At 67.1% G+C, this 57,671-nt stretch carries 45 protein-coding genes, 1 tRNA gene and 1 pseudogene (2 of these 47 only partly in view); 23 read left to right on the forward strand and 24 right to left on the reverse strand.

The genetic code is table 11. The features are described 5' to 3' along the window. The 4 genes from AC2ITM_RS14425 to AC2ITM_RS14440 all read right to left on the reverse strand — a co-directional run. Nucleotides 1-167: the 5' portion of a hypothetical protein gene (locus AC2ITM_RS14425; RefSeq protein ID WP_486467325.1), read on the reverse strand. Its footprint begins 13 nt before the window's first position; the window shows 167 of its 180 coding nt (coding positions 1-167); the start codon lies at nucleotides 165-167; its stop codon lies beyond the left edge, outside the window. Between the two features lie 8 nt (nucleotides 168-175). Then, the gene (locus AC2ITM_RS14430; RefSeq protein ID WP_486467326.1) at nucleotides 176-1,864 is read right to left on the reverse strand and encodes an OpgD/OpgG family glucan biosynthesis protein; all 1,689 of its coding nucleotides are present in this window, start codon (nucleotides 1,862-1,864) and stop codon (nucleotides 176-178) included. A gap of 432 nt (nucleotides 1,865-2,296) precedes the next feature. Continuing rightward, nucleotides 2,297-3,679, reverse strand: coding sequence for an aspartate aminotransferase family protein (locus tag AC2ITM_RS14435; protein ID WP_486467327.1), 1,383 nt, complete (start codon nucleotides 3,677-3,679; stop codon nucleotides 2,297-2,299). 166 nt (nucleotides 3,680-3,845) lie between these two features. Continuing rightward, nucleotides 3,846-4,337 (reverse strand): nucleoside deaminase, encoded by a 492-nt coding sequence (locus AC2ITM_RS14440; RefSeq protein WP_486467328.1) that lies wholly within the window; start codon nucleotides 4,335-4,337, stop codon nucleotides 3,846-3,848. A gap of 468 nt (nucleotides 4,338-4,805) precedes the next feature. Between AC2ITM_RS14440 and AC2ITM_RS14445 the strand changes: the two genes are divergently transcribed. The 6 genes from AC2ITM_RS14445 to AC2ITM_RS14470 all read left to right on the forward strand — a co-directional run bounded on the left by AC2ITM_RS14445 (nucleotide 4,806) and on the right by AC2ITM_RS14470 (nucleotide 10,924). Further along, on the forward strand, nucleotides 4,806-5,786 hold the full coding sequence (locus tag AC2ITM_RS14445; RefSeq protein WP_486467329.1) for an ABC transporter substrate-binding protein: 981 nt from the start codon (nucleotides 4,806-4,808) through the stop codon (nucleotides 5,784-5,786). Nucleotides 5,787-5,838: 52 nt separating this feature from the next. Next, the gene (locus AC2ITM_RS14450) at nucleotides 5,839-6,618 is read left to right on the forward strand and encodes an ABC transporter ATP-binding protein (protein WP_486467330.1); all 780 of its coding nucleotides are present in this window, start codon (nucleotides 5,839-5,841) and stop codon (nucleotides 6,616-6,618) included. Next, nucleotides 6,618-7,472, forward strand: coding sequence for an ABC transporter permease (locus AC2ITM_RS14455; RefSeq protein WP_486467331.1), 855 nt, complete (start codon nucleotides 6,618-6,620; stop codon nucleotides 7,470-7,472). Before AC2ITM_RS14450 ends, AC2ITM_RS14455 begins: the two co-directional genes overlap by 1 nt. Beyond that, nucleotides 7,472-8,848, forward strand: coding sequence for an amidohydrolase family protein (locus AC2ITM_RS14460; protein WP_486467332.1), 1,377 nt, complete (start codon nucleotides 7,472-7,474; stop codon nucleotides 8,846-8,848). The genes AC2ITM_RS14455 and AC2ITM_RS14460 overlap by 1 nt, the downstream gene beginning before the upstream one ends. Before the next feature lie 73 nt (nucleotides 8,849-8,921). Continuing rightward, nucleotides 8,922-9,911: an isopenicillin N synthase family dioxygenase gene (locus AC2ITM_RS14465; RefSeq protein ID WP_486467333.1), complete on the forward strand. Its 990-nt coding sequence runs from the start codon at nucleotides 8,922-8,924 to the stop codon at nucleotides 9,909-9,911. Nucleotides 9,912-9,970: 59 nt separating this feature from the next. Continuing rightward, complete coding sequence (locus tag AC2ITM_RS14470) at nucleotides 9,971-10,924, forward strand: isopenicillin N synthase family dioxygenase (protein WP_486467334.1); 954 nt, start codon at nucleotides 9,971-9,973, stop codon at nucleotides 10,922-10,924. A 247-nt stretch (nucleotides 10,925-11,171) separates the two neighbouring features. Here the strand turns inward: AC2ITM_RS14470 and AC2ITM_RS14475 are convergent, their stop codons facing one another. The 4 genes from AC2ITM_RS14475 to AC2ITM_RS14490 form a co-directional block, all read right to left on the reverse strand. Next, nucleotides 11,172-12,050, reverse strand: coding sequence for a transglutaminase family protein (locus tag AC2ITM_RS14475; protein WP_486467335.1), 879 nt, complete (start codon nucleotides 12,048-12,050; stop codon nucleotides 11,172-11,174). A 1-nt stretch (nucleotide 12,051) separates the two neighbouring features. Continuing rightward, nucleotides 12,052-14,589: a circularly permuted type 2 ATP-grasp protein gene (locus AC2ITM_RS14480; RefSeq protein ID WP_486467336.1), complete on the reverse strand. Its 2,538-nt coding sequence runs from the start codon at nucleotides 14,587-14,589 to the stop codon at nucleotides 12,052-12,054. 84 nt (nucleotides 14,590-14,673) lie between these two features. Then, the gene (locus tag AC2ITM_RS14485; protein ID WP_486467337.1) at nucleotides 14,674-18,078 is read right to left on the reverse strand and encodes a transglutaminase family protein; all 3,405 of its coding nucleotides are present in this window, start codon (nucleotides 18,076-18,078) and stop codon (nucleotides 14,674-14,676) included. A gap of 172 nt (nucleotides 18,079-18,250) precedes the next feature. After that, nucleotides 18,251-18,748: a GNAT family N-acetyltransferase gene (locus AC2ITM_RS14490; RefSeq protein ID WP_486467338.1), complete on the reverse strand. Its 498-nt coding sequence runs from the start codon at nucleotides 18,746-18,748 to the stop codon at nucleotides 18,251-18,253. A gap of 129 nt (nucleotides 18,749-18,877) precedes the next feature. Between AC2ITM_RS14490 and AC2ITM_RS14495 the strand changes: the two genes are divergently transcribed. Continuing rightward, the gene (locus AC2ITM_RS14495; RefSeq protein ID WP_486467339.1) at nucleotides 18,878-21,250 is read left to right on the forward strand and encodes a Tex family protein; all 2,373 of its coding nucleotides are present in this window, start codon (nucleotides 18,878-18,880) and stop codon (nucleotides 21,248-21,250) included. A 184-nt stretch (nucleotides 21,251-21,434) separates the two neighbouring features. Here AC2ITM_RS14495 and yghX read toward each other — a convergent pair whose 3' ends face one another. The 9 genes from yghX to AC2ITM_RS14540 form a co-directional block, all read right to left on the reverse strand. Further along, nucleotides 21,435-22,322 (reverse strand): YghX family hydrolase, encoded by an 888-nt coding sequence (gene yghX, locus AC2ITM_RS14500; protein WP_486467340.1) that lies wholly within the window; start codon nucleotides 22,320-22,322, stop codon nucleotides 21,435-21,437. Nucleotides 22,323-22,451: 129 nt separating this feature from the next. Further along, nucleotides 22,452-22,757: a hypothetical protein gene (locus tag AC2ITM_RS14505; protein WP_486467341.1), complete on the reverse strand. Its 306-nt coding sequence runs from the start codon at nucleotides 22,755-22,757 to the stop codon at nucleotides 22,452-22,454. Nucleotides 22,758-22,860: 103 nt separating this feature from the next. Continuing rightward, nucleotides 22,861-25,959, reverse strand: a complete 3,099-nt coding sequence (locus AC2ITM_RS14510) for an efflux RND transporter permease subunit (protein ID WP_486467342.1) — start codon at nucleotides 25,957-25,959, stop codon at nucleotides 22,861-22,863. Nucleotides 25,960-25,963: 4 nt separating this feature from the next. Next, complete coding sequence (locus AC2ITM_RS14515) at nucleotides 25,964-27,184, reverse strand: efflux RND transporter periplasmic adaptor subunit (RefSeq protein ID WP_486467343.1); 1,221 nt, start codon at nucleotides 27,182-27,184, stop codon at nucleotides 25,964-25,966. Nucleotides 27,185-27,192: 8 nt separating this feature from the next. Next, complete coding sequence (locus AC2ITM_RS14520) at nucleotides 27,193-27,681, reverse strand: GbsR/MarR family transcriptional regulator (RefSeq protein ID WP_486467344.1); 489 nt, start codon at nucleotides 27,679-27,681, stop codon at nucleotides 27,193-27,195. Nucleotides 27,682-27,742: 61 nt separating this feature from the next. Beyond that, on the reverse strand, nucleotides 27,743-28,417 hold the full coding sequence (locus AC2ITM_RS14525; protein ID WP_486467345.1) for a TetR/AcrR family transcriptional regulator: 675 nt from the start codon (nucleotides 28,415-28,417) through the stop codon (nucleotides 27,743-27,745). Continuing rightward, a complete protein-coding gene (locus tag AC2ITM_RS14530) occupies nucleotides 28,414-31,458 on the reverse strand; it encodes an efflux RND transporter permease subunit (protein WP_486467346.1) in 3,045 nt (1,014 codons plus the stop codon). Before AC2ITM_RS14530 ends, AC2ITM_RS14525 begins: the two co-directional genes overlap by 4 nt. Then, nucleotides 31,455-32,513 (reverse strand): efflux RND transporter periplasmic adaptor subunit, encoded by a 1,059-nt coding sequence (locus AC2ITM_RS14535; protein WP_486467347.1) that lies wholly within the window; start codon nucleotides 32,511-32,513, stop codon nucleotides 31,455-31,457. Before AC2ITM_RS14535 ends, AC2ITM_RS14530 begins: the two co-directional genes overlap by 4 nt. Continuing rightward, on the reverse strand, nucleotides 32,510-33,571 hold the full coding sequence (locus AC2ITM_RS14540; protein ID WP_486467348.1) for an efflux RND transporter periplasmic adaptor subunit: 1,062 nt from the start codon (nucleotides 33,569-33,571) through the stop codon (nucleotides 32,510-32,512). The genes AC2ITM_RS14535 and AC2ITM_RS14540 overlap by 4 nt, the downstream gene beginning before the upstream one ends. A gap of 370 nt (nucleotides 33,572-33,941) precedes the next feature. Between AC2ITM_RS14540 and AC2ITM_RS14545 the strand changes: the two genes are divergently transcribed. Next, entirely contained in the window at nucleotides 33,942-35,843 is a 1,902-nt protein-coding gene (locus AC2ITM_RS14545; RefSeq protein ID WP_486467349.1) for a response regulator, read from the forward strand. 983 nt (nucleotides 35,844-36,826) lie between these two features. Here AC2ITM_RS14545 and AC2ITM_RS14550 read toward each other — a convergent pair. Continuing rightward, nucleotides 36,827-37,225, reverse strand: a complete 399-nt coding sequence (locus AC2ITM_RS14550; protein ID WP_486467350.1) for a hypothetical protein — start codon at nucleotides 37,223-37,225, stop codon at nucleotides 36,827-36,829. Between the two features lie 94 nt (nucleotides 37,226-37,319). Here AC2ITM_RS14550 and AC2ITM_RS14555 point away from each other — a divergent pair, with 94 nt between their 5' ends. Genes AC2ITM_RS14555 through AC2ITM_RS14565 form a run of 3 tightly spaced genes read left to right on the forward strand, consistent with a single transcriptional unit; the run spans nucleotide 37,320 to nucleotide 40,698 of the window. Beyond that, nucleotides 37,320-38,894, forward strand: coding sequence for a recombinase family protein (locus AC2ITM_RS14555; protein WP_486467351.1), 1,575 nt, complete (start codon nucleotides 37,320-37,322; stop codon nucleotides 38,892-38,894). Beyond that, a complete protein-coding gene (locus AC2ITM_RS14560) occupies nucleotides 38,891-39,805 on the forward strand; it encodes a plasmid partitioning protein RepB C-terminal domain-containing protein (protein WP_486467352.1) in 915 nt (304 codons plus the stop codon). Before AC2ITM_RS14555 ends, AC2ITM_RS14560 begins: the two co-directional genes overlap by 4 nt. Further along, a complete protein-coding gene (locus tag AC2ITM_RS14565) occupies nucleotides 39,802-40,698 on the forward strand; it encodes a plasmid partitioning protein RepB C-terminal domain-containing protein (protein WP_486467353.1) in 897 nt (298 codons plus the stop codon). Before AC2ITM_RS14560 ends, AC2ITM_RS14565 begins: the two co-directional genes overlap by 4 nt. A 1,467-nt stretch (nucleotides 40,699-42,165) precedes the next feature. On the opposite strand, the gene istB is transcribed toward AC2ITM_RS14565, so the two are convergent. The 4 genes and pseudogenes from istB to AC2ITM_RS14585 form a co-directional block, all read right to left on the reverse strand. Beyond that, nucleotides 42,166-43,008: an IS21-like element helper ATPase IstB gene (istB, locus tag AC2ITM_RS14570; RefSeq protein WP_486467354.1), complete on the reverse strand. Its 843-nt coding sequence runs from the start codon at nucleotides 43,006-43,008 to the stop codon at nucleotides 42,166-42,168. Then, nucleotides 43,005-44,248: pseudogene (gene istA, locus AC2ITM_RS14575) on the reverse strand (IS21 family transposase). The gene istB and the pseudogene istA overlap by 4 nt, the downstream one beginning before the upstream one ends. A gap of 302 nt (nucleotides 44,249-44,550) precedes the next feature. Then, nucleotides 44,551-45,066, reverse strand: a complete 516-nt coding sequence (locus AC2ITM_RS14580; RefSeq protein ID WP_486467355.1) for a hypothetical protein — start codon at nucleotides 45,064-45,066, stop codon at nucleotides 44,551-44,553. After that, entirely contained in the window at nucleotides 45,063-45,686 is a 624-nt protein-coding gene (locus AC2ITM_RS14585) for a glycoside hydrolase family 19 protein (protein WP_486467356.1), read from the reverse strand. Before AC2ITM_RS14585 ends, AC2ITM_RS14580 begins: the two co-directional genes overlap by 4 nt. Nucleotides 45,687-45,937: 251 nt before the next feature. Between AC2ITM_RS14585 and AC2ITM_RS14590 the strand changes: the two genes are divergently transcribed. Then, entirely contained in the window at nucleotides 45,938-46,414 is a 477-nt protein-coding gene (locus AC2ITM_RS14590) for a DUF4357 domain-containing protein (protein ID WP_486467357.1), read from the forward strand. 282 nt (nucleotides 46,415-46,696) lie between these two features. On the opposite strand, the gene AC2ITM_RS14595 is transcribed toward AC2ITM_RS14590, so the two are convergent. Continuing rightward, nucleotides 46,697-46,784: transfer RNA gene (locus AC2ITM_RS14595), tRNA-Ser, on the reverse strand. A gap of 214 nt (nucleotides 46,785-46,998) precedes the next feature. On the opposite strand from AC2ITM_RS14595, the gene AC2ITM_RS14600 reads away from it, so the two are divergent. From AC2ITM_RS14600 to AC2ITM_RS14640, 9 genes are all read left to right on the forward strand, one after another. After that, a complete protein-coding gene (locus AC2ITM_RS14600) occupies nucleotides 46,999-48,207 on the forward strand; it encodes a D-alanyl-D-alanine carboxypeptidase family protein (protein WP_486467358.1) in 1,209 nt (402 codons plus the stop codon). Next, the gene (tmk, locus tag AC2ITM_RS14605) at nucleotides 48,204-48,833 is read left to right on the forward strand and encodes a dTMP kinase (RefSeq protein ID WP_486467359.1); all 630 of its coding nucleotides are present in this window, start codon (nucleotides 48,204-48,206) and stop codon (nucleotides 48,831-48,833) included. Before AC2ITM_RS14600 ends, tmk begins: the two co-directional genes overlap by 4 nt. Continuing rightward, on the forward strand, nucleotides 48,830-49,954 hold the full coding sequence (locus tag AC2ITM_RS14610) for a DNA polymerase III subunit delta' (protein ID WP_486467360.1): 1,125 nt from the start codon (nucleotides 48,830-48,832) through the stop codon (nucleotides 49,952-49,954). The genes tmk and AC2ITM_RS14610 overlap by 4 nt, the downstream gene beginning before the upstream one ends. Nucleotides 49,955-50,010: 56 nt before the next feature. Then, complete coding sequence (locus AC2ITM_RS14615; RefSeq protein WP_486467361.1) at nucleotides 50,011-50,820, forward strand: TatD family hydrolase; 810 nt, start codon at nucleotides 50,011-50,013, stop codon at nucleotides 50,818-50,820. Beyond that, nucleotides 50,820-51,617, forward strand: coding sequence for an MBL fold metallo-hydrolase (locus AC2ITM_RS14620; RefSeq protein ID WP_486467362.1), 798 nt, complete (start codon nucleotides 50,820-50,822; stop codon nucleotides 51,615-51,617). The genes AC2ITM_RS14615 and AC2ITM_RS14620 overlap by 1 nt, the downstream gene beginning before the upstream one ends. 39 nt (nucleotides 51,618-51,656) lie before the next feature. Beyond that, nucleotides 51,657-52,589 carry an AEC family transporter gene (locus tag AC2ITM_RS14625; protein ID WP_486467363.1) on the forward strand — a complete coding sequence of 311 codons (933 nt, stop codon included), beginning with the start codon at nucleotides 51,657-51,659 and terminating at the stop codon, nucleotides 52,587-52,589. A gap of 93 nt (nucleotides 52,590-52,682) precedes the next feature. Next, nucleotides 52,683-54,590: a sulfotransferase gene (locus tag AC2ITM_RS14630; RefSeq protein WP_486467364.1), complete on the forward strand. Its 1,908-nt coding sequence runs from the start codon at nucleotides 52,683-52,685 to the stop codon at nucleotides 54,588-54,590. Between the two features lie 28 nt (nucleotides 54,591-54,618). After that, nucleotides 54,619-55,056, forward strand: coding sequence for a type II 3-dehydroquinate dehydratase (gene aroQ / locus AC2ITM_RS14635; protein ID WP_486467365.1), 438 nt, complete (start codon nucleotides 54,619-54,621; stop codon nucleotides 55,054-55,056). 500 nt (nucleotides 55,057-55,556) lie between these two features. After that, entirely contained in the window at nucleotides 55,557-56,171 is a 615-nt protein-coding gene (locus tag AC2ITM_RS14640; protein WP_486467366.1) for a hypothetical protein, read from the forward strand. A gap of 63 nt (nucleotides 56,172-56,234) precedes the next feature. Here the strand turns inward: AC2ITM_RS14640 and AC2ITM_RS14645 are convergent, their stop codons facing one another. Continuing rightward, nucleotides 56,235-56,486, reverse strand: a complete 252-nt coding sequence (locus AC2ITM_RS14645) for an accessory factor UbiK family protein (protein WP_486467367.1) — start codon at nucleotides 56,484-56,486, stop codon at nucleotides 56,235-56,237. A 135-nt stretch (nucleotides 56,487-56,621) separates the two neighbouring features. On the opposite strand from AC2ITM_RS14645, the gene lgt reads away from it, so the two are divergent. Beyond that, nucleotides 56,622-57,515: a prolipoprotein diacylglyceryl transferase gene (gene lgt / locus AC2ITM_RS14650; protein ID WP_486467368.1), complete on the forward strand. Its 894-nt coding sequence runs from the start codon at nucleotides 56,622-56,624 to the stop codon at nucleotides 57,513-57,515. Nucleotides 57,516-57,562: 47 nt separating this feature from the next. Beyond that, nucleotides 57,563-57,671 carry the start of a class I SAM-dependent methyltransferase gene (locus AC2ITM_RS14655; protein ID WP_486469443.1) on the forward strand. The gene runs 932 nt beyond the window's last position, so only the first 109 of its 1,041 coding nucleotides appear in the window; the start codon lies at nucleotides 57,563-57,565; its stop codon lies off the right edge, out of view.

Here is a 57,671-nt window from a genome sequence, read left to right on the forward strand (position 1 = left end):
AGGAAAGAGAAGGCGCGGGCCAGCAGGCCACCGCGGGTCTCGGTGCGCGGCGCAGCCTCAAGCTGCTGGCGCGGCATCTCGAGGGGCGCAAGGGGCGGTTCCCAGGCGCTGGCCTCGTAGGCCGAGATTTCCTTCGGTTCGTTCTTGATGCTCAGGTCGAAACTCATGACGATTTTCACTCCTTCATCCATTGATACACCCAAGTCTCGCTCAACCGGCGCCCGTAACCGGTCAAACTTGCCTTGATTTCCATGATATCGTCCCCGGGGGAGTCGACATCGATCGCCAGACGCCACGTGCCCTGCCCTTCCAGGGACGACACGATGGCCTCTGTAACCTTGCCGCCGGAGACCTCGATCTCGGGTTTAACCGTCGCGTCGGCCGGAAGTTCCGCCATCAGCCCGCCAACGAAATCGATGACGAACTTTCGGCGGCCTTTTGCCGGTGCACTGCCCGCAACCCCGGCATGGCCGGACCGCGTACGGATGACTTGCGCAAGCTCATGATTTTCGGAGCCGGGGGACATGCCCCAGGCCATCCGGTAGGACAGGTCGTAGCTTGCGCCTTTGACGAACTTGTCCTTTGGGACCCAGAAGGCGACGATGTTGTCGTTGCCTTCCTGGTCCGATGGGATTTCCACCAGGCAAACGTTGCCCTCGCCCCAGTCGCCACGCGGCTCGATGGTCAGCGAGGGGCGCAGATCGTAGCGCGCCTGCGCATCGAGGTAGTCCTCGAACTTGCGGTTGCGCTGGATCAGCCCGAATTTCTTCGGATTCATCGCCCAGAGGTAAGAGGTGGCCAGCCGCGGCGGGTTCTTCAGCGGCCGGAAGAAGGTCTCGTCGGCGCCGGTCTGCAGGATCAGCGCGTCGCTGTCATGCACGCCGGGGCGGAAATCGTCGTAATGGCCCACATCCGGGCCCCCGAACAGGAACATCGAGGTCAGCGGCGCGATGCCCACCTGCTGGATGTCGTTGCGGGTGAACAGCTTGGCGGTGACGTCGATCACCGTGGTCTCGCCCGGCCGGATGGTAAAGGCATAGGCCCCGGTGCAGCTTTCGCTTTCCAGCGAGGCATAGACGCGCGCCACCGGCTGGCCGGGGGCGGGGCGCTCCAGCCAGAAGGCGGTGAAGCGGGGGAATTCCTCGGTGCCCGAGAGGCCGGTATTGACGGCCAGGCCACGCGCCGACAGCCCGTAGCGGTTGCCCCGGCCAAGCGCGCGGAAATAGGACGCGCCCAGGAAGGCCACCAGCTCGTCGAACTTGGCGGCACTGTTGAGCTGCGCATTCAGACGGAAGCCCGCAACGCCCGGCATGGCGAAGTTGTCGGGAATGTCGACGTTGAGGGGCTTGTGGTAGATGAAATCCGTGGTGTTGAAGACCATGGGCGTGGCCTGGCCGTCGACGACCTCGTAAAGCTCGACCGGGATCTTGTAGAGCCAGCCCAGCTGATAGGCCAGCACGCGGAATTCCTGCCCCTCGTCCTGCCAGCGGGCTTTCGCGGGGTCGAACTGGATGCGCTGGTAGCTGTCGTAGTCGAGCTTGCTCAGGAAGCCCTGGGTCGCCTGCTGCTTGCGCGGCGGCTGCGTCGAAAGCTGCTGCATCTGCTGGGTCAGCCAGTCAAAGCTGAAGGGCTGCTTGGCGGGCACCTGCGGCTGGGGCGCCGCATCGGCGGGCTGGGCAGGGGCATCGGCGGCAGGCGCGGCGGCGTCATCGGCCAGGGCCGGCACGCCGATCACCAGAAGCGCCGAAGAGCCCGCCAGATGGCGCAGCAGCCGGCGGCGCGACGGAGACGCCAGCGGGCGGCAGGTCTGGTTTGAACGCTGCCCCGGCTGGGAGGTCCGGGCGGGCAGGTCAATTCGGTGCATGTGCTTTCCTCGAGTGCTTCATATCGTCCGGCAGGGAGGCCTGTGACAGATTTGTTCCAAAGACGTGGGTCGGCAATCCGATAGGCGGCTTGCGGCGGCGGACCGCCCAGAAACCGCGAGAGGAACGCGAACGTGATGGCATTGGTTCAGGGACGACGACGGAACATTGTTGCTCTGATCAGGAAAGACAGGGATTAACGGAGTGATTCCGGTAAGTTGGGACTGCGCAAAATATTGCCAAGAGGGTCCTTCGCACCAGTGGGGTCCCGCCGTCCGGGCGGCCAGAATAGGCCGATTTCCGCCAGAGCGCGTGTTGCATTCACGGCTTTCCCGCTGCGGGCCCATCTCACGTCGCATCACATTTCAGAAATGTAACAGGCCGCGATCCCGAAGATCGCGGCCCACCCTTGCACATCCGACCAAATGCGGCTTTCAGATCACACCTTCGGCCTTTGCCCAGGCCAGAGTCGCATCAAGGGCACGGCCCAGACGGGCGACGATCTCGATCACGTCGGATTCGGTGACGATCAGCGGCGGGCACAGCGCGATGGAATCGCCGATCGCCCGGGTGATCAGCCCCTCGGCATTGCAGAATTCGGCCGCCTTGGCGCCCAGCTTCAGCGCCGGATCGAACGAGGCCTTGCTGGCCTTGTCGGCGACCATCTCGACCGCGGCGATCAGACCGGTGCCGCGCACCTCGCCGACCAGCGGGTGATCGGCCAGCCTGGCCAGCTCCGCCTGCATCACCGGCCCGACGCGGGCGGCATTGCCCACCAGGTCGCGTTCCTCGATGATCTTCAGGTTCTCCAGGCCCACGGCGGTCGCAACCGGATGGCCCGACCCGGTAAAGCCATGCCCGAACGAGCCCAGCTTGGCCGAGTTGTCGGCAATGGCATCATAGACCGCATCGGTGATCACGATCGCCGCCAGCGGCATGTAGGACGAGCTGATCTGCTTCGACAGCACCAGGATGTCGGGCGCAAAGCCGTATTTCTCGCAGCCGAAGGTGGTGCCCAGACGGCCGAAGCCGTTGATGACCTCGTCCGCGACCAGCAGGATGTCGTATTTCTTGCAGATCGCCGCGACGCCTTCCCAATAGCCCTCGGGCGGCAGGATCACCCCGCCGGCGCCCATCACCGGTTCGCCGATGAAGGCGGCGATGGTTTCGGGGCCCTCGGCCTGGATGGTGTCCTCGATCTCCTGCAGCAGGCGGGCGGTGAACTGGGCCTCGGTCTCGCCCTCGGCACCGAAACGCCAGTAGTGCGGCGTGGTCAGATGGGTGACCGGGATCGCCGGCAGGTCGAAATCCTTGTGGTTGCCCGGCAGGCCCGTCAGCGAGGCCGAGGCGACGGTGACGCCGTGATAGGCCTTGTTGCGCGCCAGGAACTTTTTCTTGGCGGGGCGGCCAAGCGCGTTGTTCAGATACCACACCATCTTGATGACGGTATCGTTGGCCTCGGAGCCCGAGTTGGCGAAGAACACCTTGGTCAGGTGATCGGGCGTCATCTCGACCAGCTTCTCGGCCAGGCGGATCTGCGGCGCCGTCGCCTTCGAGGTGAAGGTGTGGTAATAGGGCAGCTCGTCCATCTGGGCGAGCGCGGCCGCCTTCAGGCGCGGTTCGGAAAAGCCGACGGCGACGGACCACAGGCCCGCCATGCCTTCGATATACTGCTTGCCGTTGCTGTCCCAGACATGGATCCCCTCGCCGCGGGTGATGATCATCGGCCCCTGTGCCTCGTGCGCGCGGGCATTGGTGTAGGGATGCAGCGAATAGGCAAGGTCCGCCGCGACAAGCGAGTTGGACAGATCGGTCATGGGGTCAGCTCCGGCTGGATGCGTGCGGCCCGGTGGACCGCGCGTCAGTGTGGTTCGCCGCGCAGCCTAGACCCGCGATCCGCCAGAGAGAAGACATCCCGTGCGCCCCCGCGACTTTGGGCGGATGGGCGGCACCGCCCCCGCCTTCGGGCAGCGGTGCCACGCCTCAGGCCAGACCGACCCAGAAGCCCTCGTGGACGACGGCGCTTTCCGCGCTCAGCAGCGGCCCCACGACCTCGACCGGGCGCTGGCCGGCAGCAAAGACGGTGCGGCAGGGCAGATCCATCGTCAGGTTCTCGGGGTCGGGGCCGATCAGCGCCTTCAGGTCGGCCTCGCTCATGCCGTGGACCACCCGGCCAACGCCCGCCCAGTAGACCGATCCGGCGCACATCACGCAGGGCTCGGCCGAGGTGTACATGGTGCAGCCACGCAGGAAATCGGGCGCATATGTCATCGAGGCCTCGGTCATCAGGTTGCGTTCCGCGTGACCGGTGGAATCATGTCTGGTGCCGCAGGTGTTCATCGCCTCCAGCAGGATCTCTCCGTCCGGGCCCGCAAGCAGCGCGCCAAAGGGATGGTCGCCGCGGGCACGGCCCTCGCGGGCGATCTCGATGGTGCGCCGCAGCAGCTCCAGGTCGCGTTCGGGGGAAATCGGCATCTGAGGTCTCCTTCTGACTGCCGCTGCCTGCCGGGAAGATGCCCGGCCTGGCCCCGGCATGTCCCCCCGACCCCGGGCAGCTGACAAGGGCGATTCCGCCCAACCGGGGGGCATTTCCCTGCAATTCAGCCCATTTTACAGGCGGATTAAGAGCTAATTGCGACAAAAATAGGCAATCAAAGCCGAACTGCCGATTTTCACGGCCCTGTTTGCGCTAGACCGTCGCCCTGCCCCGGCGCCCGTCGCTACACAGGAAGCCGAGTAGAAGCGGTAGGCCTCACGGGGCAAGGACATTGCTCATCGGACCCTGGGGTAATCCGGTCAGATGGACAGAGGACTTTCGCGATATGCTCACTTCCCCCGATACCGCCCTTGCATCCTGCGCCAGCCGGCGCATCGGGACGGATGCCGCCTTTGGGCCCGGGCGCCGGGGAAGCCTTGATCACGAGACAACAGGGAAGAACTGACATGAAACGCCTTTGCGCGGCTTCCGCGCTGATCGCCTCGCTGGCCTCGCCCAGCTTCGCCGCCGATGCCATCACCTTCCAGCTGGACTGGCTGCCGGGCGGCGACAAGGCCCCGATCTATGTCTGCGTGCAGGAAGGGTTCTGCAAGGACGCGGGCTTTGACGTGACCATCTCGGCCAGCCGCGGCTCGTCCGAGGCGATCACCAAGCTGTCGACGGGCGTCGCGCAGTTCGGATCCGCCGGGATGGACGGGGTGATGGCCGCCAAGGCCACCGAAAACGTCCCCGTCGAGGCGATCATGTCGATCTACAACATGCCCCCCGACGCCTTCTTCACCACCAAGGACAAGGGCATCACCTCGATCAAGGACGTGAAGGGCAAGAAGGTCGTGACCTCTCCGTTCACCTCGTCGAACGTGCTGCTGCCGCTGATCCTGAAGGCCAACGGCCTGAGCGATGCCGACATCAAGCTGACCAAGGCCGATCCGGGCGCCCTGGGGCCGCTGATGTTCACCGGCCAGCAGGATGTCGCCATCGCCTGGCTGACCAACGTGTCGCGCTACACCGCGCAGGCCAAGGAAGCCGGCAAGGAGCTGGTGATCCTGCCCTGGGCCGAAGCGGGGCTTGAGACCTATTCCGCCGCGCTGGTCGCCAATACCGACTATGCCAAGGCCGATCCCGAGCGCACCAAGCGCTTTGTCGCCGCCTTCAAGAAGTCGCTGGAATTCGCCCAGGCCAATCCCGACAAGGCCGCCGCCGATGTCGTCGCCATGGTCCCCGAGCTGACCGTAGATGACGTGAAATCCATGTGGGAAGACACCTCGAAGCTGATCTTCAACGCCACCACCAAGACGGATGGGCTGGGGGCCCTCGACAAGACCCGCGTCGCCAGCACCTGGGCGCGCGTCGCCGAAGCCCAGGGCCTGGATCCCGAAAGCCTGGATCCCGAAACCGCCGTCGACCGCAGCTATCTGCCGGAATGATCCGAAGGCCCCCGCCCCGCCGCGGGCGGGGGATCCCAAGGAGGAGAAGACCATGAACATCGACCAGGACGCGATCCGGTTTGCCGACGTCGGCATGACCTTCCTGACCGACAATGGCCCGCTGACGGCGCTTTCGGGCGTCGACGTGACGCTGGGCCGCCACGAATTCGTTGCCGTTCTGGGCCCCTCGGGCTGCGGCAAGTCCACGCTGCTGCGGCTGACCTCGGGGCTGATGAAGGCGACCGAGGGCACGGTGTCGGTCTTCGGCCATCCCGTGACCGAGCCGCGCGACGACATCGGCATCGTCTTTCAGCAGGCCACGCTGCTGCCCTGGGCGACGGTGCTCGACAATGTCGTGTTCCCGGCCCGGCACAAGCGCGGCCGGGTCTCGAAGGAGGACCGCGACCATGCCCGCAAGATCCTTGCGACCTGCGGCCTGGCGGGGTTCGAGAACCGCCTGCCCTCGGAACTGTCGGGCGGGATGCAGCAGCGCGTCGGCATCGCCCGCGCCCTGTTCCTGAACCCCGACATCCTGCTGATGGACGAACCCTTCAGTGCGCTGGACGCGCTGACCCGCGACGCCATGGGGTTCGAGCTGCTGCGGATCTGGCAGGCCAGCCCGAAGACGGTGCTGTTCATCACCCACTCGATCCCCGAGGCGGTGATCCTGGCCGACCGCGTGGTGGTCATGTCGGGCCGCCCCGGCCGGGTGATCGCCGACATGAAGGTGCCGCTGGGCCGTCCGCGCGACGAAAGCAGCCTGCGCAGCCCCGAGATGCAGGAATACATGGCCCACCTGCGCTCGCTTCTGATCAAGGAGGAAGTCGCCTGATGTCCGCCCCCGCCGATGTGACCCCGAACGCCGCCCCCGCCCCCAAGGCGCCGAAACCGCCGCAGCTGCCGCGCATGACCCTCAGCGAATGGCTGATCCGCACGCCGGTCGTGCTGCCGCTGCTGACCTTCGTGCTGATCCTGATCTTGTGGCAGGGCGGCACCTGGCTGTTCAACGTTCCCAGCTTCGTGCTGCCCTCGCCGCTGCGCATCCTCGACGGGTTCTCGGCCATCCCGCCCGGCCGCTGGGTGGAACATGTCTGGGCCACGCTGCGCGTCGCGCTGATGGGCTATGTCGTGTCGATCATCGTGTCGCTGCCGATCGCGGTGGGGCTGGCGAAATCGCGGCTGCTCAGCCGGGCGCTTTATCCGCTGCTGGTGGTGATCCAGTCGGTGCCGATCGTCGCCGTGGCCCCGATCATCATCGTGGTGCTGGGCACCGATGACCTGCCGCGCGTGGTGATCACTTTCATGATCTCGTTCTTCCCGCTGGTGGTGTCGATGACCACCGGCCTGATGGCCACGCCGCCGGAACTGATCGAGCTGTCGCGCTCCCTGCGTGCCCCCATCTGGCGCGAGATCAGCCAGATCCGCCTGCCCTATGCGACGCCCTACATCTTCTCGGGGCTGAAGATTTCCATCACGCTGTCGGTGGTGGGCGCGGTGGTGGCCGAATTCGTCGCAGCCCAGGCCGGGATCGGCTATTTCATCCAGTTCTCGACCTCGATGTTCAAGCTGCCGCAGGCCTGGGCGGGTCTGGGGATCCTGCTGGTGATGTCGCTGGCGCTGTTCCAGATCGTCAACCAGACGCAGCGGCTGCTGTTCCCCTGGTCGCTGCCCAAGGAACGCCGCTGATGCTGATCACCAACATCCGTGACGCCCTGACGGGTCGGCTGGGCGCCGGTGAACGCTTCAGCGGCGCGATCCGCATCGAAGGCGGCCTGATCACCGAGATGGGCGCGCTGAGCGCCCGTCCCGGCGAAGAGGTCCTGGATGCCGCCGGATGCGCGGTGATCCCGGGGCTGGTGAACACCCACCACCACCTGTTCCAGTCGGTGATGAAGGCTGTTCCGGCGGCCATGAACGCGGCGCTGGACCTGTGGCTGATGCAGGTGCCCTACCGCCTCTGGCCGCTGCTGGACGAGGACACCTTCCGCATCGCCGCCCGCATCGGCCTGGCCGAACTGGTCCTGAGCGGCGCCACCACCGTCTGCGACCACCACTACGTCTATTCGGATCGCTACGATTTCGACCCCTCCGAGGTGCTGTTCCAGGAGGCCGCCCGGATGGGCGTGCGCTTCGTGCTGGCACGCGGCGGCATGACGCGGGGCCGCGCCTATCATGATCCCGCCATCCCCCCTGCCCCCTGCGAACCGCTGGAGCAGATGATGGAAAGCATCGCCGCGACGGCGGCGAAATGGCACGATCCCTCGGATCTGGCGATGACCCGGGTGGCGGTGGCCCCCACCACCCCCAATTTCAACATGACGCCCGAGGAACTGCCGCAGATCGCGGCCTTTGCCCGCGCCCATGGTCTGCGCCTTCACTGCCACCTGTCGGAAAACGGCAATTACGCCGCCCATACGCTGGCCAATTTCGGCAAGCGCCCGGTCGAGTGGCTGGCGGGCCTCGACTGGCTGGGCGAGGATGTCTGGTTCGCCCATCTGGTGGATCTGGAACCCTTTGAGATCGAGCTGCTGGCCCAGACCGGCACCGGCATGGCGCATTGCCCCAATGCCAATGCGCGGCTGGGATCGGGCGTGGCACCGGCGGATGCGCTGCACCGGCTGGGCGGCACCGTGTCCATGGGTGTCGACGGCGCCGGCGCGAACGAGGCCGCCGACATGGGCATCGTCATGCATTCCGCCTTCACCCTGCACCGCGCCACCAAGGGCGTCGAAAGCCTGCGCGCCGAAGAGATCCTGCACTGGGCCTCGGCCGGGGGCGCCAAGGTGCTGGGCCTGCCGAAATGCGGCACGCTGGCGCCGGGCATGGCGGCGGATATCGCGATCATCGACCTGTCGGCGCCGCGCAACATGGGGCTGCACGATCCGGCGCTGGCGCCGGTGATCACCGGCGCCTCTGTCGTGAAACATTCCCTTGTCGGCGGGCGCCCCATCCTGCGCGACGGCAAGCTTTCGGGACTGGACCTCGGCCAGCTGGGCCAGGATGCCACCCGCGTCACCCGATCCCTCATGCAGCGCGCCGCGGCTGTCGCGGAACCCGCATGAGGTACCCCCCGAGCATAAGCGGGCAGCGCAGCGATGCGTGGGTCATTGCTCTCCCCCTCTCAGGAGCAACACCATGAACGATTACGCACTGACGGAACTGAACAAGGAAAAGGGCTTTGGCGGCATGGGCGAGACGGTGGATCGAGAGATCCCGATCATCGACATGTCCGACTATTTCAACCGCAAGGCCGAGATCACCGAGGAACTGTGGAAGGCCGCGACCGAGATCGGCTTTTTTCAGTTGAAGAACCACGGCGTCCCGCAGGACCTGATCGACGAGGCCTTCTTCCTGTCCGGCCAGTTCTTTGCCCTGCCGCATGACACCAAGGCCCAGTATCCGATGCTGCCGGGCACCAATGCGGGCTGGGAATACAAGGCCCAGGTGCGCCCCTCGACCGGGACGCCTGACAACAAGGAAAGCTACCAGATCACCCTGCCGCGGATGAAGACGCTCTGGCCCACCGGGACCGAAGTGCCGATGTTCCGCCCCTCCCTGATGGCCTTCGAACGCCACAACTGGGCGCTGGCGATGAAGGTGCTGTCGTGCTTTGCCGACAAGCTGGGCCTGCAGAGCGACTTCTTCACCGAACGCCACGATCCCGAAAGCGAGGAATACCAGTCCACCGTCCGGCTGATCCACTACCTTGGCATGGAAGACGCCAAGCCCGAGGACTTCAAGTTCTGGCGCGCCGGTGCGCATACCGATTACGACTGCCTGACGCTGCTGCACCAGCGTCCCGGTCAGGGCGGGCTGCAACTGTGCCCCGGCAAGGATGCGCAGGGCCGCGCCATTGCCTGGACCGATGTGCCGCCGCTGGCAGGCGTCATCACCTGCAACATCGGCGACATGCTGATGCGCTGGTCCGATGACAAGCTGGTGTCGAACCTGCACCGCGTGCGGATGCCCAAGCCCGACGAATATCTGGGCCCGCGCTATTCGATCGCCTACTTCGCCCAGGCCAACAAGGATGCGATCCTGGAAGGCCCGGAAGGCAAGTACGAACCGATGACCGCGCATGACTACATGCAGATGCGTCTGGGTGCGAACTTCGGCAAGAAATAAGGGCGCAGGACGCCACCCGGGCGGGCCTTCGGGCCCGTCCTACCGCTCAGGAGATCCCCATGTCCGCCACCCTTCCCGTCATCGACATTTCCGGCCTGTCGTCCTCGGACGCGGGCGAACGCCAGCAGGTCGCGGAAAAGATCCGCCGTGCCTGCCTGGCACATGGCTTTTTCTACATCTCGGGCCATGGCGTGCCGCAGGGCCTGATCGAGGCCGCGCTGGACCAGTCCCGGGCCCTGTTCGACCAACCCGAGGCCGCCAAGGATGCGCTGTCGAAGGCACAGTCCCCCTGCAACCGCGGCTATGAACATCTGGGCGGCCAGACCCTGCAGCCCGGCGCCCTGCCCGACCGCAAGGAAGGCTTTTACATCGGAGAAGAGCTGACCGCCCGCGATCCCCGCGTGGCGCAGGGCTGGTTCAACCACGGCCCCAACCAGTGGCCCGCCGACCTGCCGGGCTTTCGCCCCACCATGATGGCCTATTACGCGGCGCTGGAAACGCTGGGCGGCACGCTGATGCGCGGCCTTGCCCTGTCGCTGGACCTGCCCGAGGACTATTTCGCAGGTTTCACCGACCAGCCGCTGTGCACCCTGCGCCTGCTGCATTATCCCCCCGCCCAGCCCGATGTCGAAGGCGAGATGGGCGCCGGTGCCCATACCGATTTCGGCGGCCTGACGATCCTGCTGCAGGGCGGCGTCGGCGGTCTGCAGGTGATGGGAGAGGACGGCCAATGGATCGAGGCCCCGCCCCTGCCCGGCACCTATGTGGTGAACCTGGGCGACATGATCGCGCGCTGGACCAACGGGCACTACCGCTCGACCCTGCATCGGGTGATCAACCGATCCGGGCGGGAACGCTATTCGGTGCCGTTCTTCTACACCGGCCATCCAAAGCACGAAGTGTCCTGCATCCCCACCTGTCTGGTCGGAGAGGAAACCGCCAAATATCCCCCCATCACGGTGGAAGAACATCTGCGCGCCATGTACGCGCGCACCTACAAGGCCGCGAGCTGAGACCGCGCGCGCCCCGGGCCGCAACGCCTGAACCATCCGGGCGGCAGCACCTGCCCGCCCCCGACGCGGCAGCGCCTGAACCATCCGGGCGGCAGCACCTGCCTGCCCCCGGCACGGCAGCGCCTGAACCACCCGGGCGGCGGCGCCTGCCCGCCCCCCGGCGCGGCAGCACCTGAACCAGCCCCGGGCGACAACGCCTTCCGCCCTCAACGCGGCAGCGCCTGAACCACCCCGGCGCAGCGGCGCCTCAGTCGACCGCCACCACGTCCACCGCCTGCGAACTGCTCTGACCGCCGGCGATGCGCAGCGCGCCCTTCACCGGGGCCACGTCGAAGTAGTCGCGCCCGTAGCCGATGACGATGTGGTCCTGGCCCGCGCGGATCGCGTTGGTCGGGTCGAACTCGACCCAGCCCATGTCCTGGCCGCACCAGGCACGCACCCAGGCGTGCATCGCATCGGCGCCTTCCAGGCGCTCCTGCCCCTCGGGCGGCAGGGTCCGCAGGAACCCCGAGACATAGCCCGCCGGGATCCCCAGCGAGCGCAGCGCGCAGATCGCGATATGGGTGAAATCCTGGCAGACCCCGCGTTTCAGGTGAAACGCCTCTTCCAGCGGGGTATCGACCAGCGTGGCGGTGGCATCGAAGGTCATCCGCTCGTGCAGGGCCAGGCTGACGGCCTCGGCCGCCGACAGCGCCGTTTCCGCCCGCCGCGCCACCTTGGCCGCCCAGTCCGACACCGCGCGATGCACCCCCACCCGGGGCGAGCCATACAGGTAGTTCTGCGGCGCATCCCCCAGAACCGAGGGATGCCCGGCCAGCTCGGCCTCGAAGCGGGTGCGGTCGGGCGACACGTCCAGCCCCAGGTCCTGTTCCAGCCGCTCGACCCGGGCGTTCATCTCGAAGCGGGTTTCCGACAGCGGCACGCCATAGGTGACCTCGGTGCATTCGTTGCCGAAGAAATCCACCCGGCACAGCTTTTCCGGCGGCGCGGGATCGAGCCGCAGCGAGGCATGGTGCACCCGTTGCAGCCCAGGAATGTCGCGCGGCATCAGCCGCAGGATGTGGCGGCCCACATCCGCCGGGGCCTGGTATTCATAGGCGATGCGCAGACGGATATCGTAGAGCATGTTACCTCAGGTAGGTCTCGGCCAGCAGGCCCGACAGCCGCATGGTCGCCGCCACGATATCCTGCAGGCGTTCGATGTCGATCTCTTCGGGCTGGGCGATGGCCAGATCGGTATCAAGGCGCAGGACCTCGCGGCGGATGGGGGTCATGTGGGGATGCAGCCCCGCCTCTCCCATCCGTTCCAGGCCATCGAGCTGGCGCAGCATCTCGCGGCACTGGGCCAGCACCGAGCGCGGGTTTTCCGGGTCCAGCAGCAGCAGGCTCAGGACGCTTTCGCGCGAGGTGACGCTGGGAAAGCGGTGGCGGTGGGTCATCACCGCATCGCCCGCCTCGATGGCGATGCCCAGGGCGCCCTCGGCGGCGGTCGGATGGGTAAAGACCTGCAACATCAGCGCATTGCCAGAGGCGCGTTCGACCGCCCGCCCCAGGCTGAGGAACCGCCAGCCCGCGCCATGGTACATGTTGTCATGCACCAGCCCCGAGAAGCCGGAAATCTTGCGCAGGAACACCGACATGGCGCGCGCCGCATCATCGCCGGGCCGCAGCCGGGGCCCGATCCGCTGGGCGCTGCGCTGCAGGTCGGTCAGCGCGTTCCACCCGTCGGTCGAGAACCGGTCGCGGATGTTGCCGGCACTGGTCAGCGCCGCCTGGATGTCATAGCGCAGCCCGTCGGGGAAACACTGCGCCGTGTCCAGGTTCATCGTGCCCAGCGTCGTCGACAGCAACTCCATCAGCGGCAGGTCGGTGCGCCCGCTTTCCGCCAGCCGCAGGTGCCAGGCGCGCAGCAGGCGGAATTTCTGCTCGACCCGTTCGGAATAGCGGCCCAGCCAGAACAGGTTGTCCGCCGCCCGCGTCGGCAGCGCCCCCAGCTGCGGGGTGACATGGCGGGGCGTCGATTTCGACAGCAGCGTGTCGTCCTCGGGCTCTTCGGGGCAGACCACCCAGACATCGGAAACCGAGCCCCCCTTCTGCACCGAGATATCGGCCGAGGCATCCGCAGGCCCGATGCGCGCAAAGCCGCCCTGCATGACCTGCCAGCCCTCGGCCCCGCGCGCCAGGATGACGCGCAGCGACACCGGGCGGGGCTCCAGCCGGCCCTCGGGGGTGAAGGCGGGGGCCGTGGACAGCGAGACGATCTCCTGCGCGGCCAGGCGGCCTGAGGCCTCGTCGATCATGGCAGGATCAAAGGGCTTGCCGCGGCGGGTTTCGCCGGCGATCACCACGTCGGGGCCGTGATCGAAAGGCAGCCGGTTCGACAGCGCCCGGTCGATGGTCATCCGGCCCGCGTTGGCCTTGACGTAATCGCGGGCCTCCTCGGCGCCGCACCACCAGGTGGCGATGTTGGGAATGGCCAGATCGCGGCCCAGCCATTCGCGGGCGATCCGCGGGATATAGGCCATCAGCGCGCGGGCCTCCAGCACGCCGGAGCCGGGGGCGTTGACCATGGTCAGGTTGCCCGCCCGGATCGCCCCCAGGATACCCGGGGTGCCCAGCTGCGAATCCTCGTTCAGCTCCAGCGGGTCCAACCAGCCACTGTCGAGCCTGCGCCACAGCACCGAGACCGGTGACAGCCCGCCCACGGTCTGCACCATCAGCTTGCCGCCCCGAACCACCAGATCCTCGCCCTGGACCAGCAAAAAGCCCAGGTAGCGCGCGATATAGGCGTGTTCGAAATAGGTGTCGTTCATCGGGCCCGGGGTCAGGATGGTGACCCGGCTGCCGTCATTGTCGCGCAGGCCCAGCAGCGCATCGCGGAAGGCGCGGAAGAACCCCGCCAGCCGCGCCACATGGCTGTCCGAGATGATGTCGGGAAAGCTGCGCGAGGTCGCCATGCGGGTTTCCAGCGCGAACCCCGCCCCCGAGGGCGCCTGCGCGCGATCCCCCAGCACCCACCACTTGCCATTCGGACCACGGCCGATGTCGAAGGCCACCATATGCAGGTAATGGCCCGATTTCGGCGCCACCCCCACCATCGGGCGCAGCCATTCGGGGTTCGCGGCCAGCAGTTCCGGCGGGACCAGCCCCTGTTCCACCAGTTGCCCGGGCCCGTAGAAATCGGCCATCATCCGTTCCAGCAGGTCGGCGCGCTCGATCAGCCCCGCCGAGATCGTCTGCCATTCGGCCTCGGCGATCAGCAGCGGCAGGTGCGACAGCGGCCATTCGCGTTCCTCGTGGGCATCGGGGCCGTAGTGGCGAAAGAACACCCCCGCATCGCGCAGGTACTGGGTGCCGCGGGCCTGCGACAGGGCCACCTCGTCCGGCGACAGCCGCGCCAGGCGGTCCAGGAAGGGCTTCCAGACCGGGCGGATGCTGCCCGCCTCGTCCATCAGCTCGTCCGGGACGCCGGGGGTGGGCTGGTAATCGGCCAGCAGCTCTTTCAGGCGCGCGGCACGGGCGGCCGCGACGGCGCCGGGCGGCTGGTCGGGCTGGCGGGCCTCGACCGAAGGGGCGGCGGGGGCGGCGCTGCGGGGCGTGCCTTGCAGGGATTGCGACATGGAAGAGGTTTGCAGGTCATCCTGCCGCGGCGTTTCCGCGGTCATGCCCGTGCCCCCCGGGACAGAAGCGCTGCTGCCATGTCACCCCCCTTTGAAATGAAGGGGCCGGGGAAATCCCCGGCCCGCTTCCTAGATGCCAGCCGGACGCCGAAGGTCAAGGGTCAGCGGGAATTCCCCGTGCCGGATTTCCTGCGGCGGCATGTACAATCCCGGCGTGTGGCCGCGTGCCTCAAAGCGCGCCAGTCGGCGGGCCTCGGCCTCGTTGGCGTTGACGGGGAAGGTTTCATAGTTGCGCCCGCCCGGGTGGGCGACGTGGTAGGTGCAGCCGCCGATGGCGCGCCCCGACCAGCTGTCGAAGATATCCAGCGTCAGCGGCGTGTGCACCGGGATCACCGGATGCATCGCCTCGGGCGGCTGCCATGCCTTGTAGCGGATGCCGCCGACCACCTCGCCAGAGGTGCCGGAGGCCACCATCGGCACCCGCCGGCCATTGCAGCAGACCACGTAACGGCTGGGATCAAGCGAGGTCAGCTTGACCTGAACCCGCTCGGTCGAGCTGTCGGTATAGCGCACCGTGCCGCCGATGGCGCCGGTTTCCCCCAGCACGTGCCAGGGTTCCAGCGCCTGCCGCAGTTCCAGATGCACGCCGTCATATTCGGCCTCGCCGCAGAAGGGGAAGCGGAACTCGGACTGGGCCTCGTACCATTCGGGACGGAAATCAAAGCCATGGCGGCGCAGATCCCCCAGCACATCCATGAAATCCTGCCACAGGAAATGCGGCAGCATGAAGCGATCATGCAGCGTGGTGCCCCAGCGGGTGAAATCGCCGCCGATGGGGTTGTTCCAGTAGCGCACCAGCAGGGCGCGGATCAGCAGTTGCTGGGCCAGCGACATGCGGTAATCGGGGGGCATCTCGAAGCCGCGGAATTCCACCAGGCCCAGTCGGCCGGTGGGACCATCCGGCGAATAGAGCTTGTCGATGCAGATCTCGGAACGGTGGGTGTTGCCGGTCACGTCCACCAGCAGGTTGCGCAGCAGACGGTCGGTCAGCCACGGCAGCGGCTGCAGGCCCTGCCCCGGCGCCGGGATCTGCGCCAGCGCGATCTCCAGTTCGTAAAGGTTGTCGGCCCGCCCCTCGTCCACCCGCGGCGCCTGGCTGGTCGGCCCGATGAAGAGGCCCGAGAACAGGTAGCTCATCGAGGGATGCCGCTGCCAGTGCAGCACCAGCGATTTCAGCAGGTCCGGGCGGCGCAGGAAGGGGCTGTCGTTGGTCGAGGCCCCGCCGACGACGACGTGGTTGCCGCCGCCCGTGCCGACATGCTTGCCGTCGATCATGAACTTGTCGGCGCCCAGACGAGAATTGCGCGCATCCTCGTAGACGCCCGCGGTGATCTGCTTGCAGTCCTCCCAGCTGGTTGCGGGGTGGATGTTGACCTCGATCACGCCGGGATCGGGGGCGACGCGGATGACGTTGATGCGCGGATCGTTGGGCGGTGCGTAGCCCTCGATATGGACCGGCAGGCCGACCTCTTCGGCCGCGTGTTCCGCGATCGAGAGCAGCTCCAGGTAATCCTCGATGGTCTGCACCGGCGGCATGAAGACGCAAAGCCGCCCGTCGCGCGGTTCCACCGCCAGCGCGGTGCGGACATAGCCGCCGATGGATTCGCCCACGTATTGCTGCAGCTGCATGTCCTGGGTGCGGCCGTCCTCGCGGAAGCTGGCGCGGGCCTGCTCGCTGTCGGCGGTCTTGCCCTTCAGCGCCGCCATCTCCATCGCGGCGGCCTGCGCGCCCGAGGGATGTTCGCCCTTGCGGACCCGGCGTTCGAAATCGGGCAGATCACCGCGCGGGATCGTCGGATCGGCGGGGTGGATATAGGGATAGACCGCCGGCGACAGGTAGGGCAGCGACGACAGCGGCATCCGGTAGCCCACGGGGCTGTCCCCCGGAACCAGATACAGGAAGCCCCGGCGGAAGCGCCACAGTTCCGTCTGCCAGCGCCCCGAGGACGACCGCCCCTGCCAGCGCTGCACCGGCAGGATGTAGCCCGAAGGCTTGGTCAGGCCGCGATCAAAGACCTTGGCGATGCGGTGGCGGGCCTCGGCGTCCTCCAGCTTGGAATTGGCGGGGGTCACGTTGTCGGGCAGCTGGGCTTCTTTGAGGATCCATTCGGCCGGATCCTCGAAGGCGGGCGTCACGCAGTCCTCGTCCAGGTTCAGCCCCTTGGCCATGGCCTTCAGCAGCTTCTCGGCCTCTTCGGGGCCCACCTCGGCCTTGTGGGTCTCGTCCGCGATCAGCGATCCCTCGTGCCAGATCGGCTTGCCGTCACGCCGCCAGTAGAGCGAGAAGGTCCAGCGCGGCAGCGTCTCGCCGGGGTACCACTTGCCCTGGCCGTAATGCAGGAAGCCGCCGGGCGCGAAACGCTCGCGCAGGCGGCGGATCAGCTTGTCGGCCAGGCCCCGCTTCATCGGACCGACGGCGGCGGTGTTCCACTCGGCGCTTTCGAAATCGTCGATCGAGACGAAGGTGGGTTCCCCCCCCATGGTCAGGCGCATGTCGGCAGCGGTGATCGCCTGGTCCACCTTGTCGCCAAGGGCATCCAGCGCCTCCCAGGAGTCATCCGAGAAGGGTTTCGTGATGCGCGGGGTTTCCGCGACCCGCGTCACCGTCATGTCGAAATCGAATTCGACCTTCAGCCCTTCATCCGCCGAATACCCCCCCGAGATCGGCGCCGCATTGCGGTAATGCGGCGTGGCGGCCAGCGGGATGTGGCTTTCGCCGGTCAAAAGCCCCGAGGTCGGATCAAAACCGATCCAGCCGGCGCCGGGCAGGTAGACCTCGCACCAGGCATGCAGGTCGGTAAAATCGACCTCGGTGCCCGACGGGCCATCAAGGGACTTCAGGTCGGGCTTCAGCTGGATCAGGTAGCCCGAGACGAAGCGCGCCGCCAACCCCATGTTGCGCAGGATCTGCACCAGCAACCACGAGGTATCGCGGCACGATCCCTTGCCTTCCTCGAAGGTTTCCTCGGGCGTCTGCACGCCGGGTTCCATGCGGATCGTGTATTCGATCTCCTGCGACAGGCGCATGTTCAGCGCCACCAGCATGTCGACGGTGTTCTGCGGGGTCCGGTCCAGCGTCTTCAGGAAGGCCTTCAGATGCGGCCCGACCTCTTCCGGGGTCATGTAGATCGACAGATCGTCCTGGATGTCCTCGGGGTAGGTAAAGGGCCAGGTCTCGGCGACTTCCTCGACGAAGAAGTCGAAGGGGTTGTAGACCGACATGTCGGCCACCACGTCGACCTCGATCTTGAATTCGCGCACCGGCTCGGGGAAGACAAAGCGCGTCTGCCAGTTGCCGTAGGGATCCTGCTGAAGGTTCACGAAATGGTTGTCCGGCGTCACCTTCAGGCTGTGGGAAATCACCGGGGTCCGGGAATGCGGCGCCGGGCGCAGACGGATGATCTGCGGGCCCAGCGTCACCGGACGGTCGTATTTGTAATGGGTTACGTGATGAATCGCCGCCTTGATCGCCATGAGACTTTCCGCTTGTTGCCCCCAGAGGTTAACCTTCCACGGTTCCCTCCCGCCTACAAACGAATGTGCATGAGCATCGCTCACGCAAAGTCAACTGCCCCGCATCTGCCCGTTGCCTGATCACTTCCGCAACGTGACCCGGGGGCCGCAGGGGGATCTGTGTCAGGCGGCCTCAGGGGGTGTCGAAGGCGGGCGCATAGGCCAGCGTGCCGCGCGCGGGCGCCCCGCCAAAGGGCATCTGCAGCACGAAGCGCGGCGCCACCCCCGGCAGCAGCAGCCCCGGATCATGGGTAAAGCCAAAGCGCGCGTACCAGCCCGGATCGCCCAGCACCACGCAGCCCGCCGCCCCCTCGCGCCGCAGCCGGTGCAGCCCCTCGCGCAGCAGGGTACGGCCGATGCCGCGGTGCTGGCGGTCAGGGCGCACGGCAATCGGCCCCAGCCCCAGCCAGCCGCCCGCCTGCCCGTCCAGCGTCACCGGGGAAAACGCCGCATGGGCCACGACCTGCCCGCCTTCCTCGACCACCAGCGACAGCCGCAGGTCCTGATCGGCCCGCAGGCGTTCGACAATGGCGCCCTCTTGCCCGCGGCTGTGCGGATGGCTGGCAAAGGCCGCCGCAATGACCTGCGCGATGGCCGCGTGATCCCCCGTTTCCTCGTCCCTTATGCGCATGTTGCCCCCCTTCGTCCCCGCGCCACCCTGCCACGGCGACTGCCGCAGGGGAACCGGCCTGCCACTGCCGATCCCGGGGAAGAGGCTTGGCGGACACGCCCCCGCTGGCTAGAACGATACACCCGAGCCATGGAGGACCCGTTGGACAAGACCGCTCCCGAAACCGCCACCCGCATCGCCGCCCGCATCGCCTCGGAAATCGGCGCCCGTCCGCAGCAGGTGACCGCCGCCGTGGGTCTTCTGGACGAGGGCGCCACCGTCCCCTTCGTGGCCCGCTACCGCAAGGAGGTCACCGGGGGCCTCGACGACACCCAGCTGCGCACCCTGGCCGACCGCCTCTCCTACCTGCGCGAACTGGAAGACCGCCGCGGCGCCATCGTCAAAAGCATCTCGTCCCAGGACAAGATGACCGATGCGCTGGCACGCTCGATCGCGCAGGCCGACACCAAGGCCGAGCTTGAGGACATCTACCTGCCCTACAAGCCCAAGCGCCGCACCAAGGCGATGATCGCCCGCGAACGGGGGCTTGAACCGCTGGCCGAGGCGATCCTGGGCGATCACGGCAAGGACCCCGAGGCGCTGGCGCAGACCTACCTGAACGCAGAGGTCGCCGACGTGAAGGCGGCCCTCGATGGCGCGCGCGACATCCTGACCGAACGCATGGCCGAGGACGCCGACCTGCTGGGCCGCCTGCGCGGCTGGATGCAGCGCGAGGCCGTTCTGACCGCCAGGGTCGTGCCCGGCAAGGAACAGGAAGGCGCCAAGTTCTCGGACTATTTCGCCCATGTCGAGGACTGGTCCAAGGTCCCCAGCCACCGGGCGCTGGCCATGCTGCGCGCCGCCAATGAAGGCATCCTGACGGTCGAGGTCACGCCCCCCGAAGATGCCGCCGACCGCCCGGTTGAGATGATCTCGGCCCAGCTTCATGCCTCCGGCAACGGCCCCGGCGACCAGTGGCTGCGCAAGGTTGCGGGCTGGACCTGGCGGGTGAAACTGTCGCTGTCGATGACGCTCGATCTGATGTCGGACATGCGCACCCGTGCCCATGAAGAGGCGATCACCGTCTTCGCCCGCAACCTCAAGGACCTGCTGCTGGCCGCCCCCGCCGGCACCAAGGCGACGCTGGGCCTCGATCCCGGCATCCGCACCGGCGTCAAGGCCGCCGTGGTCGATGCCACCGGCAAGCTGCTGGCAACCGACACGCTCTACCCGTTCCAGCCCAAGAACGACATGCGTGGCGCCCAGCAGGGCATCCTGGCGCTGATCGCCAAGCACGGGGTCGAACTGATCGCCATCGGCAACGGCACTGCCTCGCGCGAGACGGAAAAACTGGTCGCCGATACGCTGAAGATGATCCCCGACCATGTGAAGAAACCCCAGAAGGTCGTGGTCAGCGAGGCCGGCGCCTCGGTCTACTCCGCCTCGGAACTGGCGGCGAAGGAATTCCCCGGCCTCGACGTCAGCCTGCGCGGCGCGGTGTCGATCGCGCGGCGCCTGCAGGACCCGCTCGCGGAACTGGTCAAGATCGAACCGAAATCCATCGGCGTCGGCCAGTACCAGCACGATGTCGACCAGCACCGCCTGACGAAATCTCTGGAAGCGGTGGTCGAGGATGCGGTGAACGCCGTGGGCGTCGATCTCAACACCGCCTCGGCGCCGCTGCTGGCGCATGTCTCGGGCCTCGGCGCGTCGCTGGCCGAAGCCGTCGTCGCGCATCGCGAGATGAACGGCGCCTTCACCTCCCGCAAGGAACTGCTGAAGGTCTCGCGCCTGGGTCCCCGGGCCTTCGAGCAATGCGCGGGCTTCCTGCGCATCCGCGACGGGGCCGAGCCGCTCGATGCCTCCTCGGTCCACCCCGAGGCCTATGGCGTCGCCCGCAAGATCGTGACCGCCTGCGGCCGCGACCTGCGCGACATCATGGGCCGCCCCGAGGCGCTGAAGGGCCTGCGCGCCGAACAATTCGTCGATGACACCTTCGGCCTGCCCACCGTGCGCGACATCCTGTCAGAGCTTGAAAAACCCGGCCGCGACCCCCGCCCGACCTTCAAGACCGCGACCTTCGCGGAAGGCGTCGACCAGATCACCGATCTGAAACCGGGCATGGTCCTGGAAGGCACGGTCACCAATGTCGCGGCCTTCGGCGCCTTCGTCGACATCGGCGTGCACCAGGACGGCCTCGTCCATGTCAGCCAGCTGGCCGACCGCTTCGTCAAGGACCCGCACGAGGTCGTCAAGGCCGGCGACGTGGTCAAGGTCACGGTGACCGAGGTCGACGTCCCCCGCAAGCGCATCGGGCTCACCATGCGCAAGGACGGCGGCGCCTCGGCCCAGCAGGAACGCAGCTCCCGCGACGCCCAGCCGCGCCGCCCCGCCCCCGGCGGCAAACCCGGTGGCAAACCGGGCGGCAAGCCCGCCCCCCGCACGCCGCACAGCGCCGGCCCGAAATCCGAGGCCCCCAGCGCCCTGGGCGCCGCCCTGCTGAACGCGATGCGCAAGAAATGACGAAAGGGGCGGCCCCCAACGCCGCCCCTTCATTTTCTTGTTCCAAATACCTCGGGGGAGTCCGCCGCAGGCGGACGGGGGCAGCGCCCCCTCCCCCTCGGGCTTCCACGCCCCGGCCGCCATTTCTCAGGCCCCGCTCTCAGGCTCCCATTTCTCAGGCCCCCCGCTCTCAGGCCCCCCGCTCTCAGGCCAGGTACTTGCCGAACCACCCGATCGTCCGCGACCAGGCCAGTTCCGCCTGTTCGGGATCGTAGCGCGGGGTGGAATCGTTGTGGAACCCGTGATTGGCGCCTTCGTAGATATAGGCCTCATAGGTCTTGCCGCCGGCCTCCAGCGCCGCCTTGTAGTCCGGCCAGCCGGCGTTGACGCGCTCGTCCAGCCCGCCGTAATGGATCAGCAGCGGTGCCTGGATCCGCGCCACGTCCTCGACCTTGGGTTGCCGGCCGTAGAAGGGCACCGCCGCCCCCAGGTCCGGGAAGGCCACCGCCGCCGCATTGGCGACCCCGCCGCCATAACAGAACCCGGTGATCCCCACCTTGCCGGTGGTCATGTCGCTGCCCTGCAGATAGGTCACGGCGGCCAGGAAATCGTTCAGCAGCTTGCCCTGGTCCAGCTGGCTCTGCATCGCGCGGCCATCGTCGTCATTGCCGGGATAGCCCCCCAGCGGCGTCAGCCCGTCGGGTGCCAGCGCGATGAACCCGGCCTTGGCGACCCGGCGCGCAACATCCTCGATATAGGGGTTCAGGCCGCGGTTCTCGTGCACCACCACCACCGCGGGCAGCGGCCCCTCGGCCTTGGCGGGTTTCACCAGATAGCCGCGCACCTCTCCGTGCCCCTCGGGGGCGGGATAGGTGATGTATTCCGCATGAATGTCGGGATCGGTGAACGAGACCTGCTCGGCCAGGGCATAGTCGGGCTTCATCGCCTGGTAGATCGCGGCGGCGGACATGCCGCCCACCGCATAGGCCCCCGCGCCCTCCAGGAACTCGCGCTTGGAAATCATCCCGTGTGCGTAACGATCATAGAGCTGCAGCAGCTCCGGTCGGAAATCGGCAGAGGTCAGTCGAGTCATGCGCTTGGCTCCGGTCTGTCGGGTGTGAACCGGTCCAGACTTGCCCGTTTTGCGCGAGGGACAAACACCCCACTCACCAATATCACAGATTCGTGATCAGAGACCCGAGGTCCCGGGGCAGTGCCGCGTTCAGCCCCGGCGGGCCATCGCGGCAGGCGCCCGGTGCACCACGGCAGGCGCCGCCCGCCGCCGGACCGACAGCAGGCCAAGGCCCAGCACCAGCACCGGCATCGCCAAGCAATAGGTCAGGATCGACAGCAGCAACCCGGCCCCGGCCATATGGACCAGCACCGCCGCCACCAGCGCCAGGACACCCCCTGCCAGGGCCAAAACGATCCCCCGGGCCGGACCCAGCGGATCGGGCGTATCATCGAAAGTGCCGGCCTCGCGGTGCCGGCGGTCATACGGGTCATATCCGTGACTGTCGAATGCCATCTGGGTCCTCCAGGCTTCTCCCCAAGCCTACCGAGTCAAAGCTTAACGACTTATTGACCCGAATCCAGTCAGACCATCGGACTATGCGGCATTCGACGGAACGTCACACCGCATCGGGGGCCTTGGGGAACAGCCGCGCCACCCGGGCGCCCAGGGCTGCCACATAGGTCAGCAGCACCGGCACGACGACCAGCGTCAGCAAGGACGAGGAGATCAGCCCGCCGATCACCGCATGGGCCATCGGCGCATTCTGCCCCGATCCGCCGTGCAGGTTCAGCGCCAGCGGCAGCATCCCGAAGATCATCGCCAGCGTCGTCATCACGATGGGCCGGAACCGGGTCTGCCCGGCCGCCACCAGCGCGTCGAACAGATGCATCCCGCCGCGCACATGCTGGTTGGCATTGTCGACCAGAAGGATGGCGTTCTTCACCACCAGCCCCATCAGCATGATGAACCCGATGGCCGAGAACATGTTCATCGTCGAGCCCCCCACCAGCAGCCCCAGCATCACCCCCACCAGCGCCAGCGGCAGCGAGGACATGATGGCGAAGGGCTGCAGGAAGCTGCCGAACTGCGAGGCCAGCACCATGTAGATGAAGACCAGCGCCAGCAGCAGCGCCATGCCCGCAGTGGCCGAGGTCTCGGCAATGTCCTCGGCATCCCCGCCCATCGAGGCACGGTAGCCCGGCGGCACGGCCAGTTCGGCGATCTTCTTCTTCACGTCGGGGGTGACGTCGCCGGACTTGCGGCCATCCAGGTTCGCCTCGACGGTGACGGCGCGCTGACGGTCGATGCGGGTGATCTCTCCCGGGCCCGAGGCCGGTACGATCTGCGCGATCTGATCCAGCCGGATCACCCCGGTGCCGGCCGCATCCGTCACGATCGGCAGCGCCCCCAGGGCCGAGGGGTCCTCTCGGTCGCCCTTCGGCAGGCGCACGGTGACGTCGATGGACTTGCCCTCGGGGTCGGTCCAGTCGGCAACGCTGGAGCCCTCCAGCATCGGGTTCAGCGCATTGCCCACCTGCGCCAGGCTGACCCCCAGATCCGAGGCCGCGTCCCGGTCGATGCGCACCGACAGCGTCGGCTGCGGATCATCCAGCGTCGTCACCACGTCGACCAGCCCCGGGATGGTCCGCATGCTGGCGGCAAGCTGGTCCGCCAGCCGCGCCAGCACATCCAGATTGTCGCCATAGACCTTCACCTGCACCGGCGCCGAGATGCCGCCGATCCCGGGATCCGCCGCCACCTTGTAACGCGCCCCGGGCACCCCCAGCAGCGCCCGGCGGATCGGGCCGGTCAGTTCCTCGGGCGTGCGGGTGCGGGCCTCGGGGGGGCTCATCAGCGCATAGACCGTCGCCACGTTCGAGGCGCTGCGGGTGCCGGAATTCACGGTCGCATAGGTCGATGTCACCTCGGGGAAGGCGCGCAGCACGGCATCCACCTGGGCGATCTTCTCGGCGGTGCGGTCCAGGGTCGAGCCGACGGGCGTGGTGATTTCCACCTGGACCTCGGAATTGTCGGCGGGGGGGACGAATTCGGTGCCCACCAGCGGGAAGGTCATGATGCCCGCGACAAAGGCCGCCAGCGCCGCCAGCAGCGTCACCTTGCGCCAGCGCAGGCACAGGCGCAGCAGGCGGAGGTAAAGCCGCCCCAGCCCCTCGAAGGCGCGGTCGAACTGGCCGATGGCGCGGCCCACCGGCCCCCGCCGCACCCCCGGAACCGCCGTCGGGTCATACCAGACCGAGGACATCATCGGATCCAGCGTGAAGCTGACGAACAGCGAAATCAGCACCGCCACGGAAACGGTGATGCCGAATTGCAGGAAGAAGCGCCCGATGATGCCGTCCATGAAGGCCACCGGCAGGAAAACCGCGCAGATCGACAGGGTGGTGGCCAGCACCGCCAGGCCGATCTCGGTCGTGCCTTCCAGCGCGGCATCGTGGTGTGACTTGCCCATCTGCAGGTGCCGCATGATGTTTTCCCGCACCACGATGGCATCGTCGATCAGCAGACCCACCGACAGCGACAGCGCCATCATGGTCATCATGTTCAGCGTGAAGCCCAGGAAATAGATCGCCGCCATCGTCCCGATGACCGAGATCGGCAGCGTCAGCCCCGTGATCACCGTCGAGCGCCACGAGTTCAGGAACAGGAAGACGATCACCGTGGCCAGCAGCGCCCCCTCGACCAGCATCGAGCGCACCGAATGGAAGCTTTCCTCGACCGGTTTCGCATTGTCGCGCAGGATCTTCAGGTCGATGCCGTCATAGGCGGGCTCGCTCCGCATCTTCGCCAGTTCCTTGCGGACGGCTGCGGCGACGCTGACGGTGTTGGCGCCCTGCGTCTTCACCACGTCGATGGCCAGCGCCCGCTTGCCATCCAGCATCGCCAGACTGTCGGCATCGGCCAGGTCGGTGCCGATCCAGGCCACGTCGCCCAGCCGCACCGGCACGCCGCCGCGCTTGGCCACGATGACGTTCTGGAAATCCTGCAGCGCCCGGATCCGCCCCTGCACCTGCACCGACTGTTCCGAGCCGCCATCGGTGACGCTGCCCGCGGGAAGGTCGATCGTGTCGGCGGCCAGCGCCTGCGTCACCTCGGTCACGCCGATGCCCAAGGCCGCCTGGCGGTCGGGGTCGATGCGCACCTGCACCTCGCGCGGGCGCCCGCCCACGACAGAGGCCCGTCCCACCCCGTCGATATTGGCCAGCCGCGTCGCGATGTCGTCCTCGGCCAGCTGGGTCAGATCGCCGGGGCCGATGCTGGCGGAACTGACGCCGATCGACAGGATCGGCAGCTCGTTGGGATCAAAGCGCAGGATCTGCGGCGCCTCGGCCACATCCGGGAAATCGCCCGAGACCTGGTCGACCTTCTCGCGCACCTCCTGGGCGGCGGTGGCGCTGTCGACCTCAAGGTGGAAGGTCAGCAGCACCAGCGCGGAACTGGTCTGTGCCGTGCTCTCGATCGTGTCGAGCCCGGAAAGCGTCGAGACCGCCTCCTCGATGGGCTTGATGATGTCGCTTTCCACCCCCTCGGGCGTGGCGCCGGGATAAGAGGTGACGATGGCCACCACCGGGAAATCCACGTTCGGCAGCTGTTCGACCGGCAGGCGGGAATAGCTGAACAGGCCCACCACCAGCATCGCCAGCATGACCATCGTGGCAAAGACCGGCTGGCCGACAGAGATGCGCGTCAGGATCATCGGCTCAGTCCGTCTGCGGCTCGGGGATGCGGGTGATGCGGGCGCCGTCGCGCAGCCCCTCCATCGGCTGGGCCACCACCGTGTCGCCGGGCACCAGCCCCGAGGCGATCTCGGCCAGGCGGCCACCGTCCCAGCTGCGGGCGACGGTGACGGGCTGGCGCTGCGTGACATCGTTCACCAGCTTCAGCACGAAGGTCCCGTCGCGGTCGCTGCGCACCGCCGCGGCAGGCAGGCCCAGGGCATCGGGCTTTTCCTCCAGCACCAGCGCACCGGTGGCGAACATGCCGCCGCGCAGGGCCTCGTCGGGATTGGGCAGGCCGACATAGACCGGCAGCATCCGGGTGCCCTCGACCGCGACCGGGTTGATGCGGTCGACCTGCCCGGCAAAGCTGCGGCTGCCCAGACCTTCGACCGTCAGCGCGACCGGCTGGCCGGGGCGGATGCGCGGCGCATAGCGCACCGGCACGTTGGCCGCGAATTCCATCTGATGCAGATCGACCAGCGCGAACAGCTGCGTGCCGGTGGTGACGTAATCCCCCGGATCGACATCCCGGGCCGAGATCACCCCGGCAAAGGGCGCGGTGATTGCCGCCTTCGCCAGCGCATCGCGGGCGGTCGCCACCTGGGTCTCTAGCGCCTTCAGGCTGGCCGCCAACTGGTCGGCGCTGGCCTGGTCGGTCTCAAGCTGGGTCGAGGCCACGACGCCGCGCTTGACCATGTTGCGGGTGCGCTCCAGCTCGGCCTGGGCAAGGCGCAGCTGGGCGGCCGTCGCCTCGGCATTGGCCAGGCTCTGGTCGAGGGTGTTCTGCAGCGTTTCGGTGTCGATCTGCGCCAGCGGCTGACCTCGGGCGACGTGATCGCCCGCCCGCACCAGCACCTGCGCCAGCCGCCCCGAAACCTCGGCCGACAGATGCACCTGGCGCACCGGCGACAGCGCGCCGGTGACCTTCACCGTGTCACGCAGGGGCTGCGGCTGCAGCGTCACCAGCTCGGACGGCAGAAGCTGCATCGTGACCTGCGCTGCCTCGGCCTGGGGCGCGGGATGGGCGGCGCGCCCCTTTCGGATCATCACACCCCCCCCCGCCACCAGCACCAGCAGCAGCAGCACCCAGGGCCAGCGGCGGCGGCGCGGCGGCAGCCCCTGCGCCGCCCGCGCCCGGTTGCGCCGTTCGGCGCCGCTCAGGGCCCAGTCGGGTTTCTCGGGTGCCTGGGGTCGGTCGGACATGGCGGGTCCTAACGGATGCGGGTGTCGGGGGCGGGACAGGTCGTGCCACCGGCCTCGGCCAGGTGGTCGCGCCAGGTTTCGAGGAAATCGGCCGAGCGGCGGTAGAAGCCGGCAAAGTCGCGCACCCTTTGCCCCGCCGGCGCCTGATCCGGCGCGAACCGGTCCGAGACCTCCTCGATCCGGGCGGCATTGCGGCGAAAGCGCTGCGCGATCTGCGCCAGGATCTGTTCGTTCGGATGCTCGACCAGCATGTAGTGATCCTGCCGCTGCCCCATGGCAGCCACACGTTTCAGCGCGCCCTGGGATTCCAACAGCCGCGTATTGGTCGAGGCCGAGGCCTTCGAGACCTGCAAGCCTTCGGCAATCTGCTGAAGGCTGCGCGGCGCGCCCTCCAGCAGCAGGTAGGCAAAGATCTGTCCGGCGATGCGCGGCTTGCCCTGCTCCTGCAGGATCAGGCCCATCAGCGCGATGAAATCGGAGGCGGCGGTGTCACTCATGCCGGAAGGGTGGCAGATTCGCGCGCCTCGTTCAATTCAGACTGAACAGAGTGAACAAAGATCAGCTCAGGGCCCGGCGCAGACCGGCAGCGCGGGCGATCAGGCTGCCCTCGGGGGCCTCCAGCAGCGGCACCGGGCAGGCGGCCAGCCGGGCGGCCTCCTCCGGGGGCAGGCCCAGCAGGCGCAGCAGGGCCGCCACGACGGCGGGCGCCTCGGGGTCGCGCCCCTCGCAGGCGCGGCGCGATACCGACAGCAGCGCCATCTGGATGAAGTCCAGCGCCAGCGCCTGCGGCATGGCGCAGAACCGCCCCGTGCCGGTGCCCCAGTTCAGGTAGGGCGGGATGACCTCGTGCAGCAGGCTGGCGGGGGCGTCATGCGGCATGCCCATGCGGGCGTGGAAGGCCGCGATCAGCGGGTAGCGGCGGAAGGTGGCCAGAAAGGTCAGCAGGTCGCAGGCCAGGGCCTCGGCCGGATCATCCGAGGGGCTTTCCTGCGCCAGCACCAGCGCGATCAGTTCGCGCGCAACGGTCTGGCGGGCGGCCAGCAGGGCATCGTCGAGATGGGTGAAATAGGTGTAGAACGTGCCGCGCGCGACCCCGGCCTGGGCCACGATATCCTCGATCACCACGCCGCCGGGCCCCTTGGCGGCCATCGACAGGACCGCCGCCTCGACCAGCCTGGCGCGGGTCTTCTCGCGGCGCGAGGCGGCGGTGATCTTGCGGTGGTCGGGTCTCATGCGGTGTCCTTCGGTGGCCTGACCCCGAAGACCGCGCAGTAAAGCGCCGGCGCGAACAGCAGCGTGATCATCGTCCCCGCGATGATCCCGCCCATCATCGCATAGGCCATCGGGCCCCAGAACACCTGCCGCGAGATCGGGATCAGGGCAAGGCTTGCCGCGGCGGCGGTCAGCAGGATCGGGCGGGCGCGGCTGTCCGAGGCCTCGAACACCGCATCCCAGCGGCTGCGCCCCTTCGCCAGCAGGTCCTTCACCTCCTGGAACAGGATGATCGAGTTGCGGATCAGGATGCCGATCAGCGCCAGCACCCCCAGAATGGCGACAAAGCCCAGGGGCGCCCCCGAGGGCAGCAGCGCCGCCACCACCCCGATCAGCCCCAGCGGCGCCACCGCCAGCACCACGAACATCAGCCGGAAGCTTTGCATCTGCACCATGACCAGCGTCAGCATCACCAGCACCATGACCGGCACCACTGCCAGGATCGGCGCCTGGCTTTTGCCGCTTTCCTCGACCGCGCCGCCCGCGGCCACGCCGTAGCCCAGCGGCATCCGGGCGCGGAAGGCCGCGATCTGCGGTGCCAGGTCGGCGACGATGGTGGCGGGCTGGGTATCGCCCAGCACCGCGGCCTCGACCGTGATGGTGGGCACCCGGTCGCGCTGGTAGATCACCGGCTGTTCGGTGGTCCAGTCCAGCCGGGCAAAGGACGACAGCGGCACCGGCTGGCCGTCGGAATTGCCGAACTGCAGGTTCTCAAGCGTCGCAAGCGAGGTCCGGTCATCCTGCACGCCGCGGGCCAGAACCTCGACCAGCTTGTCGCCGTCGCGCAGATCGGTGACCGAGGCGCCCTCGAACAGGGAATAAAGGGCCTGCGCCACATCCTGCTGGGTCAGCCCCAGCTGGCGCAGCCGCGCCTGGTCCAGCTCGACCCGGACGACACGGGCGGGTTCGCTCCAGTCGAGGGTGATCGCGGTCAGACGCGGGTCCTTGCCCAGCACCCCCGCCAGGTCGCGCGCCGTGTCGCGCAGCACCGAAGGATCACTGCCCGAGACGCGGAACTGCACCGGCTTGCCCACCGGCGGCCCGAGCGAGAGGAACTTGGGATAGAATTCCACCCCGGCGGCCGCGGCATCATAGGCGCGGATCTTTTCGGTCAGGGCGTTGCGCGCGGCGATCCCCGGGGTCTGGATCACCACCTGCCCCATGTTGGGCGTCGCGGTGGGCGCATCCAGCGTCAGGATGAAGCGCGGCGCGGCGCGGCCCACGTAGGTTGACCAGTAGCTGGCCTCGGTCTGCTGGGCCAGCCAGGTTTCAAAGCCCTTGATGGCACTGTCGGTGGCGTCGAAATCGGCATTCTGGCGCAGCGTCACGTCGACCAGGATCTCGGGGCGGTCCGAGGTCGGGAAGAACTGCTGCTCGACATGGCGCAGCCCCACGACCGAGGCCGCGAAAACCAGCACCGTCAGCCCCAGCGTCACCCATTTGAACTGCATCGCCAGCCGCAGCGCGCGGTGGAAGGCGCGCCGGACCGGACCCGCCGCCTGCGTCTTGTGCTTCAGCGTCTTCGGCAGGAACGTCGCCCCCAGCACCGGCGCGAACAGCACCGCCACGCCCCAGCTGAGCACCAGCGAAATCGCGATCACGTAAAAGAGCGATCGGGTGTATTCCCCCGCCTGCGAACTGTTCAGCGCAATCGGGATGAAGCCCGCCACCGTCACCAGCGTGCCGGTCAGCATCGGGAAGGCGATCGAGGTCCAGGCGTAACTGGCGGCCTTCAGGCGGCTGTCGCCCTGTTCCAGCCGGGAAATCATCGTCTCGATGGCGATCATCGCGTCATCGACCAGCAGGCCAAGCGCGATGATCAGCGCCCCCAGCGACACCCGCTGCAGCGTCACCCCGATGGCATCCAGCAGCACGAAGGTGATCGCCAGCACCAGCGGGATCGACAGCGTGACGACCATCCCCGCCCGCAGGCCCAGCGACACGAAGCTGACCAGCAGCACGATGACCACCGCCTCGGCCAGGGCGCGCACGAAATGGCTGACGCTGTCGTCCACCACCTGCGGCTGGTCGGCTATGCGGGTCATCTCGATCCCCACCGGCAGCTGCGCCTTGACCCGGGTCATCAGCGCCTCCAGCTGCTGGCCAAAGTCCAGGATGTTCTCGCCCTCGCGCATGCCGATGGCCAGCGCGATGCCCTCGTGACCGTTGACGCGGAACAGCGACGAGGGCGGGTCTTCGTAGCCCGCCGTCACCGTCGCCACGTCCGAAAGCGTGAAGAAGGTGCTGCCTGCGCGCAGCGGCGCATAGGCCATGTCCTCGGCCGAGGTGAAATTGCCCGAGGTGCGCACCAGGATCTGTTCCGCCCCGGTGTGGATGATCCCCGAGGGCACGATGGCGTTCTGCGCCGCCAGCGTGTCCAGCACCGTCTGCTTGTCGAGGCCCAAAGCCGCCAGCCGGGCATTCGAGAATTCGATATGCACCACCGGATCGCGGGTACCGACCAGCTCGACCTTGCCGGCATCGGGCAGCTGCAGCACCTCGTCGCGCACCGCATCGACCTTCTTTTCCAGCTCGCGCGGGGAATAGCCGTCGCCGGTGAAGGCGTAGATCGAGCCATAGACATCGCCGAAATCGTCATCAAACGAGAAGCCGGTGAATTCATCGGGCATGTCGCCCTTGATGTCGGCCATCATCTGGCGGACCCGCAGCCAGATCTGCTCGACCTCGGCCGAGGGGGTGGTGTCGCGCAGCTCGACATAGACGACGGCCTGGCCCGGGTAGGTCACCGAATGGGTGTAGTCGAGCGTATCCAGCTCCTGCAACTTCTTCTCGATCCGGTCGGTGACCTGGGTGACGGTTTCCTCGGCTGTGGCGCCGGGAAGGGCGGCGCCGATCACCATGGTCTTGATGGCAAAGCTCGGGTCTTCCTCGCGCCCCATCGAGCTGTAGGCGAAGATCCCCGCCACCATCGACACGATCATCAGGAACCACACGAAAGAGCGGTGGTTCAGCGCCCAGTCGGACAGGTTGAAACGGCTCATTGTTCGCGCTCTCCGACGATCTGGCCTTCCTTCAGGGACTGCGCGCCGCGGGTGACGATCTCGTCCCCGACCTCGACGCCGTCGCGGATCTCGACGCGGTTGCCCAGCGCGGCGCCCAGCGTCACCGGCACCTCGACCACCGCGCGGCTGTCGAAGGTGACGCGCCAGACGCTGGGGGCATCGGCGGGGCCGGTGATGGCGGTCTTCGGCAGGGTGATGACCTCTTCTCCGGCGGGGGCATAGGTGGCGCGCACCAGCGACCCCAGCCGGAACATCGGCGTGCCGGGGGCGTCCGCGATCGCCAGCTTCAGCGTACGGCCGCGCAGCGTGTCATCGGCCACCGGTTCCACCAGCCGCAGGGTGGCGCGGGCGCTTTCGGCCTCGCCCTCCTGCCGGCGCAGGGTAAAGACCGCATCCTTCGGCAGCACCGCCAGGAATTCCGCCGGCACGTCGATCACCGCCTCGCGGCCCTGCACATCCGCCAGCGTCAGCACCGTCGTCCCCGAGGACACCACCGTGCCCGCCTCGACCGCCTTCGACAGCACGATGCCGTCATCGGGCGCGGTCAGCGTGGCATAGTCGAGCGCATCCTGCGCGCGGTCCAGATCCGCCTGCGCCGAGACAGCCGACGCGGCCGCGGAATCATAGCTCGCCCGTGCGCTCTCTAGGTCGGACTCGCTGGCAATGGCGCGCGCATGCAGCGACTGCACCCGCGTCCAGCTTTGCCGGGCATATTCCGCCTGCGCCTGCGCCGAGGCCAGCGCCGCGGCGGCCGCATCCACGTCCTCCTGCAGGCTGACCCGGTCGAGCGTCGCCAGCATCTGCCCCTTGTGCACCCGGTCGCCCACCTGCACCGACAGCGTCGCGATGCGGCCGACGGTCTGGAAGGCCAGCGCGGTCTCATGCGCGGCCTCGATCACGCCCGGAAAGGCGCGTTCGCGGGTCGGGTCGGCGCTGACGATCTCGGACACGACCGGCCGCGGCGCGCCGTCCTGCGCCTGCACCTGTCCCGCCAGCGGCATCAGCAACGCCAGCATCCGCAGCGTGATCCTCATTCGCCCGCCTCCTGCACCACGACCCGGCCGGGATACAGCCCCTGGGACCCCTGCCCCACCACCACGTCGCCATCGGCCAGACCCGCAGCGACGCGGATGCCGTCATCCGTGTAGGACCCGATGGTGATCGGCCGCAGCGCCACCTGCATGGTCTTCATGTCCACCGCCCAGACCGCCGGGCCCTGCGCCGTGGCGGTCAGCGCCGTCCAGGGCACGGTGATCGCCGGTGGCAGGGTCAGCGACAGCGCGCCCTCGACCGCCTCGCCGATGGTAAAGCCCTGCGCCGCCGCATCGTCGATGCGCACCTTGGTCGTGACCGTGCCATTGTCGGCCACCACCGGAGAGATCTCGGTCACCACCGCCGTCACCGCCTGATCCGTGCTGCCGGTCACCGGCCGGATCGTCACCCGCGCGCCCATCGCCTGGTCCAGGTCCTCCATGTCGGGGGCCAGAAAGACCGCCTGGCGGCCGCTCAGCCCGGCCAGCGTCACGATCGCCGTGCCCGCCCCCACCACCTGCCCCGGCTGGGCGGACCGCGCCGTCACCACCGCGTCCTCGACCGCGCGCAGCACGGTGTCCTCGGCGGTGCGGGCGGCGGCGGCGCGCTGCGCCTGCGCCTGGTCACGCGATCCCTTCGCCGTCAGGTAGCTTTCGGTGGCACTGTCCAGATCCGCCTGCGTGCCCGAGCCGCGTTCCAGCAGCCCCTGCGCCCGGTCACGCGCCTGTTGCGCCTGCACCAGCCCCGCCTGCGCCGCATCCAGCGCCGCCTGGGCCGAACGCAGCGCCGCCTCGGCCTGGGCGGGATCGACGCGGGCGATCTCGTCGCCGGCATGGACCACATCGCCCACATCCACCGAGACCGAGATCACCCGGCCGCCATCGCGGAACCCGGCCGAATAGCTTTCCACCGCCTGGATCGTGCCGGCCAGGCGGAAGGGCTGGCTTTGCGGGCCGGTCTTCACGGTGACCAGCTGCACCGGCAGCGCCTCGCGCGCCTGCAGCAGGCCGGGCGCCGCCAGAAGGGCACAGGTCGCGGCGATGGACAGGGGAAACCTCATGGCACCTCCGGGACGGATTGGCGGGCCCCTGACGCGACAGGCCGGGGGCCGTTGCGTTCACCTCGCCTCAAATTGACGTGATTGTCAAGATGACACCAATGTCATTTCATTGGATGTCATCGCCCGGACAAAGGGCCGTAGGGCAACCCTAACGCAGACCGCAGACCGGGCCATGGCACGGATTGCCGCAGGGGCAGGACGCGCGGCCCCAGGCCGACAAAGGGGGACAAAATCGACAGAGCCCGGTACAACCCGGCCGATCCTGACATTTCGATGCAACAATTCATTTGCAACGGATCGTTTCCCGAGTACCTTCGCGCCGAGCGGGCAGGCCCCGCGCAACCCTGCCCTATCGAAGACCCGGAATTCCATGCCCAAGGAGCGCTCTGCCTCGACCCCCAGCGTCAGGACCTCTCTCGCGCGCCTGCTGCAGCACCGCCTGGGCCAGATCGGCCTGGCGGTAGTGGCCGTGGTCTGTCTGGGGATGGTTCCGATGCTGAACCTGCTGGTCAGCAACCGCTTCTCGGAGGCGCAGATCGCCGCCAACCAGCTGCCGAGCGCCCTGCAAAACCTGGAGCGGACGCTGGGCTACGACGGATTCATCCACAATTTCAAGAACTACATCCTGCGCCCGACCGAACCCGCCTACTATAGCCGCGCCGTCAGCGACTATGATGCGGCCATGACCGAGATCGAGCAGATCCGCAGCCTGGTCGCCCAAATGAACCGGCCGCTGGACGTGACGGCGCTGGAACGCACCCTGACCGCCTATCGCAACAACCTAGAGGTCGCGCGGCGGGCCATCGCGGCGGGCGAAAGCATCCATGATGTCGACACCCTGGTGCGCTACAGCGATGCCGACGCCCGGGCCGATATCGATTCCATTCATGTCCAGGCCCAGGCCGCGCTTGATGACTGGCTGACCCGCGACCGGCTGACCGCCCGGCTGATGATCCTGGGGCTGTCGCTGCTGCTGTTTGCCATCGCCGCCACCGTGATCACGGCGCTGATCGCCGCCCGCAATGCCCGCCGCGCCCGCCAGCACGAAGCGACCGAGCTGAAGGAACGCATCAACGCGGTCGGGGAACTGACCTCGGGCATCGTGCATGACGTCAACAACCTTCTGGCCACGGTCTATTACGCGCTGGAACTTGCCCTGGGCGACGACATCCCCGAGACCTCGGCCAAATTCCTGCAAAGCGGCCGGCGCGCGATCGAGCGCGGCCAGGCGCTGACGACCAAGCTGCTGGCCTTTGCGCGGCCGAACCCGGGCACGCCCGAGACCCGGCTGGCCTCGGATCTGTTCGCAGCCCTGCAGGCCCGCCTGCAACCCGGGCTGCCCCCGGGCCTGCGCCTGCACATCGATGTCGCCGACCCGGGCCTGACCGTCCATGCCGACCCCGAACAGCTGTCGGCGGCGCTGGCCAGCCTGGTGCTGAACGCGCAAGAGGCAATGCTGGCCTCGGGGCGGGGTCAGGTGATCACGCTGTCGGCGCGCGCCAGCCGCGGCCCCAAGACCTTTCGGCAGATCGACGCCAACACCACCCGCCCGGCCCTGGGCCTGGCCGGAGCCGAGCTGTCGCGCAACACCTCTCGCGGCCATGTAGAGCTGACGGTCTCGGACGATGGTCCGGGGATGAGCCCGGACATCCGCCGCCGCGCCTTCGAGCCCTTCTTCACCACCAAGCCCGACCATGCCGGATCGGGGCTCGGCCTGCCGATCACCTACAGTTTCATCCAAAGCGCCGGCGGCGACATGAAGATCACCGCCGGAACCGGCACCGGCACCGCGGTGCACCTGCTGCTGCCGCGCGGCAGCACCCCGCCCCGAACTGAACCGGCCCCCCGGCCCGCCCCCGAGCCCGCCCCTGAACCCGCGCGCACAGGCCCTCCCCGCATCCTTCTGGTCGAGGACGATCCCAACCTGCGAGAGCTGATGCGGATCACCCTGGAAAACGCCGGCTTCGAGCTGCACCTGGCCGATGACGGCAACAGCGCCCTGGAGCAGATACGCACCGGAGTGGCCTTCGACCTGCTGCTGACCGACATCATCATGCCCGGCAGCATCGATGGCTTCCGCCTGGCCGAACATGCCCGCCGCCTGCATCCCGGCGTGCCCATCCTGTACCAAAGCGGCAATACCGGCGCCGACCTGACCGAACGTATGACGGTGAAGGCGCCGGTCTTGCTGAAGCCCTGCGCGCCGGACGATCTGGAGACCGCCATCCGCACCGCGCTCGCCCTTGCCCGGCAGCACCCCCCGGAAGGCTGAGGGCCGCGTCGGGTGATCCGGCAGGGCTTCAATTCGTCCCTCGCCCGGGCCATGCGTCCGGGAAGGGATGAACGCCTTTTCCAGGCCATAGGCGGCCTCTTTCCAGGCCATAGGCGGCCTCTTTCCAGGCCATAGGCGGCCTCTTTCCAGGCCATAGGCGGCCTCGGCCGGCCCCGCGTCGCGCATGCGCTCTCGAAGGCGCTCCTTGGGTGCCGGGCTGGCGCTGCCGGTTGCACACGTCCTGTCATTCGGCAAGGCATCGCTGCAGATCTCGCAGATCCCCATGGATCCATAAGACTTTCTCCAGATCGGCGCGGTCACGGGGTTATAATCGCCTGAGGCTGCGTGAACGCTCGGTTTCCCTGAAATCGCGAAGAACGTTTTCCCGATCAGACGCCCCAAGGCCGCCCGTATCGGAAGAAGACCTTCCAGGATCGCCAAAGGGCCCGTCCTGTTCCGCAGCCAGCCCCGTCCGACCGCGTTTCACACCGCCTTGGCCGGTTGAGGGCAAACGCGATCCAACCTGAACTGCCCCGGAACCATGCTCCTGGACAGGCGCACCCCGTGCCGTCTGGCGCCAGTGCGGGGCGCCTCAGGCAGACCCAAAAGGAAACCAGTCTTCACGAATTCAGAAGATCAGGGTCCTCCCGCAGCCGCTGTGCCGCCCCGCTGAAAACCTGCGCAGGCGACAAGGCAGAGCGCCGCAACGGATATCGCGATGGACAGCAGCATCTGGCGTTGGATGGCAAGGCCGAAGGCGCCCCAAGAAGACCACTTTCAGGCCTAGTTGCGCCGGGACAGGGCCCGGCCCCTTCCGCAGAACCAGGGAAAGGCAAATCCGCCCGCAGCCGGATCGAGAGACCCCTCTGGCGCGGAAAATGGCGCGGAAAACGACCCGGACAGGCAAGGCTCTCGCGTTCCGCTCCGCATGGGATCGCCGGGAAATTTTGCGCGCGATTGTGGGCAAAACAGCGGGCATGCGATCAAATGCGCGTCTCGCAGGGGTCGAGACGGTGCAGCTGCCGCACCGCCTCGAGCAATTCCGCCACAGCCTGCTCTGCCACCACGAGCTTGATGGCGACCATGAGATCCTCGCGCCCCGCCATGGCAAGGACCGTGGCCAGAACCTCGTCTGAATGGCGCGCCAGCGCGATCAGATGCGCACCGCTCGGACCGTAGGTTCCCGAAAGCCAGTTCTTCACCGTCTTCTCGTTGGCCCCCGTCCAGGCTGCCACGGTCTTTACTCCGGCCCGGTTCTGTCCAATCGACCGCTTCAAGGCTGCCGCGATCTCTTCGGCAAAGCTGCCATTCGCAGGTGTCTGCCCCTTGCCATTGCCCCCGCTTTGCCCCGGAAAGAACCTGCCCTTTTTCGGAAACGACATTCCACACTCCTTCGCGTTACATGGACGCGAAGATTTCAGCCGTTGCGTCCAACGGGAGCGACGGTTTTGCCGGGACTTCAGAGGAGACAGGCATGTGAGCGGTCATTGGGCGACCCATTCCGATAGGCACGAGGCGCCCCCTGAAAAGGATGTGCCAGCCGTCGCCTATGTCCGCATGTCGACCGATCACCAAAAATACTCTACCGAGAACCAACTTGATGTCATCCGCCGCTATGCCGAGGCACGCGGCCTGACCATTTTGCGCAGGTTTGAGGATGCGGGCAGATCGGGATTGCGTCTCGACGGTCGCGCGGCGCTGCAAAAGCTGATGACCGAGGTGCAATCCGGCCAAGCCGATTTCAAGGCGATCCTCGTCTATGACGTCAGCCGATGGGGTCGTTTTCAGGATGTCGATGAAGGCGCCTACCACGAGCACCTGTGTTCCCGCGCCGGGATCCGTGTCCACTACTGCGGCGAGCCGTTCGAGAACGACGGCAGCATCGGCTCCAGCCTTCTGAAGACCGTCAAGCGTGTCATGGCCGGCGAATACAGCCGCGAGCTGTCGGTGAAGGTCTTCGCAGGGCAATGCCGGCTCGTGGAGCTGGGGTATCGCCAGGGCGGCGCGGCGGGGTACGGGCTTCGGCGCGTGCTGATCGACGCACAGGGCAATCTGAAAGAAGAGCTGCCTCGCGGGGCGCAGAAAAGCCTTCAGACCGACCGCGTGATCCTGGTTCCCGGCCCGCAAGAGGAACAGCGGGTCGTCCGGCGCATGTACGAAATGTTCGTCATCGCGCGGCAGTCAGAGCGCGAAATCGCAACGATCCTGAACGCCGAAGGATATCGTACCGATCTTGACCGGCCCTGGAGCCGGGCGACTGTCCATCAGCTTTTGACCAACGAAAAATACATCGGGAACAACGTCTTCAACAAGGTGTCGTTCAAGCTGAAGCAGCGCCGTGTGGTGAACCCGCGGGACATGTGGATCCGCGCGGAGGGCGCCTATCAGGCCATCGTCGACAAGGCGCTGTTCCTGCGCGCACGCGACATCGTGGACGCCCGCAGCCGCTATTTCTCGGACGGGGAACTGCTGGACATCCTGCGCAGGATCCTGAAGCGGCAAGGCAGGCTGTCCGGGCTGATCATCGACGAAGAGAACGATTTCCCCTCGTCCAGCGCCTATCGCAGCCGGTTTGGCAGTCTGCTGCGCGCCTACCGCCTGATCGGTTATGACCCAGAGCGCGACTACCGTTATATCGAGATCAACAAGGCATTGCGCGCGGCCCATCCCCAGGTCGTCGAGGACATCATTGAGGGCGTGGCGGGCCAGGGTGGCCGCGTTGTGCAGGCCCCTGACACGCAGCTGCTGCGGGTGAATGACGAATTCACGGTGTCGGTCGTTCTGGCCCGCTGCCAGGCGACCGAAGCAGGGTCTTTGCGCTGGCATATCCGGCTCGACGCCGGCCTTGTTGCGGACATCACGATTGCGGTGCGGATGAATGCAACCAATGACGCACCGCGCGACTTCTACCTCCTGCCCCGCATCGACATGACCGACACGCGGCTGAAGCTGGGAGAACAAAACGGCCTTTGGCTTGATGCCTATCGAACGGAAACACTTGCCGCTTTCTACGCCCTCGCGGCGCGGGCAACGGTCACGGAGGCGGCATGATGGCAAGACACCCGGAAGGACATCCCCCCACAGAGGTCACCCTGATCCCGACCGACCGCATTCGCGTTCTCAATCCACGGGTCCGAAATCCCCGGTCGTTTGCGGATATGGTGGCGAGTATCGCCAGGATCGGTCTGAAGCGCCCCATCACCGTTGCCCGTCGCACACAATCTGATCCGCAGGACTATGACCTGGTTTGCGGCCAGGGGCGGCTCGAGGCCTTTATCGAGCTGAAGCAGAAAATCATCCCGGCGATTGTCATTGATGCCGACGAATCCGATTGCCTGGTGATGAGCCTCGTCGAAAATTGCGCGCGCCGTCAGCACCGCCCGATCGATCTGATGCGAGAGATCGGCACGCTGCGCGAACGTGGCTACACGGACCGCCAGATCGGCGACAAGATCGGCGTCTCGTCAGAATATGTGGGCATGATCGCTGGCCTTCTGGAGCGCGGGGAAGAGCGGCTGGTGGCCGCTGTCGAGACGGGCCTGCTGCCGCTCAATCTTGCCATCGACATCTCGAAAACCGATGCCGAAGGCGCCCAGCGGGCGCTGATGGACGCCTATACGCAGAAGAAACTGAGAGGAAAGAAGCTCGCGGCGGCCCGTCGCCTGATCGAACAGCGTGAGGCGCGCGGAAAGAAGATCCATTCCAACCCATACGGGCGCGATGGCCGCGGCCGGCGACCGCTGACAAGCGAGGCGCTGGTGCGGGCCTATCAGAAGGAGGCCGACCGTCAGAGGCTGCTGATCAAGAAGGCAGAGCTGACGCAGGGGCGGCTTTTGTTCATCAGCCAGGCCTTCCGAACCCTCCTACAGGACGATCATTTCGTGACCCTGCTGCGCGCGGAAGGCCTGGAGACCCTGCCCGGCTACCTGCAGGACGCCCTTGCCCCGAAAGCAACACCATGACCAGGCAGGTACCGCTCGGCTTCGAGACCGATTGTGTCACGATCCCGGTCGCAAAGATCCTGCCCGTCAGGGCCCTGAGCAAGACCGTCAAGTCCAGCCGGAAATATACCCAGATCGCAGCCTCGATCCGAGAGATCGGCCTGGTCGAACCTCCGGTGGTGGCAAGGAGCGGGGACGCCAGCGGCAGCTGGCTGCTGCTCGACGGGCATGTCAGGATCGAAGTCCTCAGGGATCTTGGTCAGGATCAGGTCGAATGCCTCGTGTCGACCGACGACGAGGCCTTCACCTACAACAAGCGCATCAGCCGCATTGCCCCCATTCAGGAGCACCGGATGATCCTGAAGGCGATCAGGCGCGGTGTCTCAGAGGAAAAGATCGCGGCGGCGCTGGACCTCAATCCGCGCAGCATTCAGCGCAAGGTCAAGCTGCTTGACGGTATTTGCCCCGAAGCCGTGGCGATCCTGAAGGACAAGGCCTGCACTGCGGCCGTGTTCACCACGCTGCGCAAGATGATCCCCTTGCGCCAGATCGAAGCCGCCGAGCTTATGGTGAATGCGAACACCTACTCGGTGGCCTATATCTCGGCGATCCTCGCCGGGACACCGCAGGCGCAGCTGATCGACGCGAACAAGCCCAAGCGCATCAGCGGCATGACCCCGCAGGCAGTGGCCCGGATGGAAAAGGAGCTGGCCCGGCTTCAGGAAGGCATCACACAGATCCAGGACAGTTACGGCCAGGACCACCTGCAGCTGACCGTGCTCCGCGGCTACGTCGCCAGGCTGCTCGGGAACGCGCGGGTGGTGCGGTATCTGATGCAGACGCAGCCCGAATTCCTGTCCGAGTTTCAGACCATTGCCGAGCTGGATCCGGTCCTGCCCCCCGAGGCGGATTAGCCGGCCCCATCGCCCCGCCAAGGACCCCGAACCGATATGGCAAAAGCCGCAGCAGACGCCCGGCCACCGGGAGCCTGCGCGGCAGTGACGCCCCCCAAGGCGCCATGAGGCCGGCCGGGGCTTTCGCCTGACGCGCGAGCGCAAGGCAGCGGCGATATTCGCGGACATGCCGTGGCAGCGCCGAAGACCGGCAGGGCCGCCTTTCAATCAACGTCGCCCTGGCGGCCAATCCCGCCATGGCCGACAGGTGACCCAGGCAAATGCGGATCGACGTGACATCGACGCCCCCCAGGCGCTGTCGCCGATACAGTGATCGCCAAGCACAAGGCCAAGCGTGACATCCCACCCCGTGGATGATCAGAAGACGGTCGGGGGCTGCTTTTCCGATGCAGGCGGCAGCATATTTCGCGCGAGACGCGACATGGCTTTTGCCTTCGTGGCGCCGCATCCGCATTCTGGCCTGCCAGCGGGATGTGCGTGGTTCCGGGGATCGCCCGATCCGGCCTCCACGCCTGGTTCACAAGACCACTGCAGCCGGGCACGCGCCGCGTGACCCAAAGCCGGCAGGAACGATCCACAGGCGCCTCAAGACCAGCGACCGCACCGATGATGCCCGGCGTGGCTGGCCTGCGGCCTTCACCGGATCGCGCGGTTCATGTGGTAAATGCCATCTGAGCCCGTCCCGGGCGGTGCTGCACGCCGAAGGATGAGGGCGAGCATTCCGTCATCACCGACAATCGTCCTGATCTAGCCCCTTGGGCCGAGGATCCGAACCCGACGTGGCTCGGAGATTTCGGCTGCATTCGGCTGGCGGGGCGCTGGTTTGATCGGGCGGGCGACCGGCCTGCTCTTCCGACGCGGAGCCCCCTGCTGGCCAAGCCGCTGCACGGGTCGCCTGCCGGGCTGCGGAGCAATGAAAGCGGTGCGATGCCACATTGGGCATGCTGGCCCTCATCCCTCTTGGGTCATCCGCGATCAGATGCCCTGCAGGGCAATGACTGGTCCCATGGTCTGGCCCCAAGGCCGACGCGCGGCTTCCCCCTTCAGCCCCTGACCCGCACGGCATGCCTCGGCCGTTCCGGTGCCTGTTGCGCGGGCTCGGGATCCCCTGAGTGACGGACAGAGCCACAAACCTGCGATGTTTCCTCTCTCTGGACCGAACCGCGCAGCTCAGACGCCCCCGCCCGCTTCGAAGGCTTCCACACCCCGAGGCATCGACAGTCGAAGGGGCCCATCCAGGCCCGGTGGCGTCGTCGGCCCGAACCCGTACCAACAGAACCTGGCCTGTGGGAAAACGGCAGCAGACCCGTCAGGGTCGCCCCGCGAACGCATTTCACCCGACGGCCGATGCTATCGCCGCGCCCATCTGCGCACGCTGGCCCGGCACGGCTGTCAATGGCACCTCAAAAATCCCCAGAACGGGCAACGTAAAATTCCCCAGTTTGGCGTCCCGGTTGTCAGCGGGGATCAGAGACTAGCAGCTCCATTTTTGATTTTTGGCGGCCGTCCCCGGCGCTTTGGTGGCGGGGGTGGGGCGATGGGGGCATTGGCGCGCACGTATTCGGGAATGAGGTCAGTGTGCCCTCTGAGCCGATAGCTGGCGCCTTCGATCTGCAGGACGACAGCATGGTGAAGCAGCCTGTCCAGCAGTGCCGTCGCGACGACGGGATCCCCGAAGACCTCCCCCCACTCGGCGAAGCCGCGGTTCGAGGTAAGTATCATGGCTCCTTTTTCGTAGCGGGCATTGACCAACTGGAAGAACAGGTTGGCACCGCCCTGGGTAATCGGCAGGTAGCCGATCTCGTCGACGATCAGCAGGGCGGCCCGGGCATAGAAGCGGATCTTCTCGGACAGCCGCCCTTCTTGCTCAGCCTTGGACAGGGCCTCGACCAGCTCTGCCAGGGTGGCTCTGTAGACGCTCCGACCTGCCTTTACTGCAGCGACCCCCAGAGCAGTGGCCAGATGCGATTTTCCGGTGCCAGGCGGACCAAGGAAATGGACGACCTCGGCACGCCGGATGAAGTCGAGCTGTGCCAGAGCGGCCACCCTTTCCCGATCTATGGAAGGCTGGAAGCTGAAGTCGAACCCCTCCAGGGTCTTGATCGGAACAAGCCGCGCGGTTTTCAGGGCCACGTCGATCCGCCGGGTTTCCCTGGTCGAGTATTCCTCACTCAGCAAGATATCGATGGCCTCCAGCGCGGTGATTTCGCCCTGCTCCAGCCGATGCAGGGTATGATCCAGAGCCTCCAGGGCACGGGGCATTTTCAGGCCGACGAGGGCGCCCCGAACGCGGTCCAGCACCCCGTTCATCTTGGCACCTCTCCGGAGGCCAGTCGCCGACCGACGGCGTCATAGAAGTCCAGGGAGCGGCGCAGGCCCGGTGGACGCCTAGGGCGCGTGCGACCGGTCTCTTCGGCGGCGCCTTGCGGTGGCTGGGATCGACACGGCGCTGGTTCTTGCCCTCCAGGACAGGGTGGCGGGCAATCTCCACGCCATCCTCGAAGATCCTGATGTCGTGGGTATGGTTCTGGACCTCGAGCATCCGCCTGCGCGTGGTGTCGGGGACGCTGTAGAAGTTGCCGTCGACCGAGACCATGCCATCCTTGCTGACACGCCGTTCGACGGTCAGCACGGCATCGTAGGGCAAGGCCGGCAAGGAGATCAGAAAGGGCTGTTCCTCGGCAAAATGTTCATCGACGACCCGCTGCGTGGTGGCATGGACCCGGGGATTGGCGATGTCTTCCCGCCAGGCTGTGAACTGGTCATTCAGATCCGCCAGATCACGGAAGTCACGGGCCAGAAAGAAATCCTGCCGGATATAGCGGAATGGCCTCTCGACCTTGCCTTTCGTCTTGGCCCTGTACGGTTTGCAGGCGCGCGGGGCCGATCTGTAGTGGTTCAGCAGCGCCACCAGAGAGGTGTTGTAGGTGACAACGCCTGCGGCGTCCTGGCCGACCACCGCGGTTTTCATACGATCATAGAGGATCTCCTCCGGCGCCCCGCCCAGGGCTTCAAAGGCTGCGATATGGCAGCGCATGACGGACTGCAGGTTCTGGCTGGCAACGAATTGCCCCCACATCCATCGGCTGTGGCCCAGAACCAGACTGAACAGCCAGACCTTGCGGATGATGCCGGGCTCGGCGGTAAACTCCACGACAAATTCCGCGAAGTCGACCTGCGCCTGTTTGCCAGGAGGCGTTTCAAACCGACGCTCGAAGCGCGCCGTGAGCGGGGGGCGAACCGTGCGAAGGAATTTCTTCAGGGTTGTATAGCTGCCCTCATAGCCCTTGCCCTGCAATTCCCGGAAGAGCCGACGCCCCGAAAGCTCCGGGAAATCCGCGACCCGATCACGCAGATAGGCATGATATCCGTCAAGTTTGCTGCCTCGTGGCGGGCGGGGCCCATAGATCGGGGGCTCCAGCCCAAGGTCCAGATACTTGCGGACAGTTTTACGGTCACAGCCCATCTGCCGGGCGATCGCGCTCACGCTCACGCTCACGCCCTGGCGTTTCAAATCATGTATCAACACAATTTCTCTCAGTTGGATCACCCGGCACCCTCCACACTGGTTGGAGGCATTCCGGGTGCTTTTGGGGCGAAAGCCAATTCTGAGGGGGCATGCCCCCTCAGAATTGGCCACTCAGTGCCACAACTGGGGAAAATTCAGCTGCCCGTTATGGGGAAGATAAACCGGCCACTTACAACGGCGCCGCCGATACTGGAAAATCGGCATCACGGGATCAAAGTCCCGGCTGCTTCGGGCGCTTCCGACGGGCACCCAAGGTCCATTCTGGGACTGAACTGGCCGAGAGGCCGGGCCTGACGTCGAACCTTCTCCACCTGCGCGGCACCCTAATTATTTGTTTTTGCTTGAAATCTAAAGGGACTACCGCCCTCGTCCGAGATGCATTCAACGAGGATCGACGGTTGCATAGCCATATCTTCGGCTGCAATTTCAGAGATGTCGAGCAAAGCAATGTCGGTCACCGACCCAGCCGTCATGTCAATATATGCCAAGTCTGTCGCGCGAAAAGCGTAGGTGTCCAGGACGCGGGCGTACTGCGGCAATGAATGCCTCCACGGAAACTCGATCGTCAGCAGGATGACCGACGTATTGCAGTATTGGCCCTCGTCCATCAGAAGCGGCTCTGGGTCGTTCGCGCCCTCTCCGTCAAACTCGTAGTCCACCTGTCGGCCGGTCGTCTTGTCGGTCAGATGGATGGCAAATCGATCCTCGCCTCGTGGCCGTAGATCTACTCGGAGCTCGGCCGACTCGACCGAAGGTCCATCAAAGATTGTTTGGCCTACGGATGGGCTGGCGAAGCCCGATAGCAAGACAGCAGCAAGGAGGCGGCGGGCGCGTCTCATTTCGCTTCCTCGAAGCGCGGGCGAGAGACGGAGAAACGACAGACGTTTGCGAAAACCTCCGTCTCGTTCAGCCGACGAACATTTTCCCAGCGTTGCCCATAGGAATCCGTCCCACGATTGATGATCGCCGTAATGCTGTCGGCGGCAGCGCGGTTGATACCTGCGTCCGCGAGCAAGTAGAGATCGTTGGCGTGCCAGAACCAAAGGGCCGAACGAACGGCGTAGCGTGGTGTTTCCAGCAAGTCCGGCTCAGCCTCGAAGTCGATCTGCTCACCGAACATTTGAGCGTGATCTTCGGTGAAGGCTCGGTAATTCGCGCGACCGGTGACCTGCTTCAGGCCGCGTCCGCGGAATCTCCACCCGTCACCACTCTCGACATTCCCATTCCCGTTGCGGTCCGCATAGGCACGGTTTGCGATTGCTTCCTGATCTGCGGGATGGTCGGCAGTTCTCCCGTAGAGCAAGGCTTCGTCCGGGTTGCGCCTGAAATAGCTGAAGATCGATCCCAGGCGGTCAGCCCGATAGTCGAGGCTCTCCACAAGCCGCATGCGTTGTCCGACTTCTTGAAGCACCTGACCGAAGAAATGCGCCAGTCGCTCGGGGCTGTTCAACTGGGCCATCACGATCTGGAGGTCGATCTCCCGGTCAACTTGCGTCAGACGGTCTTCGTCAGCATCCGGGAATACATCGGAAAGACGACCCCCTGTCAGGATGTCGCAGACCGCTCCCTCAGGAATACTCTGGGGATCAATGATTGGTTCCGCCGTGCATCGGCAGTTCCAGGCCTCGCCTGGGTGGCCGTCGGCAGGAGGATTGGACCACGCAAAGACCCGATCATCGTTCTCGGCCTGTGCCGCGCGACCGCGCAGCCATGGACGAGTTCGTGGATCAGACAAAAACGCTGGTTGGAGCCCTCGGCTGGGATCTCTTCCGAGAAGTCCGCGGTCGAGCACCGGAGCAGACGGCAGGGCGAGAACTGCCAGAGGCTGAAATCCATGAAAGCCCTCGGTTCTTCTTCCGAGGCGAGGGCTTCGCGGCAGACATGGAAATTGGGCCCTCCGGGGATTTCGTCGTCGCAGCAGGTTCGAGGGCAAGGGTCCGGACGACGCGGACAATACCGAGAGGGACGGTCACGCTCCGAAACACGCTTGTCGAGAAGGGCGTCCTCCGCGAGGAAGGCGATTTTCTTGTCTTCACAAGCGCCTACAGCTTCACGTCTGCCTCTGCCGCAGCTGCGGCGGTCATTGGTGCGAGCGCCAATGGCCGGATCCTCTGGAAGCTCCCGCACGGACGCAATTACGCCGACTGGGAAGCCTCTCAAGGCATGTCAGATTGCGCCTCCGAGTGAGGCCCCTAGTGCGGTCGTAAGTTGGATTTCTGTTCCATCTCGCTAACGCCACCCACGTCGAACCGCTTCGCGGATGAACTCAAAAAATTATTATATGTCAGTTACTTGCTAGAAATTCACCAAATTGGAGCAGTCATGAGGTCCGGAGAATGTTGACCGAAAGAGACCGCTTCCGAGCTGCTTGGCGCTGCGACAAGTGCTCAGCCAATCCCGCATAACCCTCGAAAACAACGGAAAAATCCGGCCGCAGCCGGTTCGGGAGAACGCTTTCGCGGGGGCAAGTGGCGGAGGAGGTGGGATTCGAACCCACGGATGGTTGCCCATCGTCGGTTTTCAAGACCGGTGCAATCGACCACTCTGCCACTCCTCCGACGGGGTGTCGTTTAACCAGCCGGGGACGATTCTGAAAGACCGCTTGAAACCGGCTTCCGCCACGCCCGCTCGCGCAGACGCGATGGCAGTGGGACGGATCGGGGCTGGCCCCCGCAGGCGCTTCTCGGTTATCACTTATCCGAGAAGACCGCCGGTCCGGCGCGGCGCAGGCGCCCGGCCCGACACCGAAGCCGAGCAGGAGTGATCAGCGCATGCGGAAGCCCAAAACGTCCCTTCGTCTCTGCGGAGCCGTTGCCCTCGGCGCCCTGATGGCCCTGTCGGCCCTGCCCGCGCAGGCCTTCGACACCTCGGCCCGTGCTGCCTATATCCTGGACCTGACGACGAACACCGTGCTGCTGGCCAAGGATGCCGACCAGCCGCTGCCGCCTGCGTCAATGTCCAAGCTGATGACCCTCTACATCGCCTTCGAGGCGCTGAAATCGGGCCAGCTGAAGATGGATGAGGAACTGCCCGTCTCGCAACATGCGATGAATTACGGCGGCTCGACCATGTTCCTCGACACCACGGACCATGTGAAGGTCAAGGACCTGCTGCAGGGCATCATCGTGCTGTCCGGCAACGATGCCTGCGCCGTCATCGCCGAAGCCCTGTCGCCCGACGGCACCGAAGCGGGCTTTGCCCGGCTGATGACCAAGCGCGCCAAGGAACTGGGCCTGACGCAATCGCATTTCGCCAATTCCAACGGCTGGCCGGATCCCGAACAGCGCATGTCGGTGCATGATCTGGCGATCCTGGCCGCGCACATCATCCAGGACTTCCCCGAATACTACCCCTACTTCGCCGAACAGACCTACAAGTTCGACGGCCGCGCGCCCCAGAACATCCACAACCGCAACCCGCTGCTGGCCATGGGAATCGGCGCCGACGGCATGAAGACCGGCCATACCGAGGAAGCGGGCTATGGCCTTGTGGGCTCGGCCAAGCAGGACGGGCGGCGGATCGTCTTCGTGATCTCGGGGCTCGACAGCGTGCAGGCGCGCGCCGAGGAAAGCCGCTCGATCGTCAACTGGGCCTTCCGGCAGTTCCAGCAGGGCACGCTGGTCAAGGCGGGCGATACGGTGACCACCGCGGCCGTGCATGAAGGCAGCGCGCCTTCGGTGCCGCTGACCGTCGCCAGCGACCTGACCACGCTGATCCCGGTGCTGCAGGGCGGCGACATCAAGGCCGAGGCCGTCTACAACGAACCCCTCGAGGCGCCCATCGCCAAGGGCCAGGAAATCGGCAAGCTGATCCTGCGCCCCGATGGCCTGCCCGAGAAATCCGTGCCGCTGGTCGCGGCGGTGGCCGTACCCTCGGGCGGGTTCATCGCCAAGGTCCAGAGCGCCGCGACCTATCTGGTGCGCCGGGTGATCTCGGGGCAGCAGGCCCCCGCTGCCACCGCCCCGGAGGCCACTTCTTGAACCACGGCCTTTTCCTGTCCTTCGAGGGGATCGACGGCTCGGGCAAGTCCACACAGGCCCGGCGGCTGGCGGATGCGCTGCGCGCCCGGGGCCGCGAGGTCGTGCTGACGCGCGAACCCGGCGGATCCCCCGGCGCCGAGGAAATCCGCGCGCTGGTGCTGAACGGCGATCCCGATCGCTGGTCGGCGGAAACCGAGATCCTGCTGTTCACCGCCGCCCGCCGCGACCATCTGGAACGCACGATCCGCCCGGCGCTGGCGCGCGGCGCGGTGGTGATCTGCGACCGCTTCGCCGACAGCACCCGGGTCTATCAGGGGATTTCCCGCGGCGATCTGCGCGACACGGTGGACCGGCTGCACGCGCTGATGATCGGGCGCGAACCCGACATCACCCTGCTGATTGACATGGACCCCGAAGAGGGCCTGTCGCGCGCCCTGGGCCGCGCCGGCACCGACACCCGATTCGAGGGCTTCGGCAGCGACCTGCAGCGCGCCATGCGCCAGGGCTTTCTGGATCTGGCTGCCGTGCATGAGCGGTTCCGCGTCATCGACGGGCGCGGCGACATCGCCACCGTCTTCGACCGGCTCTGCGCCGCCCTACCGGATCTGATCGGCCCCCCGGCATGAGCACCGACGACCTGCCCGAAGCCGACCGCGTCGAAGGCGCCCCGCATCCGCGCGACACGCCCCGGCTGATCGGCCAGCACGCCGCCGAGGCCGAATTTCTGGAAGCCTTCAACACCGGCCGGCTGCACCATGGCTGGATGATCACCGGGCCGAAGGGATCCGGCAAGGCGACGCTGGCATGGGCCATCGCGCGCTTTCTGCTGACCACGCCCGATCCCGACACCGGGCCATCGCTGTTCGGCGACAGCCCGCGTGCCACCAGCCTGCAGGTCAGCCCCGATCATCCGGTGGTGCACCGCATGGCCGCAGGCGCCGAACCCGGGCTGTTCGTGCTGCGGCGCGGGGTGAACGACAAGACCGGCAAGCTGAAGACCCAGATCACCGTCGACGAGGCCCGCCGGCTGAAGGGCTTTTTCACCATGTCCGCCGCCGATGGCGGGCGCCGGGTGGTGATCGTCGATGCCACGGACGAGATGAACCCCTCGGCCGCCAATGCCCTGCTGAAGCTGCTGGAGGAACCGCCCGCGCGCACCACGCTGCTGCTGGTCACGCATCAGCCCTCGGGGCTTTTGCCGACGATCCGCTCGCGCTGCCGGGTGCTGCGGCTGGCGCCGCTCGGGGCGCAGGAGCTGGGCCTGGCGCTGGAGCAGGCGGGCGTTGCGACCGATGCGCCGGACCAGCTGGCGGCGCTGGCCCAGGGCTCGGTCGGCGAGGCGGTGCGGCTGGCGAACCTCGACGGGCTGGCGCTTTATGGCGAATGGATCCGGCTGCTGGGCAGCCTGCCGCAGCTGGACCGGGGCCGCGCCATGGCCCTGGCCGAGGCCGCCGCCGGCCCCGCCGCCGAAACACGGCGCGAGATGCTGGTCAGCCTGCTGGACCTGGCGCTGGCACGGCTGGCACGCAGCGGCGCCCTGGGCCAGCCCCCGCATCCCCAGGCCGCCCCCCACGAGGCCGAGATCTTTGCCCGCCTGGCCCCGGATGCCCATGCGGCGCGTCATTGGGCGGCACAGGCGCAGGAGATCGGCCACAGGCTGCGGCAGGGACTGGCGGTGAACCTTGACCCTGCCGCCCTCATCCTAGATACGATCTTCAAGTTACAGAAAGCCGCAGGCTCCGCCTGACCCCGGTCATCGCACCGGGGCGTGCGTCCCGGATGCGGCGCAGGACAGGCCCCCGAATGACCGATATCCCCCAGATCACCGACAGCCACTGCCACCTGGACTTTGCGGATTTCGAGGGGCAGCTGGATGCGGTGATCGCCCGCGCCACGGCGGCGGGCGTGACGCGCATGGTCTCGATCTGCTCGCGGCTGCGCAACGAACCCAATGTCCGCGCCATCGCCGAGGCCCATGACCCGGTGTTCTATGCCGTGGCCACCCACCCGATGTCGGTGGCGCAGGAACCGATGGCGACGCTGGACCAGCTGGTGGGCTTTGCGAAGCACCCCAAGATGGTGGGGATCGGCGAAACCGGTCTGGATTACCACTATACCGCCGAAAGCGCGCAGATGCAGCAGGACAGCCTGCGCATCCACTGCGCCGCGGCCCATGAAACCGGCCTGCCGCTGATCATCCATGCCCGCGCCGCGGACGAGGACATGGCCCGCATCCTGGCCGAGGAACACCGCAACGGCGCCTATGACTGCGTGCTGCACTGCTTCAGCTCGTCCGCGGAACTGGGCCGGGCGGCGCTGGATCTGGGCTTTTACCTGTCGATGTCGGGGATCACGACCTTCAAGAAAAGCCAGGACCTGCGCGACATCTTCGCCGCAGCCCCGGTGGATCGCATCCTGGTCGAGACCGACAGCCCCTACCTGGCCCCCGTCCCCCACCGCGGCAAGACGAACGAGCCCGCCTTTGCCGCGCTGACCGCGAAAGTCGGCGCCGAGGTCTTCGGCATGGACTATCCCGCCTTCGCCGCCCAGACCCAGGCCAATTTCGACCGCCTGTTCGCCAAGGCCGCCGCCTGGCAGAAAGAGACCGCCTGATGGGACTTCTGCGTTTCACCATCCTGGGCTGCGGATCCTCGGGCGGGGTGCCCCGGATCGGCGGCCACTGGGGCGAATGCGACCCCGCGAACCCCAGGAACGCCCGCCGCCGCTGTTCCCTGCTGATCGAACAGCAGGGCCCCGAGGGCTGGACCCGCGTGCTGGTCGACACCTCGCCCGACATGCGGATGCAGCTGGTCGATGCGGGCGTGGGCGAACTGGACGGCGTGGTCTTCACCCATGCCCATGCCGACCACGTGCACGGCATCGATGACCTGCGCCAGGTGGTCTACAACATGGATGCCCGGGTGCCCGTCTGGGCCGATCCCGTCACCGCCGGAGAGCTGGAGCACCGCTTTCACTACGTCTTTGCCACGCCCGAGGGCTCGCCCTATCCGCCGATCCTCGAGATGCGCCGGATCGAGGGCGCCATCCGCGTGACCGGCAAGGGCGGCACCGTCACGCTGATGCCGTTCCGGGTCAACCACGGCTCGATCGATGCGCTCGGCTTCCGCATCCGCGACCTGGCCTATCTGCCCGACGTGCTGCACATGTCCGACGAGGCCTGGGAGGTCTGCGCGGGCCTGGACTGCTGGATCCTCGACTGCCTGCGCCGCAAGCCGCATCCCAGCCATTCGCACCTGGCGCAGTCGCTGGACTGGATCGAACGCGCGGCGCCGAACCGGGCGGTGCTGACCAACCTGCACATCGATCTGGACCATGATGCGCTGGACGCCGAGACCCCGGACCACATCCGCCCTGCCTACGACGGGATGCAGATCACCTATGACATCTGATTTCCTGCCGGACCGCCATTTCCCGCAAGGCCCCCGGGCATGAGTTCGCTGTTCAACATCATCCTGCCGGTCTTCCTGCTGATCGCGGCCGGCTACCTGTCGACGCGCTCGGGCTTCCTGAAGCTGTCGGCGGTCGAGGGCGCGCTGACCTTCGGGCAGAACGTGGCCTTTCCCTGCCTGCTGTTCCGCGCCGTCTCGACCTTCGATCTGGGCACGGAATTCCACCTGCCGCTGCTGGCCAGCTTCTACATCGCCGCCGCCACCTGCTTTGTGCTGGGGATCCTGGGCGCCCGCGCCCTGGGCCGCGCCCCCGAGGATGCGGTGGTCATCGGCTTTTGCTGCCTGTTCTCGAATTCGATGATGCTGGGCGTGCCGATCACAGAACGCGCCTTCGGCACCGATGCGCTGTCGGGCAACTTTGCCATCATCGCGATCCACGCGCCGATCTGCTACACGCTGGGCATCGTCACCATGGAGATCACGCGCGCCGGATCCTCGGGGCTGGACGTGGTGCCGCTGGTGCGCCGGATCCTGCGGCAGATCCTGACGAACCCGCTGGTTGTCGGGCTGATCCTGGGCTTTATCGTCAACCTGACGGGCCTGAGCGTGCCGAAGCCGCTGGGCGACACGCTGGACATGCTGGGCCGCGCGGCGCTGCCGACCGCCCTGTTCGCGGTGGGCGGCATCCTGATCCAGTACAAGCTGGAAGGCGACTGGCGCCTGATCGGCATGATCTGCATCCTGACGCTGGCAGTGCATCCGGGGCTGACCTGGATCATGGGCAAGGCCTTCGGCCTCGATCACGCGGGCTTCCGCTCGGCGGTGCTGACGGCGGCGACGGCGCCGGGGGTGAACACCTATGTCTTTGCCAACCTCTACGGGGTGGGCAAGCGGTCGGCCGCGTCCTCTCTGCTGATCGCGACCTCGGTCTGCCTGTTCACCATCTGGTTCTGGCTGTCGGTCATTCCCTGATCCCTGCACGCATTCTTTACGGGAACGGGGCCAGAAAAGGGTGTAAGCACCGGCAGGCCCCGCCCCCCCGCGCGCGGGCCCGGAAAGGCAGTGATGCGCACCAAGGCCCCCTCCCCTCCCGTCCTGCCCGACACGCTGGTCCGCGCCCGAGCGGCCTTTGACGGCGGCCAGGTCTCGGGGTGCTGGGCGCTGATCGCGCCGCTGCTGGATACCCCCCACCCGCCCGAGGTCACGCGCGCGCTGCACTACCTGCAGCTGGGCTGCGCCGTCTACCAGACCGGAGACCTCGATGCCGCGCGCGCCCTGAACCGCCGGTTGCCGGTGACGCAATGGACGACGATGCGCTACCGGCTGTCGCTGCGGCTGCGCGATCCGGCCATGGCGAAACGGCTGCGCCGGGCGCCGGACCTGGGGGACCGGGCGCGCGACGATTTCCGCACCTCGGCCGGGCTTTACGCGCTCTGGCATGGCAAGCCGGGGCTGGGGCTGCCGCTTTACGGCGCGCGCCACAACGCAGTGCATTTCCCCAAGGTCCTGCCCGAGGGGATCACCGCCCGGCCCCTGCGCGCCCCCGAGGACGACACCGACCTGATCGTGCTGGAACAGGGTCTGGGCGACGTGCTGTTCCACCTGGCCCATATCCGCGCCTGCGGCGGGCATGATCAGTCAACCTTCACTGGCCTGCCGAAATACGCCCCCCTGATCCGCCGCTATTTCCCGAAGGGGCGCTTTGTCGCCGCCGCCGATCTGCCGGGCCTGCCGCGCCCCGCCCATCTGGCGGGGGATTTCATCGCGCGCAACTTTGCCCGCACCGGCCATGTCGCCCCCGGGGTGCAGCTGGATGCGCCGACGCGGGCGGGCATCGACCATCCGGTGATCGGGATCTGCTGGCGTGGCGGCTCGGGGCAGAACCGGCGCGAGGAACGCCATATCCCGCTGGGGCACCTGCTGGACCTGCTGCCGCCCAACGTGCGCCTGCTGGCCCTGCAGTTCGACATCACCGAGGCCGAGCGCACCCGCCTGCGCGCCGATCCCCGCGCCGCCGTGCCGCTGGCCGACCTGACCCGCAACCCGGCCGAGGTCATCGACATGATCCGGCCGCTGTCGGGCGTGATCTCGGTCGACAGTGCGAACTGGCACATGGCGGGGTTTTCGGGCGTGCCACTGCTGGCGATCATGAATCCGACGGCGCATTGGTACTGGGGCCCCGGCGCCGATGCAGCCAGCGCCTTTCCCCAGGCCACAACGCTGCCCAAGGCGGATCTGTCGGCGCGTGCCATCGCGCAGTGGTGCGACCACGTGCAGGCGCTCTGGCAGGCGCGCGCCGTTGCGGCGCGCCCCAGGGGGGCGGGGCCGCTCTTCATCTGCGGGCTGCCGCGGTCGGGCACCTCGCTGGCGGCGCGGGTGATGGCGGCACAGGGGCTGTGGCTGGGCCAGACCATCCCCGGCAACCGCGACAACCCCGAAGGCTATGCCGAGAACCGCCGCATCCGCGACAGCCACCTGAAGCCCTTCCTGCAGGCGATCGGCGCCGATCCCCGGGGCGTCGATCCGCTGCCGCGCGCCGATACCCTGCCGCCCTTCCCGGGGCTGGCGCGAAGGCTGCTGTCGACGCTTGCCGAGGAAGGCCACGGCACCCAGGTCTGGGGCTACAAGGACCCCAAGCTGACGCTGCTGTGGCCGGCCTTTGCCCGCGCCTTCCCGACCGCACGCTGGCTGGTGCTGCGGCGCGAGCGGTCGCGGGTCAAGGCCTCGCTGGCGAGGGCCAGCTTTATGGCGATGCATTCCACCAGCCCCGAGCACTGGGATGCCTTCTGTGCCGCCTACGAGGCCCGCCTGGACGCGCTGGAAACCTCGGGGCTGCCGGTGACGGTGCTGCGCTCCGAGGCGCTGGCGGCGGGGGATTTCGGCCCCCTGCCCGCGCTTTGCGCCGATCTGGGGCTGGGCTTTGATGCCGGGGCGGCCCGCGCCGCACTGGCCAGGGCCGCCGATCCGGCCTAGAGATCGGGCAAGCCCGAGGAGACACGACATGGCCCATATCCAGATCATCAACGGACCCAACCTGAACCTGCTGGGCAAGCGCCAGCCCGAGATCTACGGCGCGGAAACCCTCGCCGATGTCGAGGCGCGCTGCACCGCGCTTGCCGCCGAGCTGGGGCTGGAAGTGGCCTTCTTCCAGTCGAACCACGAGGGCGAGATCATCGACTGCATCCACCGCGCGCGCGCGACCTCGGCGGGGATCGTGATCAACCCGGCCGCCTATACCCATACTTCGGTCGCGATCCTCGATGCGCTCAAGGCCTATGACGGCGCGGTGATCGAGGTCCATATCTCGAACGTGCACCAGCGCGAGAGCTTCCGGCACCATTCCTATGTCTCGCTGCGGGCGGACGGGGTGATCGCGGGGCTGGGCACCGAAGGCTACCTGCTGGCGCTGCGGCGGATGGCGACGCTGACCGCCGGCTGAGGGCGGACGCAGCGGAACCCGCGTGGTGAATTCCGCGGCACAGTTTTCAACTTTGCACGCCGGTGCGGGATGGCGGGGCGGCGGGCGTTGACAGTCCCCGTGCCGCGCTCCTTCCATTCCGCCATGACGGAAGGCCCTTTCGACGCCCGGCCGGGTCTGCATCCGCGGCAGCCCCGACGGACGCCTTCCGCCAGATCCCGCATCGGACGGCCTGCGCAGCCCGATGCCGGTCAGCGCGCTGCCCCGGCCGGACCGCCGCCACGTCCCCTTCCGTGGTGCATGGCCCTCCGGGACGGCGCGCTGCATCCGGGATCCCTAGCGGCCGGGTGTCCCGGCCCGGTCTTCGTCACATCCCCCGGGCCCCGCCCCCCGCGGCCATCGAGGCCGCGGCGGGCGGCGCGGCCTCGATGGCCGCGACGCCCGCTTGCCCGGGCATTCCCCTGCCCCTGCGGACACGCTAACGTGAAGCGCGCGCCGCCTGGCGCCCGAAGGAGGCTTTCATGTTCCGCACCCTTGTCCTGCTGACCGCAGGCCTGGCCCTGACCGCCTGCACCGTCGTGCAATCCAATGTCTCGGGGGTCTCTTCCATCCCCGAGGACTTCGCCCCCCGCACCGTCTTCATCACCCCCCTGCGCCCCGCCCTGGCCGAGGACCCCGACTGGCAGATCAACGGCACCAAGCTTGCCACCGCGCTGGCCGCGCGCGGCTTTGCCACCGTGCCGACCCGCGCCCAGGCCGGGCTGGAAGCAAAACTGGGCTATGCGATCGGCCCTGGCGACAAAGTGACCGAACGTGTGCAGGTGCCCGATTACGGCATCATCGGCTTCGACATGGCCCCCGGTCCCAATGGCCGGATGCAGCAGGTCCCGGTCCGCGGCATCGTCGGCTACACGATCGAATACCGCACCCACATCTACTACACCCGCGACGTGCTGCTGACGATGACCGAGACCGCGACCGGCCGGCAGGTGTTCTCGGGACATGCCACCAGCCGTGACGAATGCGGCACGCTGGGCCCGGTGATCGGGCCGATGATCGAATCGATCCTGAAGGACTTTCCGAAGGCCAAGAACGGCTCGGTGCTGCGCAGCGACAAGCAGATCTGTACCTGGTGATCCGGCCCCGGAAGGGCCTGAAACAGGGCGCGCGACCCGGGAAAGACGCGCGCCCGAAGGCCCTCAGGCCTTGGTCTTCTTGGCTTCCAGCGCGTCAAGCCGCGCCTTCAGGGCCGCGTTTTCCTCGCGCGCCTTCTGCGCCATCAGGCGCACGGCGTCGAACTCTTCGCGGGTGACGAAATCGCGCTCGGCCAGCCAGCGGTCGATCATCGAGCTGAAGGCGGTCTCGGCCTCGGTCTTGGCCCCCTGCGCCACACCCATGGCATTGGTCATGAGCTGCGACATGTCGTCGAAGAACTTGTTTCGCGTCTGCATCTGGTCGCCCCTCGCGCGGCTGTTACATCTGCCCCCTATATGGCCCGGAGTGCGCGGGGTCTCAACCCTGCGCCGGGCCGCCACAGCCCTTCGGGCCGCTTGACTTGACACCGAAGCCCACGCAGAACCCAATCCATGCACGCCGCCATCCAATTCCCCGATATCTCCCCCGAGATCGTCTCGATCCACCTCATGGGCCTGACCCTGTCGCTGCGCTGGTATGCCATGGCCTACCTGGTCGGCATCGTCATCGGCTGGCTGCTGGCGCGCGCCGCCATCGCCCGCACCCGCCTCTGGCCCGCAGGCACCGCGCCCCTCAGCCGCACCCAGCTGGACGACCTGGTCACCTGGCTGATCCTGGGCGTGATCCTGGGCGGGCGGCTGGGCTTCGTGCTGTTCTACGAACCGGCCTACTACCTGTCGCACCCGGCGCAGATCGTGCAGGTCTGGAACGGCGGCATGTCCTTCCACGGCGGGCTGATCGGCGTCACGCTGGCGATGCTGGTCTTCTGCCGCAAATACGGCCTGCCGATCCGGTCCACCATGGATATGCTGGCGCTGGCGACGCCCCCCGGCCTGATGCTGGGGCGCATCGCCAACTTCATCAACGGAGAGCTATGGGGCCGGCCCACCACGATGCCCTGGGGCGTCATCTTCCCATCCCCCGAGGCGCAGACCTGCGCCGGTGTCGTCGGCGCCTGCGCCCGCCACCCCTCGCAGCTTTACGAAGCGGGGCTGGAAGGGCTGATCCTGGGCAGCCTGCTGCTGGTGCTGGCCTTCGCCACCCGCACGCTGAAGCGCCCCGGCCTGCTGACCGGGATCTTCGTGATGGGCTACGGCATCGCGCGGTTCATCGTCGAATTCTTCCGCCTGGCGGATGCCCAGTTCATCACCCCCACCAACCCGCATGGCCACGTCCTGCAGTTCACCGCCGAATACGGGCTGACCATGGGCCAGCTGCTGTCGGTGCCGATGATCCTGCTGGGGCTGATCTTTGTTCTGGCCTTCGGCCGCAAGGCGCAGCCGTGACACCGCTGGCGCAGATCCTGGCGCAGCGCATCACCCTCGATGGGCCGATGACGCTGTCGGACTACATGACCGACTGCCTGCTGCACCCTGATCACGGCTATTACGCCACCCGCGACCCCCTGGGGGCCGCGGGCGATTTCACCACCGCCCCCGAGA

It is taken from the genome of Pseudooceanicola sp. NS-SX9 (genome assembly GCF_057380705.1).

Coding starts and splice junctions, on each gene's coding strand:
- AC2ITM_RS14430 (WP_486467326.1), bottom strand. CDS start 1,864: ATGCACCGAATTGACCTGCCCGCCCGGACCTCCCAGCCGGGGCAGCGT.
- AC2ITM_RS14435 (WP_486467327.1), bottom strand. CDS start 3,679: ATGACCGATCTGTCCAACTCGCTTGTCGCGGCGGACCTTGCCTATTCG.
- AC2ITM_RS14440 (WP_486467328.1), bottom strand. CDS start 4,337: ATGCCGATTTCCCCCGAACGCGACCTGGAGCTGCTGCGGCGCACCATC.
- AC2ITM_RS14445 (WP_486467329.1), top strand. CDS start 4,806: ATGAAACGCCTTTGCGCGGCTTCCGCGCTGATCGCCTCGCTGGCCTCG.
- AC2ITM_RS14450 (WP_486467330.1), top strand. CDS start 5,839: ATGAACATCGACCAGGACGCGATCCGGTTTGCCGACGTCGGCATGACC.
- AC2ITM_RS14455 (WP_486467331.1), top strand. CDS start 6,618: ATGTCCGCCCCCGCCGATGTGACCCCGAACGCCGCCCCCGCCCCCAAG.
- AC2ITM_RS14460 (WP_486467332.1), top strand. CDS start 7,472: ATGCTGATCACCAACATCCGTGACGCCCTGACGGGTCGGCTGGGCGCC.
- AC2ITM_RS14465 (WP_486467333.1), top strand. CDS start 8,922: ATGAACGATTACGCACTGACGGAACTGAACAAGGAAAAGGGCTTTGGC.
- AC2ITM_RS14470 (WP_486467334.1), top strand. CDS start 9,971: ATGTCCGCCACCCTTCCCGTCATCGACATTTCCGGCCTGTCGTCCTCG.
- AC2ITM_RS14475 (WP_486467335.1), bottom strand. CDS start 12,050: ATGCTCTACGATATCCGTCTGCGCATCGCCTATGAATACCAGGCCCCG.
- AC2ITM_RS14480 (WP_486467336.1), bottom strand. CDS start 14,589: ATGACCGCGGAAACGCCGCGGCAGGATGACCTGCAAACCTCTTCCATG.
- AC2ITM_RS14485 (WP_486467337.1), bottom strand. CDS start 18,078: ATGGCGATCAAGGCGGCGATTCATCACGTAACCCATTACAAATACGAC.
- AC2ITM_RS14490 (WP_486467338.1), bottom strand. CDS start 18,748: ATGCGCATAAGGGACGAGGAAACGGGGGATCACGCGGCCATCGCGCAG.
- AC2ITM_RS14495 (WP_486467339.1), top strand. CDS start 18,878: ATGGAGGACCCGTTGGACAAGACCGCTCCCGAAACCGCCACCCGCATC.
- yghX (WP_486467340.1), bottom strand. CDS start 22,322: ATGACTCGACTGACCTCTGCCGATTTCCGACCGGAGCTGCTGCAGCTC.
- AC2ITM_RS14505 (WP_486467341.1), bottom strand. CDS start 22,757: ATGGCATTCGACAGTCACGGATATGACCCGTATGACCGCCGGCACCGC.
- AC2ITM_RS14510 (WP_486467342.1), bottom strand. CDS start 25,959: ATGATCCTGACGCGCATCTCTGTCGGCCAGCCGGTCTTTGCCACGATG.
- AC2ITM_RS14515 (WP_486467343.1), bottom strand. CDS start 27,184: ATGTCCGACCGACCCCAGGCACCCGAGAAACCCGACTGGGCCCTGAGC.
- AC2ITM_RS14520 (WP_486467344.1), bottom strand. CDS start 27,681: ATGAGTGACACCGCCGCCTCCGATTTCATCGCGCTGATGGGCCTGATC.
- AC2ITM_RS14525 (WP_486467345.1), bottom strand. CDS start 28,417: ATGAGACCCGACCACCGCAAGATCACCGCCGCCTCGCGCCGCGAGAAG.
- AC2ITM_RS14530 (WP_486467346.1), bottom strand. CDS start 31,458: ATGAGCCGTTTCAACCTGTCCGACTGGGCGCTGAACCACCGCTCTTTC.
- AC2ITM_RS14535 (WP_486467347.1), bottom strand. CDS start 32,513: ATGAGGATCACGCTGCGGATGCTGGCGTTGCTGATGCCGCTGGCGGGA.
- AC2ITM_RS14540 (WP_486467348.1), bottom strand. CDS start 33,571: ATGAGGTTTCCCCTGTCCATCGCCGCGACCTGTGCCCTTCTGGCGGCG.
- AC2ITM_RS14545 (WP_486467349.1), top strand. CDS start 33,942: ATGCCCAAGGAGCGCTCTGCCTCGACCCCCAGCGTCAGGACCTCTCTC.
- AC2ITM_RS14550 (WP_486467350.1), bottom strand. CDS start 37,225: ATGTCGTTTCCGAAAAAGGGCAGGTTCTTTCCGGGGCAAAGCGGGGGC.
- AC2ITM_RS14560 (WP_486467352.1), top strand. CDS start 38,891: ATGATGGCAAGACACCCGGAAGGACATCCCCCCACAGAGGTCACCCTG.
- AC2ITM_RS14565 (WP_486467353.1), top strand. CDS start 39,802: ATGACCAGGCAGGTACCGCTCGGCTTCGAGACCGATTGTGTCACGATC.
- istB (WP_486467354.1), bottom strand. CDS start 43,008: ATGAACGGGGTGCTGGACCGCGTTCGGGGCGCCCTCGTCGGCCTGAAA.
- AC2ITM_RS14580 (WP_486467355.1), bottom strand. CDS start 45,066: ATGAGACGCGCCCGCCGCCTCCTTGCTGCTGTCTTGCTATCGGGCTTC.
- AC2ITM_RS14585 (WP_486467356.1), bottom strand. CDS start 45,686: ATGGCCCAGTTGAACAGCCCCGAGCGACTGGCGCATTTCTTCGGTCAG.
- AC2ITM_RS14590 (WP_486467357.1), top strand. CDS start 45,938: ATGGACGAGTTCGTGGATCAGACAAAAACGCTGGTTGGAGCCCTCGGC.
- AC2ITM_RS14600 (WP_486467358.1), top strand. CDS start 46,999: ATGCGGAAGCCCAAAACGTCCCTTCGTCTCTGCGGAGCCGTTGCCCTC.
- AC2ITM_RS14610 (WP_486467360.1), top strand. CDS start 48,830: ATGAGCACCGACGACCTGCCCGAAGCCGACCGCGTCGAAGGCGCCCCG.
- AC2ITM_RS14615 (WP_486467361.1), top strand. CDS start 50,011: ATGACCGATATCCCCCAGATCACCGACAGCCACTGCCACCTGGACTTT.
- AC2ITM_RS14620 (WP_486467362.1), top strand. CDS start 50,820: ATGGGACTTCTGCGTTTCACCATCCTGGGCTGCGGATCCTCGGGCGGG.
- AC2ITM_RS14625 (WP_486467363.1), top strand. CDS start 51,657: ATGAGTTCGCTGTTCAACATCATCCTGCCGGTCTTCCTGCTGATCGCG.
- AC2ITM_RS14630 (WP_486467364.1), top strand. CDS start 52,683: ATGCGCACCAAGGCCCCCTCCCCTCCCGTCCTGCCCGACACGCTGGTC.
- aroQ (WP_486467365.1), top strand. CDS start 54,619: ATGGCCCATATCCAGATCATCAACGGACCCAACCTGAACCTGCTGGGC.
- AC2ITM_RS14640 (WP_486467366.1), top strand. CDS start 55,557: ATGTTCCGCACCCTTGTCCTGCTGACCGCAGGCCTGGCCCTGACCGCC.
- AC2ITM_RS14645 (WP_486467367.1), bottom strand. CDS start 56,486: ATGCAGACGCGAAACAAGTTCTTCGACGACATGTCGCAGCTCATGACC.
- lgt (WP_486467368.1), top strand. CDS start 56,622: ATGCACGCCGCCATCCAATTCCCCGATATCTCCCCCGAGATCGTCTCG.